A 41,671-nucleotide genomic window follows, 5' to 3' on the forward strand; every position below is an offset into this window, starting at 1 on the left:
TCCGCGAAGGCCGCAGCACCGGCTGCTGCTGCGCCGGCTCCGGCCGCTGCGCCGTCGGGTGAATACCGCGCCAGCCACGCATCGCCGTCGGTGCGCAAGTTCGCGCGCGAACTCGGCGTCGAAGTCGCACGCGTGCAGGGTTCGGGTCCGAAGGGCCGCATTACGAAGGAAGACGTCACGGGCTTCGTGAAGGGCGTGATGACCGGCCAGCGCGCAGCACCGGGCGCGGCAGCCGCGCCGGCAGGCGGCGGCGAGCTGAACCTGCTGCCGTGGCCGAAGGTCGACTTCTCGAAGTTCGGCCCGTTCGAGGCGAAGCCGCTGTCGCGCATCAAGAAGATCTCGGGCGCGAACCTGCATCGCAACTGGGTGATGATCCCGCACGTCACGAACAACGACGAAGCGGACATCACCGAGCTCGAAGCACTGCGCGTGCAGCTGAACAAGGAACACGAGAAGGCGGGCGTGAAGTTCACGATGCTCGCGTTCGTGATCAAGGCGGTCGTCGCTGCGCTGAAGAAGTTCCCGACCTTCAACGCGAGCCTCGACGGCGACAACCTGGTGTTCAAGCAGTACTACCACGTCGGTTTTGCTGCGGACACGCCGAACGGTCTCGTCGTGCCGGTGATCCGCGATGCGGACAAGAAGGGGCTCGTCGATATCGCGAAGGAAATGGCCGAGCTGTCGAAGGCCGCACGCGACGGCAAGCTGAAGCCGGACCAGATGCAAGGCGGCTGCTTCTCGATCTCGTCGCTCGGCGGGATCGGCGGCACGAACTTCACGCCGATCATCAACGCACCGGAAGTGGCGATCCTCGGGTTGTCGCGCGGCCAGATGAAGCCGGTGTGGGACGGCAAGCAATTCGTGCCGCGTCTGACGCTGCCGCTGTCGCTGTCGTATGACCATCGCGTGATCGATGGCGCGGAAGCCGCGCGGTTCAATGCGTATCTCGGCGCGTTGCTCGCGGATTTCCGTCGCATCATTCTTTGATGAGCGGGGAGAGTGCTCGCGGGGGCGTGGGTTTTTTGTTTGTCGTCCGCGCCCGGTCGTTGAACCTGTTTCGCTAACGGTCTATTAGCGTCGCCCCTGCGCGGGGCGGCGGTCACTTTTCTTTGTCTTCCAAAGAAAAGTAACCAAAAGAAAGGCGCGTCCTTGGGCGGACAGCAAAGGTGGTTCTGCCCAGGTTCGCGCTCTTTGGTCAGGCCGTAGTCGCGGGTTTTCTCTGCGGGTTTCTCCCTCTCTGTCTGCAGCTAATCAAGAAGGGGACAGTAATGAGTCTCATCGAAGTCAAGGTTCCGGATATCGGCGATTTCAGCGGCGTCGATGTCATCGAAGTCAACGTCAAACCCGGCGACGTGATCGAAAAAGAGCAAACGCTCATCACGCTCGAATCCGATAAAGCCTCCATGGAAGTGCCCAGCGACGTCGCCGGCACCGTCAAGGAAATCAAGGTCAAAGCCGGCGAGAAGGTCTCGCAAGGCACCGTCATCGCCATCGTCGAAGCCTCGGCTGGCGCCGCCGCACCCGCGAAAGCACCCGAAGCAGCCAAGCCCGCAGCCGCTGCACCCGCACCGGCCGCAGCCGCTCCGGCTCCCGCGCCGCAAGCCGGCAGCTATGCAGGTGCCGTCGACGTCGAATGCGACATGCTCGTGCTCGGCGCCGGCCCCGGTGGCTACTCGGCCGCGTTCCGCGCTGCCGACCTCGGCATGAAGACCGTGCTCGTCGAACGCTATTCGACGCTCGGCGGCGTGTGCCTGAACGTCGGCTGCATCCCGTCGAAAGCGCTGCTGCATACGTCGCTCGTCGTCGAAGAAGCCGCGGCGCTCGCGTCGCACGGCATCACGTTCGGCAAGCCGGAAGTCGATCTCGACAAGCTGCGCGACTTCAAGGGCGGCGTCGTCAAGAAGCTGACGACGGGCCTCGCCGGCATGGCCAAGGCACGCAAGGTCGAAGTGGTCACGGGCGTCGGCGCATTCGTCGATCCGTTCCACATGGAAGTGCAGGGCGAAAACGGCAAGAAGGTCGTCCGCTTCAAGCAGGCGATCATCGCGGCCGGCTCGCAATCGGTGAAGCTGCCGTTCCTGCCGGAAGACCCGCGCATCGTCGATTCGACCGGCGCGCTCGAACTGCGCCAGCAGCCGAAGCGGATGCTCGTGATCGGCGGCGGCATCATCGGCCTCGAAATGGCGACGGTCTACTCGACGCTTGGCGCCGAGATCGACGTCGTCGAAATGCTCGACGTCCTGATGAACGGTGCGGACCGCGATCTCGTCAAGGTCTGGGAAAAGTACAACGCGAAGCGCTTCGGCAACGTGATGCTGAAGACCAAGACGGTCGGCGCGGAAGCGAAGGAAGACGGCATCTACGTGAAGTTCGAGGGCGAGAAGGCGCCGGCGGAGCCGCAGCGCTACGATCTCGTGCTCGTCGCGGTGGGCCGTAGCCCGAACGGCAAGAAGATCGGCGCCGACAAGGCTGGCGTCGCCGTCACGGATCGCGGCTTCATCGACGTCGACAAGCAGATGCGCACGAACGTGCCGCACATCTTCGCGATCGGCGATATCGTCGGCCAGCCGATGCTCGCGCACAAGGCCGTGCACGAAGGCCACGTCGCAGCGGAAGCCGCGCACGGCGAGAAGTCGTACTTCGACGCACTGCAGATCCCGTCGGTGGCGTACACCGATCCGGAAGTGGCCTGGGCCGGCAAGACGGAAGACCAGTGCAAGGCCGAAGGCATCAAGTACGGCAAGGCCGTGTTCCCGTGGGCCGCTTCGGGCCGCGCGATCGCGAACGGCCGCGACGAAGGCTTCACGAAGCTGATCTTCGACGAGGAAACCCATCGCGTGATCGGCGGCGGCATCGTCGGTCTGAACGCAGGCGACCTGATCAGCGAAGTGTGCCTCGCCGTCGAGATGGGCGCGGACGCGGAAGACATCGGCAAGACGATCCATCCGCACCCGACGCTCGGCGAATCGGTCGGCATGGCCGCCGAGCTGTATGAAGGCGTCTGTACGGACCTGCCGCCGCAACGCAAGAAGTAACGCGACCGGCTCGGCCGGCAATCTGCCGGCCCATGAAAAACGCCGCCGCTCGGGAAACCGGGCGGCGGCGTTTGCTTTTGCTTGCGGCCAGCGCGGTAGTCAAACGACCATTCGAAGCCGGCTGGCGGCTGCCGGTTCGCGCACGCTCCGGCACCACAAGCGAAAAAGCCGCGCTGGGCGCGGCTCTTTCAGGAGCAGGGGACGCTTACGCGGTCGGCTTGCTCGTACGACGTGCAGCAGCGGCGGTAGCAGCCTTCGTTGCGACGGCAGCAGCGGCGTTGAAGTTCGTTTCAGCGATTTCGACGGCTTGCTTCGTTGCCTTCTGAACCGTTTCGTACGTGGTGTTCGCAGCGTTCAGTGCCGACTTCAGTGCAGCGACAGCCGTTTCCGAACCAGCCGGGGCGTTCTTCGCGACGTTGTCGACGAGTGCCTGGACCTTCTTGTTCTGCTCTTCGAATTGCGCTTCGGCAACCTTCGCGAACTCGGCTTGCGTCGACGATGCGATTTCATACAGGTGACGGCCGTACGACAGCACCTTTTCCGCGACCGGCTGCGACAGGCTCGCTTGCAGCGCGATCAGTTCCTGTGCGTCCTTCACCGACAGCAGGCGCTGTGCGTTTTCCTGGCCTTCGGCCAGCGTCGACTTCACGACCTGCAGGTTGAGTTCGATCAGCTTTTCGACGCCTTCGAACGCCTTGGTCGTCAGACCGAACAGGCTTTCGAGGTTGGCTTTCTGGGCGGCGGCGATTTGCTCGGGGGTCAGCAAGGACATGTCAAGCTCCTGAAAAGCGATCGCGTCGATCGCAGGGTAAAGGGCACTACGCTGGGGAACCTCGGATGTGCGTGCTTTGTGCAACGCAACAATGAGGCTTATTTTAGGGCAGAGAAAACCAATGTCAAGTATTTTTTGTGCGTTGCACAATCGTGACAAATTATCGATAAAACAACGAGTTATCGTGGCCGTTCGGAATCGGTTTCATGCCGCGATCCCAGATGGTGCGCACGGCTGAGGGGCAGGCGCGGCGCACCATGATCATGCACAGGTAAACCTGACAGGCCTGTGGAACGTTATCCTTCTGTTCCTGTCGAAAAACGCGCCGTTTCGATGCGCGTACCGTGGCGACGTGCCGCTGCCACGGCCGAGACCGGCGCCCCTGGCACCCCGAGCGCCGGATACGTAGTTTCCCCGCTTTAAATCGCCTCCGAAGTGACGTTATCTCAATTAACCGTGTGTAATCGGGAGACGGGTACTGTCGGGCAGCGCATCCCATCAATTTTTTCGATGGGAGCGGGAGGGTTCATTGGTCAGAGGTTGGCCAACCCTTACATTCCGGTTTAACGACGATCGGTAAGTGCCTAATATTGCTCTTTTTTTCAGCTTTAACTACACTTGCGGAAACCTCCCGCCCGCTTTGTCCAGACCCCAATGAAAGCCGAATCGTTTTCACCGCGCAGATTGTTGCAGAGCATGACGCTCGGCACGGCTGTGTCGATCGCAGTCGCCTTGCTGGCGACCACCGCGACCGTCGCGCCCGCTGACGCCTTTGCCGCCACTGCGAAGACCCAACAAGCCGCCAAGAAAAAGGCTGTCGCTCCTGCTTCGTCCGCGAAGAAGAAGTCGGCCAAGGCCAGCTCCGATAAATCCGCGAAAGTCGCGGCCGCCGACGCGCCGCGCGCGAAGGCATCGCGCAAGCGCGTGACGCTCGCGTCGAACGTGCATGGCGGCCATCACGGCGCAGTGCGCAAGGTCGCGTTCCAGCCGCGCCGGCCGACCGTCGGCCAGGCGTTCGGCCTGCACGACACGCCCGACGCGCTGGCGCTGCGTTCGAGCGTCGCGTATGTCGTCGACCAGAATTCGGGCGAGCCGCTGTTCGACAAGAATTCGCACGCCGTCGTGCCGATCGCGTCGATCTCGAAGCTGATGACGGCGATGGTCGTGCTCGACTCGAAGACGCCGATGACCGACCAGATCGAAGTCACCGACGAAGACCGCGACTACGAGAAGGGCACGGGCTCGCGCCTGTCGGTCGGCTCGGTGCTGTCGCGTGAGGACATGCTGCACATCGCGCTGATGGCGTCGGAAAACCGCGCGGCCGCTGCGCTGTCGCGTTACTACCCGGGCGGCCGTCCGGCGTTCATCGCCGCGATGAACGCAAAGGCGAAGTCGCTCGGCATGACCGATACGCACTTCGAGAATTCGACGGGTCTGTCGAGCTCGAACGTGTCGAGCGCGCGCGACCTCGTGAAGATGGTCAATGCGGCGTACCAGTACCCGATGATTCGTCAGTTCTCGACCGATCGCACCTATGAGGTGTACACGGGCAAGCGCAACCTGGTCTACAACAGCACGAACGCGCTGATCCGCGGCAATGGCTCGTGGGACATCGGTCTGCAGAAGACGGGCTTCATCAACGAAGCCGGCGAATGTCTCGTGATGCAGGCGACGATCCACGGCAAGCCGATGGTGATGGTGCTGCTGGATTCGTTCGGCAAGTATTCGCGCTTCGCCGATGCGGCGCGCCTGCGCAACTGGCTCGATGCCGGCGGCGGCGAGCGCCTGACGGCGGCCAATACGCCGGCCGGCGGGACCTGATCGCACGATGGCGTGGCGGTTCGCCGCCGCGCCGACGGCTGAAAAAAAAGCCCCGCAATCGCGGGGCTTTTTCATTGGGTGCGCGGGAGCGGCTTACGCCTGCCGCTGCAGCCCGTCCGTATCCTTCGTGGGCGCCGGCCGGTAGCCGAGCGATTCCGAAATGGTGAGGGCCGTGCGGCTCAACTGGCCGAGCCACGCATCCTGGAGGCGATCGGCCGGCGCCGACAGCGACAGGCCCGCGACGAGCTTGCCCGAATCGTCGTAGATGCCGGCCGCGATACAGCGCACGCCGAGCTCCAGCTCCTCGTTGTCGCGTGCGCACGATTGCTGGCGCACGATCGTCAGCTCGCGCTCGAGCTTCGCGATGTCGGTGATGCTGTTCTGCGTATGGCCGGACAGCCCCGTGCGCGTCGCATAGGCGCGCACGCGCGACGTCTCGTCGGCCGCGAGGAACAGCTTGCCGACCGACGTCAGGTGCAGCGGCGCGCGGCCACCGATCGCACGGACGACCTGCATCCCGGAGCGCTCCGAATACGCGCGCTCGATGTAGACGATCTCGTCGCCCTGGCGCACCGACAGGTTCACGGTCTGCCCGGTGAGGCGGTGCAGCTCGCGCATCGGCATCAGCGCCGCGTCGCGTACCGACAGGCGCGCCTTCACGAGGTTGCCGAGCTCCAGCAACCGCATGCCGAGGCGGTACGTGCCGGGATCGGAGCGGTCGACGAGACGGCAGGTCACCATGTCGTTGAGGATGCGGTGCGCGGTCGACGGGTGCAGCTCCGTCCGCTGCGCAAGCTCCTTCAGGCTGACAGGGTCACTGTGCGCGGCGAGCGCGTCCAGCAACCGCATCATGCGTTCGATCACCTGGATCGACGTTTTTGAATCCGGGGTGGGTTGGCTCATGTCGGGGGAGAAATCGGTTGACGCGTCAAGCGGTATTGGAACGATTGTATCTCGTATCGTGAAAAAAGCGAACGCCGTTCGAGGAAATCCTCGTTTCGCGCCGTGCGGGCTTGCGTGAGCGCCGGCGTTGGTCTTGCCGGCCAAACGGCGGATAATGAGAGCCGTTTTCTCGAAGGAGCACGTATGCGAGTCGGTTTGTTCGTGACCTGCCTGGTCGATCTGATGCGCCCCGAAATCGGTTTTTCGGCGCTCAAGCTGATTCGCGACGCCGGCTACGAGGTGATCGTGCCGCCCGCGCAGACTTGCTGCGGCCAGCCGGCCTACAACTCGGGCGACCGCGCGCTCGCACGCGATCTCGCGGAAAAGACGCTGCGCGAGTTCGAGCAGTTCGATTACGTCGTTGCGCCGTCGGGTTCGTGCGGCGGGATGATCCGTGCGCACTACGGCGACCTGTTCCGCGACGACCCCGAGCTGATGGGGCGCTACACGCGGTTCCAGCAGAAGGTCTACGAACTGACCGATTTCCTGGCGAACGTCGCGAAGGTGTCGCTCGCGCCGGGCGAATTCACCGGGCCCGTCACCTATCACGATTCGTGCTCGGGCCTGCGTGAGCTCGGCGTGAAGGCGCAGCCGCGCGCGCTGCTCGCGCAGCGCGGCATCGCGGTCACTGAGATGAAGGACTGCGAGCACTGCTGCGGCTTCGGCGGCACGTTCGCGGTCAAGTACGGCGACATTTCGGCGGCCATCGCGGACGAGAAATGCGCGAACGTGCGCGCGGCCGGTACCGGCGCCGTCGTGCTTGGCGATCTCGGCTGCATGCTGAACATCGAAGGGCGGTTGCGCCGCACCGGCGACCGCGACACGCGCGTGCTGCACGTCGCGCAGGTGCTGGCGGGCGACGTCTGACGCCCGGTTCCGCTCACTTTTCCCCGATACCGCGATGCAAGTCCAATCGATGCATTTCAAGGCGCGCGCCGGCCAGAAGCTGGCCGACCAGCGCCTGCAGCAGAACCTGAAGAAGCTGTCGACGAAATTCGTGTCCGCGCGCGCCGACGCGATGACCGCGATCGACTTCCCGGCCACGCGCGCCGCCCTGAAGGCCCGCCGCAACCGTGCGCTGGAGAACCTCGACGTGTGGCTCGAGGCGTTCGAGCGCGAGGCGACGCGGCGCGGCACGACGGTGCTGTTCGCCGAAACGACCGCGGATGCCGCGCGGCTCGTGGCCGACATCGCGCGTCGTCACGACGTGAAGAAGGTCATCAAGACCAAGTCGATGGTGTCGGAGGAAATGCGCCTGAACGCGGTGCTCGCGGAGATGGGCGTGCAGTCGATCGAGACGGATCTCGGCGAATACATCCTGCAGATCAACGACAACGAGCCGCCGAGCCACATCATTGCGCCCGTCGTGCACAAGGACAAGGACGAGATTGCCGACCTGTTCGCGCGCACGCACAATCGCGAGCGGCTCACCGAGATTCCGGACATGACGCGCGAGGCGCGCGAGGTGCTGCGCCCGCATTTCATGTCGGCCGACATGGGTGTGACGGGCGGCAACTTCGTGATTGCCGAGACCGGTTCGGTCGCGATCGTGACGAATGAAGGGAACGAGGGGATGTGCACCGTGATGCCGCGCGTGCACGTGGCGGTAACGGGCATCGAGAAGGTGCTGCCGACGCTCGAGGATCTCGCGACCGCGATGCGCCTGCTGCCGCGCTCCGCGACGGGGCAGAAGACGTCGAACTACTTCTCGCTGCTGACCGGGCCGCGGGGCCCGGGCGACGAGGATGGTCCCGAGCAGAACTATGTGGTGCTCGTCGACGGCGGCCGCACCGGGCTGATCGGCGGCGAATTCCAGGAGATGCTGCGCTGCATCCGCTGCGGTGCATGCATGAACCATTGTCCGGTGTACCAGAAGGTCGGCGGCCACGCGTACGGCTGGGTCTATCCGGGACCGATGGGGTCCGTGCTGACGCCGAGCTACGTCGGGCTCGACCGCTCACTCGACCTGCCGCAGGCCGCAACCCTGTGCGGGGAATGCGACAGCGTGTGCCCGGCCGGGATTCCGCTGTCGCACTTGTTACGCACGCTGCGCGAGAAGCAGGTCGAGCGACACCTGCGACCGTGGCGCGAGCGGGCGGCACTCGCCGCCTGGGGCTTCTTCGCGCGCCGGCCGATGCTGTACGCGCTGACGACCAAGCTCGCGGTGCGCATCCTCGAGCGGCTGGGCGGCAACGGCGGCACGCTGCGGCGCCTGCCGATGATGGGCGGCTGGATGGATACGCGCGACATGCCGACGCCGACCGGGCGCACGTTCCGCGAGCTGTACGCGGCCTCGCAAAGTCACCTCGGCTGACGACTGTTCATCCGGTGACAACAGTGCGTTCGCTATTTGTATATTTATCTCGATAGGTGCGGTCTATAGAATCCTGTCTGTAGTCCCCGGAATTGGGTTTCGGGGTACGAGGTCAAGGAGGTCCGCATCATGAAAAAGACAATATCGATGTACTGGCCGCTGGCAATCGTCGTTCCGCTGGCCGCGGCTGCCTATCTGCATGCGATGGCCGAGGCGCCGTCGCGTGGTCCGCTCGCGGTTCACCAGGCTTCCGCCGAGCTGGCGCGCGCGGTGTCGTTCGGGCTGGTCGGCGACGCTGCGAAGCCGCTGCCGGCGGCATCCGGCGACGTCGTGCTCGCGGCGCCGAAGGCGCTGTAAGGCATGGCGCCGTCGCTTTGCGCGGCGGCGCGATTTCGGCCGCCTTTGTATAATGGCGTGTTCTTCTCCCACGCGGCTCGCCGCGGCTTTCCGATAGTGCGATGACCCGCGTTTCGATCTGTTTCGTCTGTCTCGGCAACATCTGCCGTTCGCCCACCGCGGAAGGCGTGATGCGTCACCAGGTCGACGCGGCCGCGCTGGCGGACCGGATCGCGATCGATTCGGCCGGTACTGGCGACTGGCATGTCGGCGAGCCGCCCGATACGCGTGCGCAGGCTGCCGCACGTGGCCGCGGCTATGACCTGTCGGCGCTGCGCGCACGACAGGTGAGCGCGGCGGATTTCGAGCGCTTCGACCTGCTGCTCGCGATGGACGACGCGAATCTCGCGGAGTTGCGCCGCCGCTGTCCGCCGCAGCATCACGACAAGGTGCGCCTGCTGATGGAATTTGCGCCGGATTCGACCGAAACCGAAGTGGCCGATCCCTATTTCGGCGGTGCGCAGGGCTTCGAGCAGGTGCTCGATCAGGTCGAGCGCGCGTGCGCGGGCCTGCTGGAGACGCTCCGGGCCCGCACGGAGCGTTGACCGCGCGGAATTCAGCGGTCTGCGAATACCCTATCAAAGACATGGATACTTGACTAAAATCGTCAAATATTTATACTTGACCAAAATCGTCAAGATTGCAGTCCCCTAGACACTATGAGACTCACCACCAAAGGCCGTTTCGCCGTCACGGCGATGATTGACTTGGCACTGCGCCAGGAGCAGGGCCCGGTGACGCTTGCAGGCATCAGCCAGCGCCAGCGGATTTCGCTCTCGTATCTCGAACAGCTGTTCGGCAAGCTGCGCAGGCATGAAATCGTCGAATCCGTGCGCGGCCCGGGCGGCGGCTACAACCTCGCGCGTCGCGCGCAGGACGTCACCGTCGCCGACATCATCATCGCGGTCGATGAACCGCTCGACGCCACGCAGTGCGGCGGCAAAGGCACGTGCGACGGCTCGAAGCAGCCCGACGGCCATTGCATGACGCACGAGCTGTGGTCGACGTTGAACCAGAAGATGGTCGAATACCTCGATTCGGTGTCGCTGCAGGATCTCGTCGATCAGCAGCGCGCTCGCGAGGGCGCACCTGCGGTGCTGCGCGACCGGCGCACGCCGGAGCCCGTTGCGGCGCCGGCCGAGCCGGTTCGCACGATGCCGCTCGGCCCCAATTCGGTGTTCAACATCGCGAGTTCGTGAGCGCGAAGGCGCCGCCATACCCCATAACGCACATAGTCCCTGCACAGAATTCCCGGAGCGACAGATGACCCAAGACACTCTCCACCTGCCCATCTATATGGATTACAGCGCGACGACGCCGGTCGACCCGCGCGTGGTCGACAAGATGGTGCCGTACCTGCGCGAGCAGTTCGGCAACCCGGCGTCGCGCAGCCACGCATATGGCTGGGACGCCGAGCGTGCGGTCGAGGAAGCGCGCGAGAACGTGGCCGCGCTCGTGAACGCGGATCCGCGCGAGATCATCTGGACGTCCGGCGCCACGGAATCGGACAACCTCGCGATCAAGGGTGCCGCGAACTTCTACAAGGGCAAGGGCAAGCACATCATCACGGTGAAGACCGAGCACAAGGCTGTGCTCGATACGTGCCGCGAGCTCGAGCGTGACGGTTTCGAAGTCACTTACCTCGACGTGAAGGATGACGGCCTGATCGACCTCGACGTGTTCAAGGCTGCGCTGCGCCCGGACACGATCCTCGTGTCGGTGATGCACGTGAACAACGAGATCGGCGTGATCCAGGACATCGAGACGATCGGTGAAATCTGCCGCGAGAAGGGCATCGTGTTCCACGTCGACGCCGCCCAGTCGACCGGCAAGGTCGAGATCGACCTCGCGAAGCTGAAGGTCGACCTGATGTCGTTCTCGGCGCACAAGACCTACGGCCCGAAGGGTATCGGCGCGCTGTACGTGCGTCGCAAGCCGCGCGTGCGCATCGAAGCGCAGATGCACGGCGGCGGCCACGAGCGCGGCATGCGTTCGGGCACGCTGGCGACGCACCAGATCGTCGGCATGGGCGAAGCATTCCGTATCGCACGTGAAGAAATGGCGACGGAAAACGAGCGCGTCCGCATGCTGCGCGACAAGCTGCTGCGCGGCCTGTCGCAAATCGAGGAAACGTACGTGAACGGCGACATGGAACGCCGTGTCCCGCACAACCTCAACATCAGTTTCAACTTCGTCGAAGGCGAGTCGCTGATCATGGCGATCAAGGACGTCGCGGTGTCGTCGGGCTCCGCATGCACGTCGGCGTCGCTGGAGCCGTCGTACGTGCTGCGTGCGCTCGGCCGCAACGACGAGCTGGCACACAGCTCGATCCGCTTCACGGTCGGCCGCTTCACGACGGAGCAGGAAGTCGATTTCGTGATCAACCTGCTGAACAGCAAGATCGCGAAGCTGCGCGAACTCTCGCCGCTCTGGGAAATGCACCAGGAAGGCATCGATCTGTCGACGATCGAATGGGCCGCACACTGAGCGCCGGATTGAAGAACATACCCGCGGGCGGATTCGCGCACGCAGACGTTACGAGTCAAGGAGTCTGAGTCATGTCTTACAGCAACAAGGTTCTGGATCACTACGAAAACCCGCGCAACGTCGGTTCGTTCGCGAAGGACGACGACACGGTCGGCACGGGCATGGTCGGCGCGCCGGCCTGCGGCGACGTGATGAAGCTGCAGATCCGCGTCGGCGCGGACGGCGTGATCGAAGACGCGAAGTTCAAGACCTACGGTTGCGGTTCGGCGATCGCGTCGAGCTCGCTCGTCACCGAATGGGTGAAGGGCAAGACGCTCGACGAAGCACTGTCGATCAAGAACACGCAGATCGCAGAAGAACTCGCGCTGCCGCCGGTGAAGATTCACTGCTCGATCCTCGCGGAAGACGCGATCAAGGCAGCCGTGGCCGACTACAAGAAGCGTCACGACACCACGGAAGGCGATCAGGCAGCAGCCTGAGCGGCATCGAGCGGCTTTCAGAAGGAACGCGGTGGGCCCCGGTGGCGCGCCGCGGCAAGGACATCATGGCAATTTCACTGACCGAAAAAGCAGCACAGCACGTCCAGAAATACCTCGTCCGTCGCGGCAAGGGTGTGGGCCTGCGGCTTGGCGTTCGCACGACCGGGTGCTCGGGGCTCGCGTACAAGCTCGAGTATGTCGACGAGCTGGCTCCCGAGGATCAGGTGTTCGAGAGCCATGGCGTGAAGGTCATCGTCGATCCGAAGAGCCTGGCCTACATCGACGGCACCGAACTCGACTTCGCACGCGAAGGCCTGAACGAAGGGTTCAAGTTCAACAACCCGAACGTGAAGGACGAGTGCGGCTGCGGCGAATCGTTCCGCGTGTGACCACGCGGATCTCCGCGCGATGCGGGCAAGAGGCGGCACGGGCCGCCTTTTTAATGTGCGGCGTTTGCCGCGCGACGAACCGGAATTGAACGCGACGATGGTCTCGCTGAAAGACAGCCACTTCGACCTGTTTCACCTGCCGGCGCAATTCGCGCTCGACGAGACGGTGCTCGACGCCGCCTACCGAACGGTGCAGACGCAGGTGCATCCGGACCGCTTCGCAGCGGCCGGCGACGCGCAGAAGCGCATCGCGATGCAATGGGCCACCCGCGCGAACGAGGCGTATCGCACGCTGCGCGATCCGCTGAAGCGCGCGTCGTATCTGCTGTCGCTGCGCGGCGTCGATATCGGCGCGGAAAACAACACCGCGATGGAGCCGGCGTTCCTGATGCAGCAGATGGAGTGGCGCGAGGGCATCGAGGATGCCGCGGCCGCCCGCAACGTCGACGCGCTCGACGCGCTGCTCGCCGAGTTGCGCGAAGAGCGGCGCGTGCGGGTGGAGCGCCTCGGCACGCTGCTCGACAGCGGCGCCGATCAGGCGGCCGCCGAGGCCGTGCGCCAGCTGATGTTCATCGAACGGGTCGCGTCGGAAGTGGGCGCGCAGATCGAGCGCCTCGAAACTTAACCGCGTGCCTTGCGGCACGCGCAGCAAACGGGCCGAGCGCCCGAACGAACCAAGATGGCTTTACTGCAAATTTCCGAACCGGGCATGGCGCCGGCGCCGCATCAGCGGCGACTCGCCGTCGGGATCGATCTCGGCACGACGAACTCGCTCGTCGCGGCCGTGCGCAACAGCGTGCCCGAAGTCTTGCCGGACGAAGCAGGCCGCGTGCTGCTGCCGTCGGTGGTCCGCTATCTCGAGAAGGGCGGCCGACGCATCGGCCACGAGGCGAAAGAGCAGGCCGCAACCGATCCGCGCAACACGATCGTGTCGGTCAAGCGCTTCATGGGCCGCGGCAAGGCCGAGGTCGAAGGTGCGGCGAACGCGCCGTACGAATTCGTCGATGCGCCGGGCATGGTGCAGATCCGCACCATCGACGGCGTGAAAAGCCCGGTCGAAGTGTCAGCCGAGATTCTCGCGACGCTGCGCTATCGCGCGGAAGATTCGCTGGGCGACGACCTGGTCGGCGCGGTGATCACGGTGCCTGCGTATTTCGATGAAGCGCAACGCCAGGCGACCAAGGATGCCGCACGCCTCGCGGGCCTCAACGTGCTGCGCCTGCTGAACGAACCGACCGCCGCGGCGATCGCCTACGGTCTCGACAACGGGTCCGAAGGCCTCTACGCGGTGTACGACCTCGGCGGCGGCACGTTCGACCTGTCGATCCTGAAGCTGACCAAGGGCGTGTTCGAAGTGCTGGCCGCGGGCGGGGATTCCGCGCTCGGCGGCGACGATTTCGACCATGCGCTGTTCGGTCACGTGCTCGCGCAAGCCGGCATCGATGCGAAGACGCTTGCGCCCGAGGACGTGCGCTTGCTGCTCGATCGTGTGCGCGTGCTGAAGGAAGCGCTGTCGTCCGCGCCGCAGGCGTCGCTCGACGTCACGCTGTCGGGTGGCGCGCACCTCGTGCAGACCATCTCGCACGACACGTTCGCGTCGCTCGTCGAGCCGCTCGTGCAACGCACGCTCACGCCGACCCGCAAGGCGCTGCGCGACGCGCAGGTCACGTCGGCCGACATCAAGGGCGTCGTGCTCGTCGGCGGCGCGACGCGCATGCCGGTGATCCGCGACGCGGTCGCGAAATATTTCGGCCAGCCGCCGCTCGTCAACCTCGATCCGGACCAGGTCGTCGCGCTCGGCGCGGCGATCCAGGCCGACCTGCTCGCAGGCAATCGCGGCACCGGCGACGACTGGCTGCTGCTCGACGTGATTCCGCTGTCGCTCGGTGTCGAGACGATGGGCGGACTCGTCGAGAAGATCATTCCGCGCAACTCGACGATTCCGATCGCACGCGCGCAGGAATTCACGACCTTCAAGGACGGCCAGACCGCGATGGCGATCCACGTCGTGCAAGGCGAGCGCGAGCTCGTCGCCGACTGCCGGTCGCTTGCGCGCTTCGAGCTGCGCGGCATTCCGCCGATGACGGCCGGCGCCGCACGTATTCGCGTGACCTACCAGGTCGACGCGGACGGCCTGCTGTCGGTGTTTGCCCGCGAGCAGCTGTCGGGCGTCGAGGCATCGGTCGTCGTGAAGCCGTCGTACGGTCTTGCCGACGATGACATCGCGAAGATGCTCGAGGACAGCTTCAAGACCGCCGAAATCGATATGCGCGCCCGCGCGCTGCGCGAAGCGCAGGTCGAGGTCGAGCGGATGCTCGAGGCGACGCAGGCTGCGCTGGCGGCCGACGGCGAACTGCTCGACGCGGACGAGCGCACGCAAGTCGACGCGTTGGCCGCGGCGCTGCGCGCGGTCGCGCAAGGCGACGATACGAACGCGATCGAAGCGGCGACCAAGGCGCTGGCCGAAGGCACCGACGAATTCGCGGCGCGCCGGATGGACAAGAGCATCAAGCGCGCGCTGTCGGGCCGCCGGCTCGACGAAATCTGAACTCACGAACTGCGCATGGGCCGGCGACGGCCCGCGCGATAATGAACCGTGCGGCGCCTGGCGCCGCACCCTGACTGACGGAACGGACATGCCTCAACTGGTGGTGCTGCCTCACGTCGAACTGTGCCCGGACGGCGCAGTGATCGACGCGACGCCCGGCAAGAGTATCTGCGACAACCTGCTCGAACACGGGATCGAGATCGAGCATGCATGCGAGAAGTCGTGCGCGTGCACGACGTGCCACGTGGTGATCCGCGAAGGCTTCAACGACCTGACGCCGTCCGAGGAGGACGAGGACGATCTGCTGGACAAGGCGTGGGGCCTCGAGCCGACGTCGCGCTTGTCGTGCCAGGCAATCGTGAAGGAAGATTCGGACCTGGTGGTCGAGATTCCGAAGTACTCGATCAACCACGCGAAGGAAAACCACTGACAGGAACCGGAGGCAGGCGATGAAATGGACCGATTCGCGTGAAATAGCCATTGCACTGGCGGACAAGCACCCGGACATCGACCCGCAGCGGATCAACTTCGTCGACTTGCGCCAGTGGGTGCTCGAGCTCGATGGCTTCAACGACGATCCGACCCATTCCGGCGAGAAGATCCTCGAGGCGATTCAGGCCCACTGGATCGACGAATCGGACTTCGACGACGAAGACTGAATACCGCGTGCGCCGCAATGGCGCAGCCGGCCGGTAACGAAAGAAACGGCTCGTGAGCAATCGCTCACGAGCCGTTTTCATTTTCAGGCCGGTTGCCCGCGGTCGATACGCGGGCAGGGGCGTCACGCGATCACGCGCCGACCAGCGACCCGTTCTCGATCCGCACGCGCTGGCCCTGGCCGAACGGCGGCTGCTGGTTGCGGTACGTGAACGTGCGCGTCGCGCCGCTCTCCATCTGCACTTGCACCTGGTAGTCGGTTTCCGCGCGCACCTGCTTTTCGACCTGGTTGCCGGCGAGGCCGCCACCCAGTGCGCCGATGATCGTCATCGCGGTACGGCCGTTGCCGTGGCCGAACTGGTTGCCCAGCAGGCCGCCCGCCGCGGCGCCGCCAACCGCACCGATGCCCGAGCTTTGGCCGGGCGTGCGGATCGGCGTGACCGCGACGACCGTACCGCAGCTCTGGCAGTAGGTCTGCGCGGGTGCCGACGGTTGCTGAGCGTATTGCGGCGGCTGCGGTGCCGTCGTGTGACGGCGATGCGGTGCGGCCGGGCGCGGCGCGGGCTTCGGTTCGGCCTGCGCGACGGCGGCGGCTTTCTGCTGCGCGGCGGCCTGGGCGGCCTGTTCGGCCGCCTGCTGCTGAGCCTGAGCGGCCAGTGCGGCGCTGGCCGCGGCGGCCGTATCGACGGCTGGCTGCGATGCGATCAGCGCGGCCTGGGTCTGGCCGTTCTGTTCGTTGCTGCTGCTGGCCTTCGGGAACACGCCGGTGATCGCGGCCGTCGCCGCGAGGCTGGCGACGATGACGGCGCCGGCGGCGGTGGCGATGAGCGGGTGGAGGCGTTGCTTTTGCGGCGTGGTCTGATTCTGGTTGTCCATTTTTTTCTCCGATGTCGATCCGGATCGGCACTGCGGCGCCGGGCCGGATCCCACGCTGCGGGTTCGAGCAGACTTGGCGTTCCTGTGCCTTGTTCTGGTCCCGTGGTCATGCGTGGTGACGCAAGAGGAGTGTCGTTCAGCGGCAAGCAGCGTGCCGTATCAAGGTGTAACGAATTGCAGCAGGCCGCCGGCGGTCATGGCAGGGAAAACCCGGAGAAGGCCGTCGCGACGAGGGGATAAAACGGGGGAGGATCGAAAGCCGGCGGACGCCGGCTGGCGGGATTTACGCGTGGTTACAAAGCTGATGCGTGCGCGCCGCAGGGCGCGGCGCACACGCGGGCGCGGCGATCAGTCTTCGCGGCGCAGATGCGGGAACAGCAGCACGTCGCGGATCGTCGGGCTGTCGGTCAGCAGCATCACGAGACGGTCGATGCCGATCCCGCAGCCGCCGGTCGGAGGCATCCCGTATTCGAGCGCGCGGATGTAGTCGGCGTCGAAGAACATCGCTTCCTCGTCGCCCGCGTCCTTCTGCTCGACCTGCTTCTTGAAGCGCGCAGCCTGGTCTTCCGGATCGTTCAGCTCCGAGAAGCCGTTCGCGATTTCGCGGCCGGTCATGAACAGCTCGAAACGCTCGGTGATGCCCGGCACCGTATCCGATGCACGTGCGAGCGGCGACACTTCGACCGGGTAGTCGATGATGAAGGTCGGTTCCCACAGCTGCGCTTCGGCCGTTTCCTCGAACAGCGCGAGTTGCAGTGCGCCGATGCCCGCGTTCAGGAACGCCGGCTGCGACACGTCGACGCCGAAGCGCTTCAGTTCGGTGCGCAGGAACGCATCGTCCGACAGCTGGCCGGCGGTGTAGTCCGGCGCGTACTTCTGGATCGCCTGCGTGATCGTCAGGCGGTGGAACGGCTTCGCGAGGTCGAGCTCGCGGCCCTGGTACTGGATCGTCGCGGTGCCGAGCGCATCGATCGCCGCCTGGCGGATCAATTGCTCGGTGAAGTCCATCAGCCAGCGATAGTCGGTGTACGCGGCGTAGAACTCCATCATCGTGAATTCCGGGTTGTGACGCGGCGACACGCCTTCATTCCGGAAGTTGCGGTTGATTTCGAACACGCGTTCGAAACCGCCGACGATCAGGCGCTTCAGGTACAGCTCCGGCGCGATGCGCAGGAACATCTGCATGTCGAGCGCGTTGTGATGCGTGACGAACGGCTTTGCAGCCGCACCGCCCGGGATCGGGTGCAGCATCGGCGTCTCGACTTCCATGAACTCGGCGTTGTCCATGAACTTGCGGATCGACGCGATCGTCTTGGTGCGGGCGCGGAACGTATCGCGCGTTTCCGGCGTGACGATCAGGTCGACGTAGCGCTGGCGGTAGCGCATTTCCTGGTCCGACAGGCCGTGGAACTTGTCCGGCAGCGGGCGCAGCGCCTTCGACAGCAGGCGCAGTTCCTTGCACTGGACCGACAGCTCGCCCTTGTTGGTGCGGAACAGCACGCCGCGCGCGGCGACGATGTCGCCGAGGTCCCACTTCTTGAATGCGTCGTAGGTTTCCGCGCCGACGTCGTTCGGCGTCACGAAGAACTGGATCTGGCCCGAACCGTCCTGCACCGTCGCGAAGCTTGCCTTGCCCATCACGCGCTTGAGCATCATCCGGCCGGCAACCGACACCTCGACCGGGTTCGCTTCCAGCGCGGCCTTGTCCGAGTCGGCGAAGGTCGTCTGCAGATCGGCTGCGTGATGCGTCGGGCGGAAATCGTTCGGGTAGGCGACGCCTTGCTCGCGCAGGGCGCGCAGCTTCTCGCGGCGCTCGGCGATGATCTGGTTTTCGTCCGCGGTAACGGCGGGCTGCGTTTGGGTCGGTTCGGTCATGATGGTCGGAATTCGGAGTGGGTGCGGCAACGCAAACGGGAAGAGCAAGGGGGCGCGACCCGGCAGGGTCGCGCCGCGGCGCTTACACGCCCTGTTTGAGGCTCGCGCTGATGAAGTCGTCGAGGTCGCCGTCGAGGACGGCGCGCGTGTTGCTCATTTCGACGTTCGTGCGCAGGTCCTTCACGCGGCTCTGGTCGAGCACGTACGAACGGATCTGGTGGCCCCAGCCCACATCGGTCTTGCTCGATTCGAGCTTGTCCTGTTCGGCCTGGCGCTTGCGCATTTCAACTTCGTACAGGCGCGATTTCAGCATCGCCATCGCTTCGGCGCGGTTGCGGTGCTGCGAGCGGTCGTTCTGGCACTGCACGACGATACCGGTCGGCATGTGCGTGATCCGCACCGCGGAGTCGGTCTTGTTGATGTGCTGACCGCCCGCGCCCGATGCGCGGTACGTGTCGATGCGCAGGTCGGCCGGGTTGATCTCGACTTCGATCGAGTCGTCGATTTCCGGATACACGAACACCGACGAGAACGACGTGTGGCGGCCGCCCGACGAGTCGAACGGCGACTTGCGCACGAGGCGGTGGATGCCCGTTTCGGTGCGCAGGAAGCCGTATGCGTATTCGCCCGAGACCTTGACCGTCGCGTTCTTGATGCCGGCGACGTCGCCGTCAGACTCTTCGAGCACTTCGGCCTTGAAGCCCTTGCGTTCGCAGTAGCGCAGGTACTGGCGCAGCAGCATCGATGCCCAGTCGCACGCCTCGGTGCCGCCGGCGCCGGCCTGGATGTCGATGAAGCAGTTGTTCGGGTCGGCCGGGTTCGAGAACATCCGGCGGAACTCGATGTCGCCGACGCGCGACGCGAGCTTCGCGGCGTCTTCTTCCGACGCGACGAGGGTGTCCTCGTCGCCTTCCTCGCGGGCCAGCTCGAACAGGTCGAGCGCGTCGCGCAGGTCGCTATCGAGCGCCGTCAGCGTCGTGACGACGCCCTCGAGCAGCTTCTTCTCGCGACCGAGCGCCTGGGCGTTCTTCGAATCGTTCCAGACGTTCGGGTCTTCGAGTTCCTTGTTGACTTCGGTCAGACGCGCAGCTTTGGCGTCGTAGTCAAAGATACCCCCGAAGCTCGCCCGCGCGGGTGCGCAGGTCGAGCAGGGAGCTTTCGATCGCGTTGAGACGTTCCGCTTCCATGATCGTTCGCTATTCTTGCTTCGTAAAAAAGCGGAATTATAGCCGATCGGCGGGGTTGCCCGGTGACGCAAACGGTGCTCGCACGCGCGCCGCGGCCCCGTCCGGCGCGGCGTGCATGCCTTGGCGGGCTGCGCAGGCCGGGCGGCCCGCGCTCAGCCGGCCGCGTGTTCGACGATCAGCTGGACGCGCGTGACGCCGTTCCACGTGTCGGCGACGAGGCGGTATGCGACCAGCGCGCTCTCCGGCAGCGGCTCCGTGTGGTTGAACCAGATCGCGTTGAAGCGCTGGCGGCCGCGCGCCAGCTGCAGCTTCAGATGTTTTTCCTTCACGAGCGATTGCGACACGACGTCGAACTCGCCCGAGAAAAGCGGGGCCGGAAAACCTTGCCCCCAGACGGCCTCGTCGAGCAGCCCGACGAATTGCGGCGTGAAGTACGCGTCCTCGAGTTCGCCGTCGGTCTCGATCACGCGGGCCAGCGCGTCGTCGGACAGCCATTCGCGCGCGACGGCCTCGAATGCAGCCGCGAAGCGCGGCACGTTCTCGGTGTCGAGCGTGAGGCCGGCCGCCATCGCGTGGCCGCCGAACGCGACGATCAGGTCCGGTTCGCGTTTCGACACGAGGTCGAGCGCGTCGCGCAGGTGGAAGCCGGGAATCGAGCGGCCCGAGCCCTTGACCCGTTTGCCTTCATCGTCGGCGTGCGCGAACGTGAACGACGGACGGTGGAATTTTTCCTTGAGCCGGCCGGCGACGATGCCGATCACGCCCTGGTGCCACTCGGGGTTGAAGAGGGTGATCGTGCATGCGTCGGCCGGGTCGACGTCGGCGAGATCGGCGAGCGCTTGCTGCTGCATGCCGGCCTCGATCTCGCGGCGTTCGCGGTTCATCACGTCGAGTTGCTGCGCGAGATCCCACGCGCGGCCGATGTCGTCGGTGATCAGGCACTCGATGCCGAGCGACATGTCGGAGAGCCGCCCGGCGGCGTTCAGGCGCGGGCCGAGGCCGAAGCCGAGGTCGAAGCCCGACGCCGTGCGCGCTTCGCGTGCGGCCGCGCGGAACAGCGCGGCGATGCCCGGCTGCATGCGGCCGTTGCGGATGCGCTGCAGCCCCTGTGCGACGAGCACGCGATTGTTGCCGTCGAGCCGCACGACGTCGGCGACGGTGCCGAGCGCAACGAGGTCGAGCAGGCCGTCGAGGCGCGGCTCGGCTTCCTTGCTCGCGAACGCGCCGCGGCGGCGCAGCTCGGCGCGCAGCGCGAGCAGCACATAGAACATCACGCCGACGCCGGCGAGGTGCTTGCTCGGGAACGCGCAGCCGGGCTGGTTCGGGTTGACGATCGCGCGCGCGGCGGGCAGCGCGTCGCCGGGCAGGTGGTGATCGGTCACGAGCACGTCGATGCCGCGTGCATTCGCGGCTTCGACGCCCGTGACGCTCGCAATCCCGTTGTCAACGGTGATCAGCAGGTCGGGCTTGCGCGCGGCGGCGAGTTCGACGATCTCGGGCGTGAGGCCGTAGCCGTATTCGAAACGGTTCGGCACCAGGTAGTCGATCTGCGCGCCGAACATCCGCAGGCCGCGCACCGCGACCGCGCAGGCGGTCGCGCCGTCGCAGTCGTAGTCGGCGACGACCAGCAGGCGGCGCTTGTCGGCGATCGCGTCGGCGAGCAACGAAGCCGCGTCGGCGCAGCCTTTCAGCTCGGTGGGCGGAACGAGCCGCGCGAGCGCGGTCTCGATGTCGGCGGGGGACTGCACGCCGCGCGACGCGTACAGGCGCGCAAGGACGGGATGCAGGCCGTGGCGCGCGAGCACTTCGGCGTCGGCGGGCGCGACGGGGCGGGTAACGATCCGGGTCATACGGGGTCTGCTTGTTATTCGAACAGGGAGGCAAGCGCACGGCGGCGCCAGAACTTGCGCAGGTCGCCGCGCGTCGCGTGCAGCGTCACGGAGCTCGTGTCGCCGCACAGCGTGAAATCGACGCTCGCGAGCTCGCCGTTCCGCAGCGCGGCGAGGGCCGGCGCGAACCAGTCGCGCTCGAGCACGGCGAGTCCGTCGTGCCAGCGCGCCCAGTCCTGCTCGATGAACGGGGTGGTCAGCGCCGGCAGTTCGACCAGCGTCGCGCCATCGGCGGCGGGCAGCGTGCCGAACGCGGCAGGCGGCGCGCCGGCGTTGGCTTGCGCGGCGCGCGCGAGGCCGAGCGCCGCAGGTGACGCGGACAGCACGCGCGCGAACGGCTTGCCGACCGGCTTCAGCGTGCCTTGCGCATGGAACCAGATCGAATTGACGGTCGGCAGGCCACGTGCCTCGCGGGCCTCGTTGACCGGATGCTGGAACCACGCCATCTGCACTTCGTTCTGCAGTTTCATCCACATCCGCGAGCGCTCGCCCGTATGGGCCTCGTGCGGCAGCCAGATCTCGATGTTGCGGCCGCTCGCGCGCAGCGGCGCGGCGCCGGCGAGGCGGGCGAGCTGCTCGCTCGACAGGTACCAGCGTGACGGGTTCGGCGCCTCGAGCCGGACGCCGAGCTCTTCGATCAGCGGCCGCGCGACCGCGAGCAGCGCGGCTGCGTCGCCGTCATTGAGCGCGAGGGCCGCCGGAGACAAGAGAAACAGAAAAAAGGAGAACAAGGAGAGAAGGACCGGAGCGACGAACGCCCACGCGTGCGCGCCGGGGTCGCCGCCGTCGGCCAGCAGCATGTAGGGCGCGAGCGGCGCCTCGTCCGCGGCGTTGCCCTGGGTTGCGCCGAACTGGCGGGCCAGCCAGCGCTCGTGCGGCAGCGTGCGCTGGAAGTCCTCGCCGGTCACGCGCTCGACGAGGCTGGCGCGGGCGAGCAACTTTTCGAGCGCGGGGCTGTCCAGCGTGTGCAGGGACGAGGCCGCATCGGCCGCCGACGGCAGCGCGAACGGAACGAGAAAATGGAGGCGTCGGTCGTGCATGATGGTGCGCATTGTATGGCAAACTGCGCGCGTGATCGGGCCGGCTGACGGCCCGTTCGCGTCCGGCGGCCGTTTTTCGACCGTGCCCGGGCCGGTGGCCGCCACCGGGCGGCGGTCCGGCCGCGGGGCGCCTCCCCGCCGTAACCAGCAGAAAGGATTCGCTTGAAACTTCCGTACGAATGGCAGATCGGCTGGCGCTACACGCGCGCCGGCAAACGCACGACCGGTAACGGCTTCATTTCCTTCATCGCGCTCGTGTCGATGCTCGGGATCGCGCTCGGCGTCGCGGCGCTGATCGTCGTGCTGTCGGTGATGAACGGCTTCCAGAAAGAAGTGCGCGACCGCATGCTGTCGGTGCTCGCGCACGTCGAGGTGTTCTCGCCGACGGGGTCGATGCCCGACTGGCAACTGACCGCGCAGGAAGCACGCCGCAATCCGTCGGTGATCGGCGCGGCGCCGTACGTCGATGCGCAGGCGCTGCTTACCCGCCAGGACGCGGTGAGCGGCGTGATGCTGCGCGGCGTCGAACCGACGCTCGAGCCGCAGGTGTCGGACATCGGCAAGGACATGAAGGCGGGCCAGCTCGGCGCGCTCGTGCCGGGCCAGTTCGGCATCGTGCTCGGCGATGCGCTCGCGGGCAACCTCGGCGTGACGGTCGGCGACAAGGTCACGCTGGTCGCGCCGGAAGGATCGATCACGCCGGCCGGCATGATGCCGCGGCTGAAGCAGTTCACGGTCGTCGGCGTGTTCGAGTCCGGGCACTATGAATACGACAGCACGCTCGCGATGATCAACATCCGCGACGCCGAGGCGCTGTTCCGGATGTCGGCGCCGACCGGCGTGCGGCTGCGGCTGAAGGACATGCAGAAGGCGCCGGATGTGGCGGTCGAGCTGTCGCACACGCTGTCGGGCAGCCTGTACATCCGCGACTGGACCCAGCAGAACAAGACGTGGTTCTCGGCCGTGCAGATCGAGAAGCGGATGATGTTCATCATCCTCACGCTGATCATCGCGGTGGCCGCGTTCAATCTCGTGTCGTCGCTCGTGATGACCGTGACCAACAAGCAGGCCGACATTGCGATCCTGCGCACGCTCGGCGCGCAGCCGGGATCGATCATGAAGATCTTCGTCGTGCAGGGCGTGACGATCGGCTTCGTCGGCACGGCGTCGGGCGTCGCGCTCGGCTGCCTGATCGCGTGGAGCATCCCGTGGCTGATCCCGATGATCGAGCACCTGTTCGGCGTGCAGTTCCTGCCGCCGTCCGTGTACTTCATCAGTGAGCTGCCGTCCGAACTCGTCGCGAGCGACGTGATCCGGATCGGGCTGATCGCATTCGCGCTGTCGGCGATCGCGACGCTCTATCCGAGCTGGCGCGGCGCGAAGGTGAAGCCGGCGGAGGCGCTCCGCTATGAATGATCGCGCGACCGCATTCGCGGATTCACGACAACACAACAGACAGGATTCGGCAGGTATGCAGGAATACGTGCTTCAGGCGCGCGGGGTCACGAAGGCTTTCGTGCAGGGCGGCTTCAACGTGCAGGTGCTCAACAATACCGAGCTGACGGTGCGGCGCGGCGAGAAGCTCGCGGTCGTCGGTGCGTCGGGTTCCGGCAAGAGCACGCTGCTGCACGTGCTGGGCGGGCTCGACGAGCCGAGCGCGGGCGAGGTGTCGCTGCTCGGCAAGCCGTTCACGCAACTCGCCGAGCGCGAGCGCAACGAACTGCGCAACCGAGCGCTCGGCTTCGTCTACCAGTTCCATCACCTGCTGCCCGAGTTCACCGCGCTCGACAACGTCGCGATGCCGCTGCGCATTCGCCGGATGACGACCGAGGACGCGCGCGAGCAGGCGCAGACAATGCTCGAGCGCGTCGGTCTCGGCCCGCGTGCGAAGCACCGGCCGGGCGAGCTGTCGGGCGGCGAACGACAACGCGTCGCGATTGCGCGCGCGCTGGTCACGAAGCCCGCATGCGTGCTCGCCGACGAGCCGACCGGCAACCTCGACGGCACGACGGCCGATACGGTGTTCAACCTGATGCTCGAGCTGTCCGAGACGCTCGAAACGAGCTTCGTGATCGTCACGCACGATCCCGATCTCGCCGCGCGCTGCGACCGCATCATGCGGTTGCGCGACGGCGTGCTGCACGAGGAGCCGGCGCTGCCGGTGTAAGAAGCGAACGCGCTTGGCCTGCTGCCGGGGTTGCCCCGGCGCGGCGCCAGGGCGCAGGACTGCCGCCATGTGGATCGATACGCACTGCCATCTCGATGCCGCCGAGTTCGACGCCGACCGCGACGCGGTCGCGCACGCGGCGCGCGCGGCCGGCGTGTCGCGCATCGTGATCCCGAGCGTCGGGCGCGACAACTTCACGACGGTGCGCGAACTCGCGCAGCACACGCCGGGCGCGGTCTACGCGCTCGGCATCCATCCGATGTATACGCCACGCGCGCGCGACGAGGATCTCGACCTGCTGCGCATGGAGATCGAGGCGAGCCTCGACGATCCGCGCTTCGTCGCGATCGGCGAGATCGGGCTCGACTATTTCGTGCCGGGGCTCGACGAAGACCGGCAGCAATTCTTCTACCAGGGGCAACTCAAGCTCGCGCGCGAATTCGACTTGCCCGTGCTGTGCCACGTGCGCAAGTCGCAGGATCGCGTGCTCGCCGGGCTGCGCCGTTTCGGCGTGCGGCGCGGCATCGCGCATGCGTTCAACGGCAGTTTCCAGCAGGCCGAAGCATATCTCGCGCACGGGCTGCATCTCGGCTTCGGCGGCAACGTGACCTTCACGCGCGCGCTGCAGATCCGCCGGCTCGCGGCGCAGTTGCCGCTCGAGGCGATCGTCGTCGAGACGGACGCGCCCGACATCGCGCCCGAATGGGCGTACAAATCCCGCAACACACCCGACCAGGTGCCGCGCATCGGCGACGTGCTTGCCGAACTGCGCGGGATCGACGCCGGCGCAGTGTCCCTATGCACTTCGGCTAACGCGCTCGCCGCGTTGCCGCGACTCGCACTTTCGTCCGCATAATCGTTGCCGGAAGGCGCCGTATGCTCAAGGGCGGTGCCGGGTCGACGAGGAGGGGCGATGCGCGTGTGGTGGATCGCGTTCGCGCTCGGCGTGGTCGTACTGCAGCGGCAGGCGGCGCTGCCGGGTGCGCTCGCATGGACGATCGGTGCAGCCGTGCTCGCCGGCTGCGTGGTGCTCGGCACGTGGAGCATGTGTGGCCGGCGCACGCGTACGACCGCCGCGCTCGGATGGATGCTGTGCGCGCTCGCGGCCTGTGTCGTCGGGTTTGGCTATGCAGCCGCGCGGGCCGAATGGCGGCTGGGCGACAACCTGCCCGTCGAGTGGGAAGGGCGCGACATCGTCGTCACCGGCGTGATCCGGGGGCTGCCCGTGGTCGACGAGACAGGCGCGCGGTTGCTGTTCGCGGTCGAGTCGAACGATGCGGGGCTGGCCCGCTTTCCGCCGTTGATCCGGCTGTCGTGGCGCGCATATGGCGCATCGGCGACACGCGATCCACTGCCTGATTTGCGCGCTGCGCAGCGCTGGCGATTCGTCGTGCGACTGAAGCGCCCGCATGCCGAGGCCAATCCGGGTGTGCGCGACAGCGAGGCGGCGTGGCTGGCCGCCGGCATTCGCGCGATCGGTTATGTCAGCGCGCCCCGGCGGGCGGAAATGCTCGATGCGCGCGCATCGGGATGGCGTGCATCGATCGATCGGCTGCGCGACGCGCTGCGCTCGCGTATCGGCGCGACGCTCGGCAGCGACGCCGGCCATCGCGGCATCGTCGCCGCGCTCGCGATCGGCGATCAGTCGGGCATCGGCGATGACGACTGGCGCGTGCTGCGCAGCACGGGTACGAGCCATCTGGTCGCAATCTCGGGCCTGCATGTCGGGCTCGTCGGTGCGATCGCAGGCGGGCTCGTATCGTTGGTCTGGCGCCGCCTGCGCTGGCGCGCACGGGCCGCGACGCTGGTGTTGCCGGCACCGTACGCGGCAGCGCTCGCCGCGCTGGCGGCCGCGGCCGGCTACGCGGCGCTCGCCGGCTTCAACGTGCCGGCGCAGCGCGCGTGGTGGATGATCGCGGCCGGCGGCATCGCGTACCTGGCCGGGCGCAGCGTACCGGCTTCCGCGGTGCTGTGCGTGGCGCTCGGTGGCGTGCTGCTTGCCGATCCGTGGGCCGTGCTGTCGGCCGGGTTCTGGCTGTCGTTCGGGGCGGTTGTCGTGATCCTGCTGGCCGTCGCCGGCTGGCGTGCCGCGCGTGAGGCCGATGCGGAGGGCGAGGAGGGCGACGGCACGGCCGGCCTGTCGAGCCGGTTGCGCGCGTGGGGTGCACGCGCCGGACGCCGTATCGCCGAGGCCACGCGCGTGCAGTACGCGGTGACGATCGGTCTCGCGCCGCTGACGGCCGCATGGTTCGCGCAAATTTCCCTGTCGGGCCCGTTCGGCAATGCGTTCGCGATTCCGTGGGTCAGTTCGGTCGTGACGCCGGTCGTGCTGGCCGGCATTGTGTTGCCTGCGCCGCTCGATGCGTATGCGTTCCGGCTTGCGCACGCGGCGCTCGAACCGATGATGACGTTGCTCGGGCACCTTGCCGACTGGCCGGCCGGCGTGTTCTGGCTGCGCATGCCCGACTGGCCGATGCTGGTGCTGGCCTGCGTGGGCGTCGCATGGGTGTTGATGCCGCGCGGCTGGCCGTTGCGCTGGGCTGCCCCGCTCACGTGGCTGCCGCTCGTCGCGCCGGCTGCCGATGCGCCGCCGCCGGGCGGGTTCCGGCTGACCGTTCTTGACGTCGGGCAGGGCGTGTCGGTGCTGGTGGAGACCGCGCGGCGAACCTTGCTGTTCGATGCCGGGCCGGGTGCGGAGTCGACCCACGCCGGCGCACGGATCGTCGCGCCGGCGTTGCGTGCACGCGGCATCGCGGTGATCGATTCGCTCGTGCTCAGTCACGCGGATGCCGATCACGCGGGCGGCGCATCGGCCGTCTATGCCGTTGCCGACGTGCGTCAGCTGCTGGCCGGCATTGCGCCGGGCAGCCGGCTGTGGCGCGATGCGGCCGCCGCCGGCGTCACCGATCAACTGCCGTGCGCGGCCGGGCAGCGCTGGACCTGGGACGGCGTCACGTTCACGATGCTGTGGCCGCAGGGCGGCCCGGGCACGGGCTCGTCGAACGGGCAGTCGTGCGTGCTGCGCATCGACGCGGGCGAGACGTCCGCGCTGCTGACGGGTGACGTCGACGCGCGCGGCGAACGCCGGCTCGTGGACGCGGCGCGCGACGCGCTGGCCGCACAGATCCTGGTCGTCCCGCACCACGGCAGCCGCACGTCGTCGGTCGAGCCTTTCCTCGATTCGGTCGGGCCGCGCGTTGCAGTATTTCCTGTAGGCTATCGCAATCGATTCGGACATCCGCACCGGACGGTTCTCGCCCGTTACGAGGCGCGCGGGATCCCGCTGCCGCGCACCGATCGCGACGGCGCCGTGCGGTTCGACGTCGCGCCGGCTAACGGCGGGTTTGCCTTCGAGCGTCATCGCGACGTTCGGCGACGGTACTGGATGGATCGATGAGCGCGGCGAGAGCCTGCGTATCAGGAAACAAGGCCCGGGATCCGCGCACAATGCCGAAGCGTGAGCCCGGCAGAACGCGAAGCATAAGACCGGAGTAAGCGCTAAAGCACTAACTCCGGTCGACAAAGGAGACATCGGCGTTTGAAGGACATCCTCCACTTCTCGCATGCGAACGGCTTTCCGGCGTCGACGTACCGCACGATCTTCGCCGAGCTGGCCGACGACTACGAGCTGCGCTACATCGAACGGATCGGCCACGACCGCCGCTACCCGGTGACGCGCGACTGGCCGCATCTCGTCGAGCAACTGCTCGACGACATCGGCAGCCGCTATGAACGTCCCGTCTGGCTCGTCGGCCATTCGCTCGGCGGCTACCTGTCGCTGATGGCCGCGCTGAAGAAGCCGCAATGGGTGCGCGGCGTCGTGATGATCGATTCGCCGATCATCGCGGGCTGGCGTGCCGGCGCATTGCGCGCGAGTCAGTGGGCGGGGCTCGACGAGCGGCTGTCGCCGGCCGCCGCGACGCGCAACCGGCGCACGCGCTGGGTGAGCCGCGACGAAGTCTGGCGGCACTTCCGCGAGAAACCGGCATTCGCGCGCTGGGACGAACGGATGCTCGCCGACTACATCGACTACGGGATTCCGCAGGCCGGCGCCGACGGCGAGCGCTCGCTCGCGTTCGACCGGCAGGTCGAATACCTGATCTACCGGACGCTGCCGCACACGCTCGGCCCGCGGCTCGCGCACGGCGCGCCGGTGCCGCTCGGCTTTCTCGCCGGCACGCGTTCGCGCGAGGTGCGCCAGGTCGGGCTCGATGCGACGCGTCGCGCGGCGCGCGGCCGCGTCGAATGGCTGGAAGGCAGCCACCTGTTCCCGATGGAGCGGCCGCTCGAAACCGCCCGCGCATTGCAGCGGATGCTGAATTCACTGAAGGCGGTGGAGGGCGATGTGTCGCAGGGCGTCACCCCGCTCGCGAAGCGCGCCTGACGCAGGGTCTGGCGGCCGGGGCGCTGCCTCCGGCACGCACGGTTGCAACGGCCGGCGGGCGGCTTCGCCCGGGCGCGCACGGCTGGTGCGGGTCGGCACGAAAGGGCGCGATCATCGAGTCAATTGCTGAGAGAAAGGTGGGCTTTACGGTATAATCCGTTTTTCCCGCGAGCATCCAGCGATGACCAAATATGTTTTCGTCACCGGCGGCGTAGTTTCTTCCCTTGGCAAGGGTATTGCCGCCGCTTCCCTCGCCGCGATCCTCGAATCGCGCGGTCTGAAAGTCACCCTCCTCAAACTCGATCCCTACATCAACGTCGACCCCGGCACGATGAGCCCGTTCCAGCACGGCGAAGTGTTCGTGACGGAAGATGGAGCGGAGACGGACCTCGACCTCGGCCACTATGAGCGCTTCATCAGCACGAAGATGCGCAAGGCCAACAACTTCACGACCGGCCAGATCTACGAATCGGTGATCCGCAAGGAACGCCGCGGCGACTATCTCGGCAAGACCGTGCAGGTCATTCCGCACATCACGAACGAAATCCAGGCGTTCATCGAGCGCGGGGCCGCGTCGGCCACCTGCGGTGAGCCGGATGTCGCGATCGTCGAGATCGGCGGCACGGTCGGCGACATCGAGTCGCTGCCGTTCCTGGAAGCCGCGCGCCAGATGAGCCTGCGCCTCGGCCGCAACAGCGCGTGCTTCGTGCACCTGACGCTGGTGCCGTACGTCGCGACGGCTGGCGAACTGAAGACGAAGCCGACCCAGCACAGCGTGCAGAAGCTGCGCGAGATCGGCATCCTGCCGCACGTGCTGCTGTGCCGTGCGGACCGCCGCATTCCGGACGACGAATCGAAGAAGATCTCGATGTTCTCGAACGTGCCGGAAGACGCCGTGATCTCGGTGTGGGACGCCGACAGCATCTACAAGATTCCGCAGATGCTGCACGACCAGGGCCTCGACCGCATCATCTGCGAAGAGCTGAAGCTGTCGCCGAAGGACGCCGACCTGACCATGTGGTCGGAGCTCGTCGAGAAGCTCGAGAACCCGAAGCACGAAGTGACGATCGGCATGGTCGGCAAGTATGTCGACCTGACCGAGTCGTACAAGTCGCTGATCGAGGCGCTGCGCCACGCATCGCTGCACACGTCGACCAAGGTCAACATCGAATACATCGACTCGGAAGAGATCGAGACGAACGGTGTCGACAGCCTGAAGCACCTCGACGCCGTGCTGGTGCCGGGCGGTTTCGGCCGTCGCGGCACGGAAGGCAAGATTGCGGCGATCCGCTATGCGCGCGAAGCCAAGGTGCCGTATCTCGGCATCTGCCTCGGCATGCAGCTCGCGGTGATCGAGTTCGCGCGCGACGTCGTCGGCCTGAAGCAGGCGAACAGCACGGAATTCGAGCCGGACACGCCGGAACGCGTGGTCGCGCTGATCACCGAGTGGTACGACCGCGACGGCAAGGTCGAGACGCGCACCGAGGAATCCGATCTCGGCGGCACGATGCGCCTGGGTTCGCAGCGCTGCCCGATCAAGCCGGGCACGATGGCGGAAGAGATCTATGGCAAGGACGTGAACGAGCGCCATCGCCACCGTTATGAAGTCAATAACCGCTTCGTGCCCCAGCTCGAAGCCGGCGGCCTTATCATCAGCGCCCGTACCCCGAGCGAGGATCTGCCGGAAATGATGGAGTTGCCGCGTTCGATGCACCCGTGGTTCGTCGGCGTCCAGTTCCACCCGGAATTCACGTCCACGCCGCGTGACGGTCATCCCCTCTTCAAGTCGTTCGTCGAAGCTGCGCTTGCCAACAAGCAAGCGCGCGGAGTGTAAGCATGAAGCTGTGCGATTTCGAGGTCGGTCTCGACAAGCCTTTCTTCCTGATCGCGGGTACCTGCGTCGTCGAATCGGAGCAAATGACGATCGACACGGCGGGCCGCCTGAAGGAGATCTGCGCGAAGCTGAACATTCCGTTCATCTACAAGTCGTCCTACGACAAGGCGAACCGCAGCTCGGGCAAGTCGTTTCGTGGCCTTGGAATGGACGAGGGCCTGCGGATCCTGTCCGAGGTGAAGCGCCAGCTCGGCCTGCCGGTGCTGACCGACGTGCATTCGATCGAAGAGATCGAGCAGGTCGCGTCGGTCGTCGACGTGCTGCAGACGCCGGCGTTCCTGTGCCGCCAGACCGATTTCATCCATGCGTGCGCGCGCTCGGGCAAGCCCGTCAACATCAAGAAGGGCCAGTTCCTCGCGCCGCACGACATGAAGAACGTGATCGACAAGGCGCGCGAAGCGGCCCGTGAAGCGGGGCTGTCGGAAGACCGCTTCATGGCGTGCGAGCGCGGTGTCTCGTTCGGCTACAACAATCTGGTGTCGGACATGCGTTCGCTCGCGATCATGCGCGAGACGAGCGCGCCGGTCGTGTTCGACGCGACCCACTCGGTGCAGCTGCCGGGCGGGCAGGGTACGAGTTCGGGCGGCCAGCGCGAATTCGTGCCGGTGCTCGCACGTGCGGCGGTCGCGACGGGCGTCGCGGGCCTCTTCATGGAAACGCACCCGAATCCGGCCGAAGCAAAGTCGGATGGCCCGAACGCGGTGCCGCTGAACCGGATGGGTGCGCTGCTGGAGACCCTCGTCACGCTCGACCAGGCGGTGAAGCGCAATCCGTTCCTGGAAAACGATTTCAATTAAAGATCGAATGAACCTTGCGACGGCTTCGCGCGTCTGTAGCGAAAGCGGTTCAGGCGCGTGCGCCGTCGCAGTTTGAAGAATCCATCGTCATTCTCAGAGGAAACCCATGAGTGCAATCGTAGATATCATCGGCCGCGAGATTCTGGATTCGCGCGGCAACCCCACCGTCGAATGCGACGTGCTGCTCGAATCGGGCACGATGGGCCGCGCGGCGGTGCCGTCGGGCGCGTCCACCGGCTCGCGTGAAGCGATCGAACTGCGTGACGGCGAAGCCGGCCGCTACAACGGCAAGGGCGTGCTGAAGGCAGTCGAGCATATCAACACCGAAATCTCCGAAGCCATCATGGGCCTCGACGCGTCGGAACAGGCGTTCCTCGACAAGACGCTGCTCGAGCTGGACGGCACCGACAACAAGTCGCGTCTCGGCGCGAACGCGATGCTGGCCGTGTCGATGGCCGTCGCGAAGGCAGCCGCCGAAGAGGCAGGCCTGCCGCTGTACCGCTACTTCGGCGGTTCGGGTGCCATGCAACTGCCGGTGCCGATGATGAACATCGTCAACGGCGGCGCGCACGCGAACAACAGCCTCGATATCCAGGAATTCATGATCGTCCCGGTGAGCCAGCCGACGTTCCGTGAAGCCCTGCGTTGCGGCGCGGAAGTGTTCCACGCACTGAAGAAGATCCTGAGCGACCGCGGCATGAGCACGGCAGTCGGCGACGAAGGCGGCTTCGCGCCGAACTTCGGCAGCAACGACGAGTGCCTGTCGACGATCCTGCAGGCAATCGAGAAGGCCGGCTACCGTGCGGGCGAAGACGTGCTGCTCGCGCTCGACTGCGCGGCATCGGAGTTCTACCACGACGGCAAGTACCAGCTCGCGGGCGAAGGCCTGCAACTGTCGTCGGCCGAGTTCACCGACTACCTCGCGACGCTCGCCGACAAGTTCCCGATCGTGTCGATCGAGGACGGCATGCACGAAAGCGACTGGGAAGGCTGGAAGCTGCTGACCGATCGCCTCGGCAAGAAGGTGCAGCTGGTCGGCGACGACCTGTTCGTCACGAACACGCGCATCCTGAAGGAAGGCATCGAGAAGGGCATCGCGAACTCGATCCTCATCAAGATCAACCAGATCGGTACGCTGACCGAAACGTTCGCGGCAATCGAAATGGCGAAGCGCGCAGGCTACACGGCCGTGATCTCGCACCGCTCGGGCGAAACGGAAGATTCGACGATCGCGGATATCGCGGTCGGCCTGAACGCCGGTCAGATCAAGACGGGTTCGCTGTCGCGCAGCGACCGTATCTCGAAGTACAACCAGCTGCTGCGTATCGAGGAAGATCTCGGCGACATCGCAAGCTACCCGGGTAAATCGGCTTTCTATAACCTGCGCTAACGCGCTACTATCGGGTTCGTCATATCGACGCCGCTCTGTGCACGTGCGCGGAGCGGCGCTTCTTATATCTGCGGTTCTTAAATGCGGCTTGTCACTGTCGTCCTGATTGCCTTGCTGGCGCTCATTCAGTACCCCCTATGGTGGGGACACGGCGGCTGGCTGCGGGTGCATGAATTGCGTCAGCAGCTCGACGACCAGCTCCAGAAGAACGCAGACGAGAAGCTGCGCAACGAGCGCACTGCAGGCGAAGTGCAGGATCTGCAGAGCGGCACCGCGGCCATCGAAGAGCGCGCGCGTTACGAGATGGGCATGGTGAAGGACGGCGAGGTATTCGTGCAGTTCGTGTCGCCGAATGCGCCTGCTGCACCGCTGAACAACACGCCGTCGAATACGTCGACGCGCGGTGCCGTATCCGCGGCACCGGTGCGTGTCGTGCCGAATCCGCAGTCGATCGCGAGGCCGTCGCGGCATCATGGCGGCGACAAGGGCAAGGCCGCGCATCACTGAGCGCGATGGCTCGAATCCATTGAAAAAGCGCGGGAAATGCCGCGCTTTTTTATTTCCTGCTGGTAGTCAATCGGCCGAGCGATGCACGCTCACCACCACCATCCCGGGTAGCCGTAGCTGATGCCCGAGCCCCAGCGATTGCCCCATCCGCCGTAATACCCGCCATAGACCGTCACCGGCGGCGGCGAGTAATAGGCCCACGCGCGCGCGGCGGCCTCGGCTGCGATCGCGCTGTTCTGTTCGCGCAGCACCTGCTGGTCGATCTCGTCATAGCGTTTGCGTTCGGCGCTCGACAGCGCGGGCGGCTGGCCGCCCGATGCACCGGGTTCGGGCAGGCGGCTCAGGATCGTGGACGTCGGCGGCGGCATCGCGCAGCCGGCGAGTACGAGCGTGCCGGCGGCAACGCTCGTCAGGACGAGGGTGCGGAACGGTCGATGAAACGGTCGATGAAGCGGGCGATTCATGTGTTTCTCCTGCAGCACGCCGACGACGGGAAGCGGCTTGCGCCGAAGTGCGTGACTTCGGCGCCGGAGCCGTGCGTGCGACGCTCGTGCGTCATTATGCGCCCGTGCCCGGAAGGCGGGCATCGGGCCACTGCTCAGTGACGCTGCTCGGTCGCGGGCGCGATGCCCGTCTCGACGCCGGGTGCCGCGAACAGCTGCGCGACGTCGACCGGATCGAATTCATAGCGCTGATTGCAGAACTCGCAATGGATCTCGACGTGGCCGCGCTCGACGATCACGCTGTCGACTTCTTCACGGCCGAGCATGCGCAGCATCGCACCGACCTTCTCGCGCGAGCACGAGCACTGGAAGCGCGTGCCGGCCGGTTCGAAGTGCTGCACGTTTTCCTGCCAGAACAGCCGGCGGAACACGACTTCCGGTTCGACTTCGAGCAGTTCCTTCGCGGACAGCGTGCCGCCGAGCGTGCAGACACGCTCCCACGTATCGATATCGGTTTCGGCGTTACGCGGCACGATGCCGCCGTCGCCCGGCAGCTTCTGCAGCAGCATGCCGACCGCGCGGTCGCGATCGGCCGCGAGCCACATCCGCGTGTCGAGCTGCTCCGAGTGATGCATGTAGTGCTCGAGCACCTGCGAGACGGATTCGTGCGGGCCGTCGACACCGTTCAGCGGCACGATGCCCTGGTACGGCTGCTGGCCCGGCAGCTTGTCGGCCGGGTCGAGCGTGATCACGCAGCGGCCGTGGCCGCTCGCGTTGACGAGCGACGCGAAGCTCGTGTCGTCGCCGATCGTCTGGGCGGCATCGCCGGCAAACTTCGCGGTGGCCCGCATCGACAGATCCGAACCGCACTGGACGACCAGCATCTGGACCGGCCCGTCGCCGAAGATCTGCATGATCAGGGTGCCGTTGAATTTCAGGTTCGCGGACAGCAGCGCGCACGCGGCCATCATCTCGCCGAGCACCGTGCGCACGGGGGCTGGGTAGTCGCGGCGGGAGAGCACTTCCTGCCACGTATTGCGCAGCGAAACGATCTCGCCGCGCACGGGCGCCGCATTGAACATGAATTTCTGTAACTGGTCGCTCACTCTTCTTCCTTGAAATCCGTGCGAATCACCCGATCCGCACGAGTTGCTCCTTGAAATGCGCACGCCGCTCGACGTACGTCTGCGCGTTCGTGCGCAGCCGCGCAATGTCTTCCGCCGACAGCTCGCGCACGACTTTCGCCGGTGCGCCGAGAATCAGCGAGTTGTCCGGGAACGTCTTGCCTTCCGTCACGACCGCGCCGGCACCAACCAGACAGTTGCGGCCAATCACCGCTCCATTCAAGACCACCGCCTGGATACCGACCAGCGAACCCTCGCCGATCGTGCAGCCGTGCAGCATGGCCTGGTGCCCGATCGTCACGTTTTCGGCAATCGTCAGCGGAAAGCCGGGGTCCGTATGCAGGACCGCGCCTTCCTGGACGTTGCTGCCCGCACCGACGGTGATCGTCTCGTTGTCGCCGCGAATCGTCGCGCCGAACCAGACGCTCGCATTCTCCTCGAGCACGACCTTGCCGATGATGGCCGCCGTATCGGCGACGAATACGCTTTCGTGGATCGTCGGGGCCGTATCGCCCAGCTTGTAGATCGTCACGGAGTCTCCTTGTCTCTTCGATGAAGGGCGCCGGTAGAATGGCGCGTCTGGCTTGCCCGGCGCATTCGCATGCGCCGCGGAACAATCGCCTATTGTAAACCGTCGCGTGCGTACGCTCCCGCGATGCGCACGCAGGGTGTCCCCGTTTATGAGCATGGAGTCTTCTTCTTTCGGCAATGCGCCTGCCTGCGTGCGCCGCGCCGCGCTTGCCGCGCTGCGCGACGCCGAACCCGTGGCCAAGGCTGTCCAGGTGCGCGCGCTCTACGATGCGCTGCTGGCCGGGCAGGCGGCGATCGCCCCGTCGCTCGAGTTGCCCGAGCCGGCCGATCTGCCCGGGCGCCCGGCGCGTCCGCCGCTCGTCGAGCCGCGCCAGCTCGAGCGGCGCAGCATGCGTTCGCCCGCAGGGCGCGCCGTGCTGCTGCACGCGCTGGCCCATATCGAGTTCAATGCGATCAACCTGGCGCTCGACGCGGTCTGGCGCTTCACGGGCCTGCCGGCCCCGTTCTACGCGGACTGGCTGAAGGTCGCGGCCGAGGAGGCCTATCACTTCACGCTGCTGTCCGACCGCCTGGCGGCATTCGGGCATGCGTACGGAGATTTTCCCGCGCACAACGGTCTGTGGGACATGTGCGAACGGACCAAGGGCGACGTGCTGGCGCGCATGGCGCTCGTGCCGCGCACGCTCGAGGCCCGCGGGCTCGATGCATCGCCGCCGATCCGCGCGCGGCTCGTGCAGGCGGGCGACGATGCGTCGGCCGCGATCCTCGACGTGATCCTGCGCGACGAAATCGGCCATGTCGCGATCGGCAACCGCTGGTTCCGGCATCTGTGCGACGAAGCCGGCCGCGATCCCGTGCCGACCTACCGGCGCCTCGCCGAGCAATACCACGCGCCGCGGCTGCGTGGCCCGTTCAATTTCGATGCACGCCGCGATGCCGGATTCGAGCAGGCCGAACTCGACGAACTGGCCGCGCAGGACGTGGTGGACGGCAACGCGCCACGCTAGCCGGCTCGCGTTCGGTCGCGTTTCGATTGCCGCCAGCCGTTCCGTCGGCCCGGCGCTTGGCGCTCCCTCATGGCCCGTTGCGTGCGGGTGTTGCTAGAGCGGCACCTCGATTGCCAGACGCCGGAAAGAGGGCGTCGCCGCTATAATCGAACGATCATTCTTTTTTTGGCGGCTGCAATGAGTGCCTCGAGTTCTGTTTCCGATTTCGTCACGGTGCGCGGCGTCCAGCTGCATGTCCGGCGCTGGGGCCGGCCCGATGCGCCGACGCTGTTCATGCTGCACGGCTGGATGGACGTCGCGGCGTCGTTCCAGTTCGTCGTCGATGCGCTCGCGGGCGACTGGCAGGTGATCGCGCCCGATGCGCGCGGTTTCGGGCTGTCCGACTGGCCGGTCGCTCGTCAGGGCGGCGGTCACTACTGGTTCCACGAGTACCTGGGCGACCTCGATGCGCTCATCGACCACTATGCGCCGACCGGCGAAGTCAACCTGGTCGGGCACAGCATGGGCGCGAACGTCGTGTGCCTGTATGCCGGCGCGCGGCCGGAGCGCGTGCGGCGCGTGGTCGATCTCGAGGGTTTCGGGCTCGCGCCCGCGCGGGCCGAGCAGGCGCCGCGCCGGCTGCGCGGCTGGCTGGACGAGTTGCGCGAACCACCCGCGCTGCGCCCTTATGCGTCGCTCGACGCCGTCGCGGCGCGCCTGACCAAGACCAATCCGCGGCTCGATCCGCGCCGTGCGGCGTTCCTCGCCACGCACTGGTCGAAGCGCGGCGACGACGGCCTCTACCACCTGCTGGCCGACCCTGCACACAAGATGCCGGGCCCGCTGCTGTACCGGCTCGACGAAGTGATGGCTACCTGGGCGCAGGTGCGCGCGAAGGTGCTGCACGTCGAGGCCGTCAATTCGCCGACGCTGGCCCACATCGCCGGCGACATCCCGCTGTCGGAATTCAAGGCGCGTTTCAACGCATTCCCTGACTGGCGCGAGAAGCTCGTCGAGGATGCCGGCCACATGGTGCATCACGACCAGCCCGAGCAGATCGCGGCGCTGATCGAGGCGTTCTGCGCGTAAGCGCGCGGCGGCAGCGGCGGGGCAGGCGGGCGGCGCATTGCCGCGTTGCAGTAGAATGAAGCCTTACCTGCCATGCCTACAATGAACGCCGATCTCCACTGCCATTCGAATGTTTCCGACGGGTTGCTGTCGCCTGCCGACGTCGCGCGCCGCGCCCATGCCGGCGGCGTGACCCTGTGGGCGCTGACCGACCACGACGAGATCGGCGGCCAGGCAGCGGCGCGTAGCGAAGCGGAAGCGCTCGGCATGCGCTACCTGAGCGGCGTCGAGATTTCGGTCACGTGGGCGTCGCGCACCGTGCACATCGTCGGCCTGAATGTCGATCCCGCGAACCAGGTGCTCGTCGACGGCCTGTACCGCACGCGCCATGGCCGCGCGGCACGCGCGGTGGCGATCGGCGAGCAGCTCGCCACGCTCGGCATTCCCGGTGCGTACGAAGGCGCGCTGAAGTACGTGTCGAATCCCGACCTGATTTCGCGCACGCACTTCGCCCGCTTTCTCGTCGAGAACGGTCACGCCACGTCGACGTCCGATGTGTTCGATCGCATGCTCGGCGACGGCAAGCCCGGGTTCGTCCCGCACCGCTGGGCGACGCTGCCCGACGCTGTCGCGTGGATTCGGGCGGCCGGCGGCGAGGCCGTGGTCGCGCATCCGGGCCGCTACCGTTACACGCCCGTCGAATTCGACGCGTTCTTCGGCGAGTTCATCGATCTGGGCGGCCGTGCGATCGAGGTCGTCACGGGCAGCCACACCCCCGACCAGTACCGCGAATACGCGGACGTCGCCCGCCGCTTCGGCTTCGAAGCGTCGCGCGGCTCGGATTTCCATGCGCCAGGCGAGGGCCGTGTCGAGCTCGGCAGCCTGCCGCCGTTGCCGCCCGACCTGACACCGGTCTGGGAGCGCTGGCTCTGACACCGGGCGGCGGCCTGCCGTCCGCGTTGCCGCCGGCGCGCGCATCCGACTTTTCCCCCTTTACGACTCCCCATGTCCCAGTTCTTCAGGATTCACCCGGATAATCCGCAGCCGCGCCTGATCAAGCAGGCCGTGGAAATCGTCAGCAAGGGCGGCGTGATCGCGATGCCGACCGATTCGAGCTATGCGCTCGCGTGCCATCTCGACGACAAGGACGCGGTCGAGCGCGTGCGCCGGATTCGCGGCCTCGACGAGAAGCAGCACCTGTCGCTGCTCGTGCGCGACCTGTCGGAGCTCGCCAACTTCGCGATGGTCGATAACCGCCAGTACCGTCAGATCAAGTCGGTGACACCCGGCCCGTACGTGTTCATCCTGCAGGCGACGAAGGAGGTGCCGCGCCGGCTGTCGCACCCGTCGCGCAAGACGATCGGGCTGCGCGTGCCCGATCACGCGATCACGCTCGCGTTGCTGGAATCGCTCGGCCAGCCGCTGCTCGGCACGACGCTGATCCTGCCGCCGGACGACGAGCCGCTCAACGATCCCGAAGAAATCCGCGAGCGGCTCGAGAAACAGGTCGACCTCGTGATCGACGGCGGCGCATGCCCGCGCGAGCCGTCGACAGTGATCGACCTGACCGGCGAGGAGCCCGAGCTCGTGCGCGCGGGGCGCGGCGCGCTCGAACCGTTCGGGCTATCGGCGGCGTAAGCGCGCCGTTCCATTTTTTGCGCGAGTGCGCTTGTTACAATAACGCGATATGGATGCTTCCCTGATACAGACCATCGCCGTCTACGCACTGCCCGTGATCTTCGCGATCACGTTGCACGAGGCCGCGCACGGCTACGCCGCGCGCCTGCTCGGCGACAATACCGCCTACATGATGGGGCGCGTGTCGTTCAATCCGATGCGCCACATCGATCCGCTCGGCACGATCGCGATCCCGCTCGCGATGTACTTCCTGACGGGCGGCGCGTTCCTGTTCGGCTATGCGAAGCCGGTGCCGGTGTCGTTCGGCAACCTGCGCAATCCGCGCTGGGGCAGCCTGTGGGTCTCGCTTGCGGGCCCGGCCTGCAACTTCGTGCAGGCGCTGATCTGGGGCCTGCTGACCCTCGTGCTGCCCGCCGTCGGCATCGACGAGCCGTTCTTCACGCGGATGGCGTTTGCCGGCGTCAGCGCGAACCTCGTGCTCGGCGTGCTGAACCTGTTCCCGCTGCCGCCGCTCGACGGCGGCCGCATCCTGGCGGCGCTGCTGCCGACGAAGCAATCGATCGCGCTGTCGCGGATCGAGCCGTACGGTTTCATCATCGTCCTCGTGCTGGTCATGACGGGCGTGCTGACGAACTTCTGGCTGCGCCCGCTCGTCAACGTCGGCTACGCCGTCCTGAGCGCCATCCTGTCCCCATTCGCCTCGCTTCTCTAACGACAATCATGTTCCCTGAACGTATTTTCTCCGGCATGCGACCCACCGGGTCGCTGCACCTCGGTCACTACCACGGCGTGCTGAAAAACTGGGTGAAACTGCAGTCCGAGTACCCGTGCTTCTTCTGCGTCGTCGACTGGCATGCGTTGACGACGCATTACGAGACTCCCGAGGTCATCGAGAAGAACGTATGGGACGTGCTGATCGACTGGCTCGCGTCCGGCATCGATCCGGCGCAGGCCACGCTGTTCATCCAGAGCAAGGTGCCCGAGCATGCGGAACTCGCGCTGCTGCTCGGCATGAGCACGCCGCTTGGCTGGCTCGAACGCGTGCCGACCTACAAGGAGCAGATGGAGAAGCTGAAGGACAAGGATCTGTCGACCTACGGCTTCCTCGGCTACCCGGTGCTGATGGCGGCCGACATCCTGCTGTATCGCGGCTCGCTCGTGCCGGTCGGTGAAGACCAGGTGCCGCACGTCGAGATGACGCGCGAGATCGCGCGCCGCTTCAACTACCTGTATGGTCGCGAGCCGGGCTTCGAGGAAAAGGCGCTCGACGCCGCGAAGAAACTCGGCGGTAAGCGCGCGAAGCTCTATCACGAGCTGCGCAACGCGTATCAGCAGGAGGGCGACGACGAGGCGCTCGAACAGGCGCGCGCGATGCTGCAGGAATCGCAGAGCCTGTCGATGAGCGACCGCGAGCGCCTGTTCGGCTATCTCGAAGGCGCGCGCAAGATCATCCTGGTCGAGCCGCAGGCGCTCCTGACCGAAGCATCGCGGATGCCGGGCCTGGACGGCCAGAAGATGTCCAAGTCGTACGGCAACACGATCGGCCTGCGTGAAGACGCCGAGACGATCACGAAGAAGGTCCGCACGATGCCGACCGATCCCGCGCGTGTGCGCCGCACCGATCCGGGCGATCCCGACAAGTGCCCGGTGTGGCAGCTGCACCAGGTCTATACCGACGAAGCGACGCACGACTGGGTGCAGAAGGGCTGCCGCTCGGCAGGCATCGGCTGTCTCGACTGCAAGCAGCCGGTCGTCGAAGGCATTCTGCGTGAACAGCAGCCGATGCTCGAACGCGCACAGAAGTACATGGACGATCCGTCGCTGCTGCGCGCGATCGTCGCGGACGGTTGCGACAAGGCGCGCAAGTACGCGACGGAAACGATGCGCGACGTGCGCGACGCGATGGGCCTGTCGTACAACTGATCGACCGCATGAACGCATCCGTCATGACCGCCGCGGGCGGCCACGTCGCCCAGGCCGAGCCGTCGCGCTGGGTCGCGCAATGGTCGCGGCTCGTGCCGCCGGGCGGCGCGGT

Annotated in this window: 40 protein-coding genes and 1 pseudogene; 31 read left to right on the forward strand and 10 right to left on the reverse strand. The window is 66.4% G+C overall.

Annotation, left to right across the window (positions count from 1 at the left end; genetic code table 11):
• Both G3O00_RS15185 and lpdA read left to right on the forward strand, forming a co-directional pair.
• The coding region (locus G3O00_RS15185) for a dihydrolipoyllysine-residue acetyltransferase (RefSeq protein ID WP_206143470.1) at positions 1 to 987 on the forward strand (987 nt) is incomplete at its 5' end.
• 281 nt (positions 988 to 1,268) lie between these two features.
• Positions 1,269 to 3,035 (forward strand): dihydrolipoyl dehydrogenase, encoded by a 1,767-nt coding sequence (gene lpdA, locus G3O00_RS15190; protein ID WP_206143471.1) that lies wholly within the window; start codon positions 1,269 to 1,271, stop codon positions 3,033 to 3,035.
• A gap of 205 nt (positions 3,036 to 3,240) precedes the next feature.
• Here the strand turns inward: lpdA and G3O00_RS15195 are convergent, their stop codons facing one another.
• Positions 3,241 to 3,807, reverse strand: a complete 567-nt coding sequence (locus G3O00_RS15195) for a phasin family protein (protein ID WP_011352570.1) — start codon at positions 3,805 to 3,807, stop codon at positions 3,241 to 3,243.
• 654 nt (positions 3,808 to 4,461) lie between these two features.
• Between G3O00_RS15195 and pbpG the strand changes: the two genes are divergently transcribed.
• Positions 4,462 to 5,628: a D-alanyl-D-alanine endopeptidase gene (gene pbpG, locus G3O00_RS15200; protein WP_206143472.1), complete on the forward strand. Its 1,167-nt coding sequence runs from the start codon at positions 4,462 to 4,464 to the stop codon at positions 5,626 to 5,628.
• Between the two features lie 93 nt (positions 5,629 to 5,721).
• On the opposite strand, the gene G3O00_RS15205 is transcribed toward pbpG, so the two are convergent.
• Complete coding sequence (locus tag G3O00_RS15205) at positions 5,722 to 6,531, reverse strand: IclR family transcriptional regulator (protein ID WP_011352568.1); 810 nt, start codon at positions 6,529 to 6,531, stop codon at positions 5,722 to 5,724.
• A 183-nt stretch (positions 6,532 to 6,714) separates the two neighbouring features.
• Here G3O00_RS15205 and G3O00_RS15210 point away from each other — a divergent pair, with 183 nt between their 5' ends.
• From G3O00_RS15210 to iscX, 12 genes are all read left to right on the forward strand, one after another.
• The gene (locus G3O00_RS15210; protein ID WP_174933570.1) at positions 6,715 to 7,437 is read left to right on the forward strand and encodes a (Fe-S)-binding protein; all 723 of its coding nucleotides are present in this window, start codon (positions 6,715 to 6,717) and stop codon (positions 7,435 to 7,437) included.
• 34 nt (positions 7,438 to 7,471) lie between these two features.
• Positions 7,472 to 8,884 carry a lactate utilization protein B gene (locus G3O00_RS15215; protein ID WP_206143473.1) on the forward strand — a complete coding sequence of 471 codons (1,413 nt, stop codon included), beginning with the start codon at positions 7,472 to 7,474 and terminating at the stop codon, positions 8,882 to 8,884.
• Positions 8,885 to 9,013: 129 nt separating this feature from the next.
• Entirely contained in the window at positions 9,014 to 9,241 is a 228-nt protein-coding gene (locus G3O00_RS15220) for a hypothetical protein (RefSeq protein WP_011352565.1), read from the forward strand.
• Between the two features lie 101 nt (positions 9,242 to 9,342).
• A complete protein-coding gene (locus tag G3O00_RS15225) occupies positions 9,343 to 9,825 on the forward strand; it encodes a low molecular weight protein-tyrosine-phosphatase (RefSeq protein ID WP_011352564.1) in 483 nt (160 codons plus the stop codon).
• A gap of 114 nt (positions 9,826 to 9,939) precedes the next feature.
• Positions 9,940 to 10,479, forward strand: a complete 540-nt coding sequence (iscR, locus tag G3O00_RS15230; protein ID WP_009691731.1) for a Fe-S cluster assembly transcriptional regulator IscR — start codon at positions 9,940 to 9,942, stop codon at positions 10,477 to 10,479.
• A gap of 64 nt (positions 10,480 to 10,543) precedes the next feature.
• Positions 10,544 to 11,767: an IscS subfamily cysteine desulfurase gene (locus G3O00_RS15235; protein ID WP_011352563.1), complete on the forward strand. Its 1,224-nt coding sequence runs from the start codon at positions 10,544 to 10,546 to the stop codon at positions 11,765 to 11,767.
• Positions 11,768 to 11,838: 71 nt separating this feature from the next.
• The gene (gene iscU, locus G3O00_RS15240) at positions 11,839 to 12,246 is read left to right on the forward strand and encodes a Fe-S cluster assembly scaffold IscU (RefSeq protein ID WP_011352562.1); all 408 of its coding nucleotides are present in this window, start codon (positions 11,839 to 11,841) and stop codon (positions 12,244 to 12,246) included.
• A gap of 65 nt (positions 12,247 to 12,311) precedes the next feature.
• Positions 12,312 to 12,635 (forward strand): iron-sulfur cluster assembly protein IscA, encoded by a 324-nt coding sequence (iscA, locus tag G3O00_RS15245; protein ID WP_011352561.1) that lies wholly within the window; start codon positions 12,312 to 12,314, stop codon positions 12,633 to 12,635.
• A gap of 97 nt (positions 12,636 to 12,732) precedes the next feature.
• The gene (gene hscB, locus G3O00_RS15250) at positions 12,733 to 13,260 is read left to right on the forward strand and encodes a Fe-S protein assembly co-chaperone HscB (protein ID WP_011352560.1); all 528 of its coding nucleotides are present in this window, start codon (positions 12,733 to 12,735) and stop codon (positions 13,258 to 13,260) included.
• Between the two features lie 54 nt (positions 13,261 to 13,314).
• The gene (gene hscA / locus G3O00_RS15255; RefSeq protein WP_206143474.1) at positions 13,315 to 15,183 is read left to right on the forward strand and encodes a Fe-S protein assembly chaperone HscA; all 1,869 of its coding nucleotides are present in this window, start codon (positions 13,315 to 13,317) and stop codon (positions 15,181 to 15,183) included.
• Positions 15,184 to 15,271: 88 nt separating this feature from the next.
• Positions 15,272 to 15,613, forward strand: coding sequence for an ISC system 2Fe-2S type ferredoxin (gene fdx / locus G3O00_RS15260; protein ID WP_011352558.1), 342 nt, complete (start codon positions 15,272 to 15,274; stop codon positions 15,611 to 15,613).
• Between the two features lie 19 nt (positions 15,614 to 15,632).
• Positions 15,633 to 15,842, forward strand: a complete 210-nt coding sequence (iscX, locus tag G3O00_RS15265; protein ID WP_011352557.1) for a Fe-S cluster assembly protein IscX — start codon at positions 15,633 to 15,635, stop codon at positions 15,840 to 15,842.
• A 130-nt stretch (positions 15,843 to 15,972) separates the two neighbouring features.
• On the opposite strand, the gene G3O00_RS15270 is transcribed toward iscX, so the two are convergent.
• From G3O00_RS15270 to G3O00_RS15290, 5 genes are all read right to left on the reverse strand, one after another.
• Positions 15,973 to 16,716 (reverse strand): glycine zipper 2TM domain-containing protein, encoded by a 744-nt coding sequence (locus tag G3O00_RS15270; RefSeq protein ID WP_174933576.1) that lies wholly within the window; start codon positions 16,714 to 16,716, stop codon positions 15,973 to 15,975.
• A gap of 348 nt (positions 16,717 to 17,064) precedes the next feature.
• Positions 17,065 to 18,591, reverse strand: a complete 1,527-nt coding sequence (gene lysS / locus G3O00_RS15275) for a lysine--tRNA ligase (protein ID WP_041492890.1) — start codon at positions 18,589 to 18,591, stop codon at positions 17,065 to 17,067.
• Between the two features lie 82 nt (positions 18,592 to 18,673).
• Positions 18,674 to 19,778 (reverse strand): peptide chain release factor 2 gene (prfB, locus tag G3O00_RS15280; protein ID WP_157687188.1). Its coding sequence is split into 2 segments (ribosomal slippage): positions 18,674 to 19,696 and positions 19,698 to 19,778, totalling 1,104 coding nucleotides; the frame shifts between segments, so codons are not numbered across the junction.
• A gap of 152 nt (positions 19,779 to 19,930) precedes the next feature.
• Positions 19,931 to 21,628 (reverse strand): single-stranded-DNA-specific exonuclease RecJ, encoded by a 1,698-nt coding sequence (gene recJ / locus G3O00_RS15285; RefSeq protein WP_089445937.1) that lies wholly within the window; start codon positions 21,626 to 21,628, stop codon positions 19,931 to 19,933.
• 14 nt (positions 21,629 to 21,642) lie between these two features.
• The gene (locus tag G3O00_RS15290; protein ID WP_206143475.1) at positions 21,643 to 22,719 is read right to left on the reverse strand and encodes a regulator; all 1,077 of its coding nucleotides are present in this window, start codon (positions 22,717 to 22,719) and stop codon (positions 21,643 to 21,645) included.
• Positions 22,720 to 22,869: 150 nt separating this feature from the next.
• Between G3O00_RS15290 and G3O00_RS15295 the strand changes: the two genes are divergently transcribed.
• The 9 genes from G3O00_RS15295 to ftsB all read left to right on the forward strand — a co-directional run bounded on the left by G3O00_RS15295 (position 22,870) and on the right by ftsB (position 33,846).
• A complete protein-coding gene (locus G3O00_RS15295) occupies positions 22,870 to 24,123 on the forward strand; it encodes a lipoprotein-releasing ABC transporter permease subunit (RefSeq protein ID WP_011352551.1) in 1,254 nt (417 codons plus the stop codon).
• 55 nt (positions 24,124 to 24,178) lie between these two features.
• On the forward strand, positions 24,179 to 24,874 hold the full coding sequence (gene lolD / locus G3O00_RS15300; RefSeq protein WP_041492889.1) for a lipoprotein-releasing ABC transporter ATP-binding protein LolD: 696 nt from the start codon (positions 24,179 to 24,181) through the stop codon (positions 24,872 to 24,874).
• Between the two features lie 67 nt (positions 24,875 to 24,941).
• Entirely contained in the window at positions 24,942 to 25,730 is a 789-nt protein-coding gene (locus G3O00_RS15305; protein WP_174933582.1) for a TatD family hydrolase, read from the forward strand.
• Between the two features lie 57 nt (positions 25,731 to 25,787).
• A complete protein-coding gene (locus G3O00_RS15310; protein WP_206143476.1) occupies positions 25,788 to 28,271 on the forward strand; it encodes a DNA internalization-related competence protein ComEC/Rec2 in 2,484 nt (827 codons plus the stop codon).
• A 141-nt stretch (positions 28,272 to 28,412) separates the two neighbouring features.
• On the forward strand, positions 28,413 to 29,258 hold the full coding sequence (locus G3O00_RS15315) for an alpha/beta hydrolase (RefSeq protein ID WP_011352547.1): 846 nt from the start codon (positions 28,413 to 28,415) through the stop codon (positions 29,256 to 29,258).
• A 181-nt stretch (positions 29,259 to 29,439) separates the two neighbouring features.
• Positions 29,440 to 31,092, forward strand: a complete 1,653-nt coding sequence (locus tag G3O00_RS15320; protein ID WP_089431257.1) for a CTP synthase — start codon at positions 29,440 to 29,442, stop codon at positions 31,090 to 31,092.
• A 2-nt stretch (positions 31,093 to 31,094) separates the two neighbouring features.
• The gene (kdsA, locus tag G3O00_RS15325) at positions 31,095 to 31,949 is read left to right on the forward strand and encodes a 3-deoxy-8-phosphooctulonate synthase (RefSeq protein WP_069248344.1); all 855 of its coding nucleotides are present in this window, start codon (positions 31,095 to 31,097) and stop codon (positions 31,947 to 31,949) included.
• A 106-nt stretch (positions 31,950 to 32,055) separates the two neighbouring features.
• A complete protein-coding gene (eno, locus tag G3O00_RS15330) occupies positions 32,056 to 33,339 on the forward strand; it encodes a phosphopyruvate hydratase (RefSeq protein ID WP_011352544.1) in 1,284 nt (427 codons plus the stop codon).
• Between the two features lie 81 nt (positions 33,340 to 33,420).
• Positions 33,421 to 33,846 (forward strand): cell division protein FtsB, encoded by a 426-nt coding sequence (gene ftsB / locus G3O00_RS15335; protein WP_011352543.1) that lies wholly within the window; start codon positions 33,421 to 33,423, stop codon positions 33,844 to 33,846.
• Positions 33,847 to 33,935: 89 nt separating this feature from the next.
• Here the strand turns inward: ftsB and G3O00_RS15340 are convergent, their stop codons facing one another.
• The 3 genes from G3O00_RS15340 to G3O00_RS15350 all read right to left on the reverse strand — a co-directional run bounded on the left by G3O00_RS15340 (position 33,936) and on the right by G3O00_RS15350 (position 35,945).
• A complete protein-coding gene (locus tag G3O00_RS15340; protein WP_174933587.1) occupies positions 33,936 to 34,310 on the reverse strand; it encodes a hypothetical protein in 375 nt (124 codons plus the stop codon).
• A gap of 134 nt (positions 34,311 to 34,444) precedes the next feature.
• Positions 34,445 to 35,395 carry an Hsp33 family molecular chaperone HslO gene (hslO, locus tag G3O00_RS15345; RefSeq protein WP_206143477.1) on the reverse strand — a complete coding sequence of 317 codons (951 nt, stop codon included), beginning with the start codon at positions 35,393 to 35,395 and terminating at the stop codon, positions 34,445 to 34,447.
• A 25-nt stretch (positions 35,396 to 35,420) separates the two neighbouring features.
• Positions 35,421 to 35,945 (reverse strand): gamma carbonic anhydrase family protein, encoded by a 525-nt coding sequence (locus tag G3O00_RS15350; RefSeq protein WP_011352540.1) that lies wholly within the window; start codon positions 35,943 to 35,945, stop codon positions 35,421 to 35,423.
• A 148-nt stretch (positions 35,946 to 36,093) separates the two neighbouring features.
• Here G3O00_RS15350 and G3O00_RS15355 point away from each other — a divergent pair, with 148 nt between their 5' ends.
• The 7 genes and pseudogenes from G3O00_RS15355 to G3O00_RS44130 form a co-directional block, all read left to right on the forward strand.
• Entirely contained in the window at positions 36,094 to 36,951 is an 858-nt protein-coding gene (locus G3O00_RS15355; protein ID WP_206143478.1) for a ferritin-like domain-containing protein, read from the forward strand.
• Positions 36,952 to 37,128: 177 nt separating this feature from the next.
• Complete coding sequence (locus tag G3O00_RS15360) at positions 37,129 to 38,019, forward strand: alpha/beta hydrolase (RefSeq protein WP_206143479.1); 891 nt, start codon at positions 37,129 to 37,131, stop codon at positions 38,017 to 38,019.
• Between the two features lie 81 nt (positions 38,020 to 38,100).
• On the forward strand, positions 38,101 to 38,931 hold the full coding sequence (locus tag G3O00_RS15365) for a 3',5'-nucleoside bisphosphate phosphatase (protein WP_041493101.1): 831 nt from the start codon (positions 38,101 to 38,103) through the stop codon (positions 38,929 to 38,931).
• A 72-nt stretch (positions 38,932 to 39,003) separates the two neighbouring features.
• The gene (locus G3O00_RS15370; protein ID WP_174933594.1) at positions 39,004 to 39,636 is read left to right on the forward strand and encodes an L-threonylcarbamoyladenylate synthase; all 633 of its coding nucleotides are present in this window, start codon (positions 39,004 to 39,006) and stop codon (positions 39,634 to 39,636) included.
• A 49-nt stretch (positions 39,637 to 39,685) separates the two neighbouring features.
• Positions 39,686 to 40,348, forward strand: a complete 663-nt coding sequence (locus G3O00_RS15375) for a site-2 protease family protein (RefSeq protein WP_206143480.1) — start codon at positions 39,686 to 39,688, stop codon at positions 40,346 to 40,348.
• A gap of 8 nt (positions 40,349 to 40,356) precedes the next feature.
• Positions 40,357 to 41,559, forward strand: a complete 1,203-nt coding sequence (locus G3O00_RS15380; RefSeq protein ID WP_011352534.1) for a tryptophan--tRNA ligase — start codon at positions 40,357 to 40,359, stop codon at positions 41,557 to 41,559.
• Between the two features lie 8 nt (positions 41,560 to 41,567).
• Positions 41,568 to 41,671: pseudogene (locus G3O00_RS44130) on the forward strand (SAM-dependent methyltransferase); the annotation flags it as partial.

The organism is Burkholderia sp. Ac-20384, from assembly GCF_017104605.1.
Classification (GTDB): domain Bacteria; phylum Pseudomonadota; class Gammaproteobacteria; order Burkholderiales; family Burkholderiaceae; genus Burkholderia; species Burkholderia lata.

What these genes read in the sequence shown, in the direction of transcription:
- fdx (WP_011352558.1), top strand. Translation starts at nt 15,272, where the DNA reads ATGCCTCAACTGGTGGTGCTGCCTCACGTCGAACTGTGCCCGGACGGC.
- G3O00_RS15375 (WP_206143480.1), top strand. Translation starts at nt 39,686, where the DNA reads ATGGATGCTTCCCTGATACAGACCATCGCCGTCTACGCACTGCCCGTG.
- ftsB (WP_011352543.1), top strand. Translation starts at nt 33,421, where the DNA reads ATGCGGCTTGTCACTGTCGTCCTGATTGCCTTGCTGGCGCTCATTCAG.
- lysS (WP_041492890.1), bottom strand. Translation starts at nt 18,591, where the DNA reads ATGACCGAACCGACCCAAACGCAGCCCGCCGTTACCGCGGACGAAAAC.
- G3O00_RS15370 (WP_174933594.1), top strand. Translation starts at nt 39,004, where the DNA reads ATGTCCCAGTTCTTCAGGATTCACCCGGATAATCCGCAGCCGCGCCTG.
- G3O00_RS15195 (WP_011352570.1), bottom strand. Translation starts at nt 3,807, where the DNA reads ATGTCCTTGCTGACCCCCGAGCAAATCGCCGCCGCCCAGAAAGCCAAC.
- G3O00_RS15290 (WP_206143475.1), bottom strand. Translation starts at nt 22,719, where the DNA reads ATGCGCACCATCATGCACGACCGACGCCTCCATTTTCTCGTTCCGTTC.
- G3O00_RS15320 (WP_089431257.1), top strand. Translation starts at nt 29,440, where the DNA reads ATGACCAAATATGTTTTCGTCACCGGCGGCGTAGTTTCTTCCCTTGGC.
- G3O00_RS15205 (WP_011352568.1), bottom strand. Translation starts at nt 6,531, where the DNA reads ATGAGCCAACCCACCCCGGATTCAAAAACGTCGATCCAGGTGATCGAA.
- hscB (WP_011352560.1), top strand. Translation starts at nt 12,733, where the DNA reads ATGGTCTCGCTGAAAGACAGCCACTTCGACCTGTTTCACCTGCCGGCG.
- G3O00_RS15305 (WP_174933582.1), top strand. Translation starts at nt 24,942, where the DNA reads ATGTGGATCGATACGCACTGCCATCTCGATGCCGCCGAGTTCGACGCC.
- lolD (WP_041492889.1), top strand. Translation starts at nt 24,179, where the DNA reads ATGCAGGAATACGTGCTTCAGGCGCGCGGGGTCACGAAGGCTTTCGTG.
- recJ (WP_089445937.1), bottom strand. Translation starts at nt 21,628, where the DNA reads ATGACCCGGATCGTTACCCGCCCCGTCGCGCCCGCCGACGCCGAAGTG.
- kdsA (WP_069248344.1), top strand. Translation starts at nt 31,095, where the DNA reads ATGAAGCTGTGCGATTTCGAGGTCGGTCTCGACAAGCCTTTCTTCCTG.
- pbpG (WP_206143472.1), top strand. Translation starts at nt 4,462, where the DNA reads ATGAAAGCCGAATCGTTTTCACCGCGCAGATTGTTGCAGAGCATGACG.
- G3O00_RS15365 (WP_041493101.1), top strand. Translation starts at nt 38,101, where the DNA reads ATGAACGCCGATCTCCACTGCCATTCGAATGTTTCCGACGGGTTGCTG.
- G3O00_RS15270 (WP_174933576.1), bottom strand. Translation starts at nt 16,716, where the DNA reads ATGGACAACCAGAATCAGACCACGCCGCAAAAGCAACGCCTCCACCCG.
- G3O00_RS15380 (WP_011352534.1), top strand. Translation starts at nt 40,357, where the DNA reads ATGTTCCCTGAACGTATTTTCTCCGGCATGCGACCCACCGGGTCGCTG.
- iscU (WP_011352562.1), top strand. Translation starts at nt 11,839, where the DNA reads ATGTCTTACAGCAACAAGGTTCTGGATCACTACGAAAACCCGCGCAAC.
- G3O00_RS15340 (WP_174933587.1), bottom strand. Translation starts at nt 34,310, where the DNA reads ATGAATCGCCCGCTTCATCGACCGTTTCATCGACCGTTCCGCACCCTC.
- iscA (WP_011352561.1), top strand. Translation starts at nt 12,312, where the DNA reads ATGGCAATTTCACTGACCGAAAAAGCAGCACAGCACGTCCAGAAATAC.
- G3O00_RS15215 (WP_206143473.1), top strand. Translation starts at nt 7,472, where the DNA reads ATGCAAGTCCAATCGATGCATTTCAAGGCGCGCGCCGGCCAGAAGCTG.
- G3O00_RS15210 (WP_174933570.1), top strand. Translation starts at nt 6,715, where the DNA reads ATGCGAGTCGGTTTGTTCGTGACCTGCCTGGTCGATCTGATGCGCCCC.
- iscR (WP_009691731.1), top strand. Translation starts at nt 9,940, where the DNA reads ATGAGACTCACCACCAAAGGCCGTTTCGCCGTCACGGCGATGATTGAC.
- G3O00_RS15220 (WP_011352565.1), top strand. Translation starts at nt 9,014, where the DNA reads ATGAAAAAGACAATATCGATGTACTGGCCGCTGGCAATCGTCGTTCCG.
- G3O00_RS15310 (WP_206143476.1), top strand. Translation starts at nt 25,788, where the DNA reads ATGCGCGTGTGGTGGATCGCGTTCGCGCTCGGCGTGGTCGTACTGCAG.
- iscX (WP_011352557.1), top strand. Translation starts at nt 15,633, where the DNA reads ATGAAATGGACCGATTCGCGTGAAATAGCCATTGCACTGGCGGACAAG.
- hscA (WP_206143474.1), top strand. Translation starts at nt 13,315, where the DNA reads ATGGCTTTACTGCAAATTTCCGAACCGGGCATGGCGCCGGCGCCGCAT.
- eno (WP_011352544.1), top strand. Translation starts at nt 32,056, where the DNA reads ATGAGTGCAATCGTAGATATCATCGGCCGCGAGATTCTGGATTCGCGC.
- lpdA (WP_206143471.1), top strand. Translation starts at nt 1,269, where the DNA reads ATGAGTCTCATCGAAGTCAAGGTTCCGGATATCGGCGATTTCAGCGGC.
- G3O00_RS15225 (WP_011352564.1), top strand. Translation starts at nt 9,343, where the DNA reads ATGACCCGCGTTTCGATCTGTTTCGTCTGTCTCGGCAACATCTGCCGT.
- G3O00_RS15360 (WP_206143479.1), top strand. Translation starts at nt 37,129, where the DNA reads ATGAGTGCCTCGAGTTCTGTTTCCGATTTCGTCACGGTGCGCGGCGTC.
- G3O00_RS15355 (WP_206143478.1), top strand. Translation starts at nt 36,094, where the DNA reads ATGAGCATGGAGTCTTCTTCTTTCGGCAATGCGCCTGCCTGCGTGCGC.
- G3O00_RS15235 (WP_011352563.1), top strand. Translation starts at nt 10,544, where the DNA reads ATGACCCAAGACACTCTCCACCTGCCCATCTATATGGATTACAGCGCG.